Below are 56149 nucleotides of genomic sequence, written 5' to 3'. Positions count from 1 at the left end.
CGGCAGCCGCAGGGAGGCCATCGACGCGAGGTCCACCTGGCGTCGCCGCGGGCGACCCTTCTCCTGCCCCGCCTCGTCGGCGCCGCCCTCGGTGCTGGTGGGCGGCAGGGTCGGGACGGTGGCGACGCCGCCGTCGGGGTCGTCGGGCTCGTGGGTGCCGTCGATGTCGTGCTCGTCGACCACCACGACCGGCGGGGTCGCCTCGACGGGGAGGAACACCTCGGTCTCGTCGTCGGCACCGCCCGCGGCGGGGGCAGGGACGGGCTCGGGATCCTGCGCCGGTCGACGACGCCACCGGCCCAGCGCCGGCAGGCGCCGCGTCGTGGCGGCCGGGGCGGCAGCGGGCTCGGGTGCGGTCTCCGGCTCCGGCTCCGGGGCGACCGCGACCGGCTCGGGTTCGGGGACCGGCTCGGGCTCGGGGACGGGCTCGGGGACGGGCTCGGGCTCGGGGACGGGCTCGGGCTCGGGGACGGGCTCGGGCTCGGGGACCGGCTCGGGCTCGGGGACCGGCTCGGGCTCGGGGACCGGCTCGGGCTCGGGGACGGGCGCGGGCTCCGGGACCGGCTCGGGCTCGACGACCGGGGGCGCAGCGGCCTCGGACTCCTCGGTGGGGCGCTCCTTGCGGCGTCGCCCGAAGCGGCGCAGCGTCGGGAGCTCGAGGGAGGGCTCGGTCCGCTCCTCGTCGTTCTCGGCCATGCGCCGATTCTCGCACCACGTCGGACGCGGCACCGACGGACGCGTCAGCCGACGCGGGAGTGAGGACACCCCGGCCACCGCCGGCGTCCGTTCCACAACGATCCGACCACGACGCGGGCCTCGGGCGGGGCGGGGAGGCAGGATCGGGCCCATGGAGGCACCGGACGTCGTCGTCAACGGCCGCGCGGTCCCGTTCGTGGGGGCCACGCCCCACACCACCGCGCTCGACTGGCTGCGGGGGCTCGGCCTGACCGGGGCCAAGGAGGGGTGTGCGGAGGGGGAGTGCGGCGCCTGCTCGGTCATGGTCGCCCGCCCCGGCGTCGAGGCCCCCACCGAGTGGACGGCGCTCAACGCGTGCCTCATGCCCGCCGCCCAGCTGGCCGGGCAGGAGGTCGTCACCGCCGAGGGACTCGCCGACGGCGACACGCTGCACCCCGTCCAGGCCGAGATGGCCGCCCGCGGCGGGTCGCAGTGCGGCTACTGCACCCCCGGGTTCGTCTGCTCCATGGCGGCGGAGTTCTACCGGCCGGGCCGGCGAGAGGCCCCCCGGTCCGCCGAGGCGGAGGAGGGCCACGAGTGCGGCCCCAACGGCTTCGACCTGCACGCCCTGAGCGGCAACCTGTGCCGCTGCACCGGCTACCGGCCGATCCGGGCGGCGGCGTACGCCGTGGGGCAGGCCGAGGACGACGACCCGCTCACCGCCCGCACGCGGCAGCAGCCGCCGGCCACCACGTACGCCGAGCTGGCGGCGGACGGGGCGCGGTTCGTCCGGCCCGCGGACCTCCCCGCCCTGCTCGACCTGCTCGCCGCGGAGCCGGACGCCGTCCTCGTCGCCGGCAGCACCGACCACGGGGTCGAGGTCAACCTGCGCGGCCGGCGCCCGCCGCTCACGGTCGCGGTCGACCGGCTCGACGAGCTCCGCGGCTTCGCGGTCGCCGACGACCACGTCGAGCTCGGCGCCGCGCTCAGCCTCACCGAGATCGAGCGCCGCCTGGCCGGTCGGCTGCCGCTGGTGGGGCAGATGACGGAGCAGTTCGCGAGCCGGCTGATCCGCAACGGCGCCACGCTGGGGGGCAACCTCGGCACCGGCTCGCCCATCGGCGACGCCGCACCGTCTCTCCTCGCGCTCGAGGCGGAGGTGGTCCTCGCCTCCGTCGAGGGTGATCGCACCGTCGCCCTGGCGGACTACTTCACCGGCTACCGCGCCAGCGTCCGCCGCCCCGGCGAGGTGATCCGGGCGGTGCGGGTCCCGCTGCCCGCCCGCGGCCTGACGGCGTTCCACAAGATCGCCAAGCGCCGCTTCGACGACATCTCCAGCGTCGCGGTCGGCTTCGCCCTCGACGTGGACGACGGCGTCGTGACCGCTGCCCGCATCGGGCTGGGCGGCGTCGCCGCGACACCGATCCGCGCCCGCGCCACCGAGGCCGTCCTCGAGGGCCGCCCCTGGGACGCCGCCACCGTCGCCGAGGCCGCCGACGTCCTCGGCCGCGAGGGCACCCCGCTCGACGACCACCGCGCGAGCGCGGCGTACCGCGCCGCCATGCTCCGCACCTCGCTGCTGAAGCTGCACGCCGAGAACCCGGCGCCCGAGCTGGAGGCCAGCGCATGAGCCGGGCGCCCGAGCACCTGGCCCGCGACCTGGCCCGGCGTCCTGCCCGCGGCGTCGTGGTGGGGGAGCACCTGCCGCACGAGAGCGCCGCCGGCCACGTGACCGGCGCCGCGCTCTACACCGACGACCTGGTCGGCCGGACCCCCGGCTGCCTGCACGCGCACCCCGTCCAGGTCCCCGTCGCGCACGCCCGCGTCACGGGGCTCCGCGTCGCCCCGGCGTACGACGTCCCGGGCGTCGTGCGGGTGCTGACGGCCGCCGACGTCCCCGGCGTGAACGACGCGGGGATCAAGCACGACGAGCCGCTCTTCACCGACGAGGTCATGTTCCACGGCCACGCCGTCGCCTGGGTGCTCGGCGAGACGCTCGAGGCCGCCCGCCGCGGCGCCCTGGCCGTCGAGGTGGACCTCACCGAGCTGCCGGCGCTGGTCAGCGTCCACGACGCGATCGCGGCCGGCAGCTTCCAGGGCGGGCAGCCGACGCTGGCTCGCGGGGACGTCGAGCGGGCGCTGGAGGACGCCGCCCACGTGTTCTCCGGCGAGACCGAGATGGCCGGCCAGGAGCACTTCTACCTCGAGACCCACTGCTCGCTGGCCCTGGTCGACGAGGCGGGACAGGTCTTCGTCCAGTCGTCGACGCAGCACCCGACGGAGACGCAGGAGATCGTCGCCCACGTCCTCGGCATCGCCAGCCACGAGGTCACCGTGCAGTGCCTGCGGATGGGCGGCGGGTTCGGTGGCAAGGAGATGCAGCCGCACGGGTACGCCGCCGTGGCCGCGCTCGGCGCCCGCCTCACGGGCCGCCCGGTGCGGGTGCGGCTGACCCGCAGCCAGGACATGACGATGACCGGCAAGCGCCACGGCTTCCACGCCGCCTGGCGCGCCGGGTTCGACGCCGACGCCCGGCTGGTCGCCCTCGACGCCACGCTGACCTCGGACGGCGGGTGGAGCCTCGACCTGTCCGAGCCGGTGCTGGCCCGGGCGCTGTGCCACGTCGACAACGCCTACTGGATCCCGCACGTGCGCGTGAACGGCCGCGTCGCGCAGACCCACAAGACCTCGCAGACCGCCTTCCGCGGGTTCGGCGGGCCGCAGGGGATGTTCGTGGTCGAGGACGTCCTCGGCCGCTGCGCGCCGCGTCTCGGCGTGCCCGCGCACGTGCTGCGGGAGCGGAACTTCTACGCCGACGGCCAGGACACGCCGTACGGGCAGCCGGTGAAGCAGCCCGAGCGCCTCCACCGGGCCTGGGCGACGCTGAGCAGCGAGGCCGACCTCGAGGCACGCCGCGCCGAGGTCGCCGCCTTCAACGCCGCGCACCCGCACACCAAGCGCGGGCTGGCGACGACCCCGGTCAAGTTCGGCATCTCGTTCAACCTCACCGCCTTCAACCAGGCCGGCGCGCTGGTGCACGTCTACAAGGACGGCTCGGTGCTGGTGAACCACGGCGGCACCGAGATGGGCCAGGGCCTGCACACCAAGATGCTGCAGGTCGCCGCCACCGCGCTGGGGGTGCCGCTGTCGCGGGTGCGTCTCGCGCCGACGCGGACCGACAAGGTGCCCAACACCTCCGCGACCGCCGCCAGCTCCGGCGCCGACCTCAACGGGGCGGCGATCCGCGACGCCTGCGAGCAGATCACCGCGCGGCTGCTCGAGGTCGACCCGGACTCCTCGATGTCGTGGGAGGACCGGGTCCGGACGGCGTACATGTCGCGCGTCCAGCTCTTCGCCGCCGGCTTCTACAAGACCGAGGGGCTGCACTGGGACTCCGCCGCGATGCGCGGCGAGCCGTTCAAGTACTTCGCGTACGGCGTCGCCGCCGCCGAGGTGGAGGTCGACGGGTTCACCGGCGGCTACCGCACCCGGCGGGTGGACGTCGTCCACGACGTCGGCGCGAGCCTCTCGCCGCTCGTGGACGTCGGGCAGATCGAGGGCGGCTACGTGCAGGGGGCGGGCTGGCTGACGCTGGAGGACCTGCGCTGGGACGAGAGCGACGGCCCCGGCCGCGGGCGCCTGCTGACCCAGGCGGCCAGCACCTACAAGCTGCCGAGCCTCTCGGAGATGCCCGAGGACTTCCGCGTCACCCTGCTGCCCGACGCCTCCGAGGACGGCGCGGTGTACGGCGGCAAGGCCGTCGGCGAGCCGCCGCTCATGCTCGCCTTCGCCACGCGCGAGGCGCTGCGGGAGGCCGTCGCCGCGTTCGGGCCGGACGGCGAGGGGCCGCGGCCCGGCGTCCACCTGGCCTCGCCGGCGACCCCCGAGGCGGTGTGGTGGGCGATCGAGCGCGCCCGCGCCGGTGGGGACGACCGGCTGGTCCTCGGCGACCCCGCGGAGCCCGACGACACGGGCATCGTGCCGCCGCAGCCGGACGGGCCGGCGTACCGCCCGTCCTCCGAGCGGCTGGCGCAGGACCAGGACCCGTCGTGAGGGGGGAGCCATGAGATGGGAGCAGGCCGTCCGGCGGCTGCGCGCCGAGCGGCGCCCCGGCGTCCTCGTGACGGTGGCCGCCGCCCGGGGCCACGCCCCGCGGGCGGCCGGCGCGAAGCTGGTCGTCACCGCGGACGCCGCGTGGGGCACCGTCGGCGGCGGCAACCTGGAGGCCGTCGCGACGGAGCGGGCCCGCGCGCTGCTGGCCGCCGGGGCGAGCGACGCTGCGCTGGAGACGGTGGCGCTGTCGGACCGGGCGCCGTACCGCCACGGCGTGCAGTGCTGCGGCGGCGAGGTGACGCTGCTGCACGAGCCGCTGCCGGTCGTCCCGGCCGTCGCGGTGTTCGGGGTGGGTCACGTCGGGCTGGAGCTCGCGCGGGTGCTGGCCCGGCACGACCTCGACCTGCACCTCGTCGACTCCCGCGCCGAGCAGCTGACCGACGAGCGCCTCGCGGTGCTCGACGACGCGGTGGCCGACGTCCACGTGCACCGCGTCCCCGTGCTGCCCGAGCTGGTCGTCGCGGAGCTGCCCGCCGGCACCCACGTGCTCGTCATGACGCACGACCACGCCGAGGACGTCGCGCTCTGCGACGCCGCGCTGCGGGCCGAGCACCTCGGCTCCGTCGGGCTCATCGGCTCGGCCGGCAAGTGGGCCCGCTTCACCGCGCGGCTCGCCGAGGAGGGCCACGACCCGGCGCGGGTCGCCGCGATCCGCACCCCCATCGGGCTGCCCGACCTCGTCGGCAAGGAGCCCGCCGTCATCGCCGTCAGCGTCGCCGCCGACCTGCTGCAGCGCTTCGCCGCCGAGCGCGTGACCGGGGGCGTGACCGGACGGGTGGAGGCCTGATGCTCGTCCGTGCCCGGGTGCTCGACACCCCCGACGACCCCTTCGCCGGCGGCACGCTGCGCAGCGACGACGACGCCGGCCTGCTCGTCGTCGACGGCGTCGTGGCCGCGCGGGGACCCTTCGCGGAGGTGCTCGCCGCGGCGCCGGGCCACGAGGTCGTCGACCTGCGCGACGGGCTGCTGCTGCCCGGGTTCGTGGACACCCACGTGCACCTCCCGCAGGTCCGCGTCATCGCCGGGCTCGGGATGCCGCTGCTGGAGTGGCTCGAGCGGTGCGCCCTGCCCGAGGAGGCCCGCCTGGCCGACCCGGCGTACGCCGCCTCGGTGGCGACCGACTTCGTGTCGGGGCTGGTGCAGGCCGGGACGACGTCCGCGCTCGTGTTCGGCGCCCACTTCGCCCCCGCGGTCGACCTGCTCTTCGCCGAGGCCGCCGTCGCCGGCCTGCGCGTCACCGCCGGCCTCGTGGTGAGCGACCGGCTGCTGCGCGACGACCTGTGGACCACCCCGCAGCGCGCCTACGACGAGGGCCTCGCGCTGGCGCAGCGGTGGCACGGCGTCGACCGGGCCCGGTACGCCGTCACCCCCCGCTTCTCGCTGTCGTGCGGCGAGCCGCTGCTCGACGCCTGCGCCGCCCTGGCGCGGGAGGTCGACGGCGCGTTCGTCACCAGCCACATCAACGAGAACGTCGCCGAGGTGCTGGCGGTCGGCGAGGCCTGCTCGGCGTCGTACGTCGACAGCTACGACCGGCACGGCCTGCTCGACGGGCCGGCCGTCCTCGCCCACGACGTCCACCCGACCGGCGCCGAGCTCGTGACGCTCGCCGAGCGGGGCACGGCGGTGGCGCACTGCCCGACGTCCAACGGCGCCCTGGGCAGCGGGCTGTTCCCGCTGGCGCGCCACCTCACCGCCGGGGTCCCGGTCGCGCTCGGCTCCGACGTCGGCGCCGGCACGGGCTTCTCGCTGCTCAAGGAGGGCCTGCAGGCCTACTTCGTCCAGCAGCTCCTCGGCGACGCCGGCCACCCGCTCACCCCCGCGCACCTGCTGCACCTCGCGACCACCGCCGGCGCCGCCGCCCTCGGGCTGCCGGACGTCGGCCACCTCGGCGTCGGGATGCGCTTCGACGCCCAGCACTACCGGCCGGCCCCCGGCTCCACCCTGGACGTCGGGCTGCGCCACGCGGCGAGCCCGGACGACGCCCTGGCCAAGCTGTTCGCCCTCGGGACGCCGTCCGACGTGCGCACGGTGTGGGTCGACGGGGAGGTGGCGCACGCCGCCCTGGCGGTCGACGCCTAGGTCGCCGTCTCGCCCATGCCGGCCGCGGGCCGGTCCTCGCGGGAGGTCGCGGGGGGCGGGATGCGCAGGGGACCCGTCGGGCGTCGGGCCGCCGCCAGCAGGATGCGGGCGTTGTGCACCAGGCCCGCGGCGGCGGACCGGCTGGCGACGGGCTCCCGCAGGAGGTCGAGGACGCGGTCCACCAGGCCGGGGTCGAGGTCGCGGGCGGTGAGCACGCGTCCGAGCCAGTCGTTGGCCTCGAGCAGGATGGTCTCGTCGTCGGTGGCGAGGGTCGCCGACAGGCAGCCGACGAGGTGGTCCACCCAGCCCTCCAGGTCGCCGGGGTCGACGTCGGGGGCCTGGCCGGCACGGCGCAGCCCGACGGTCACGTAGGCGACCATCTGCTCGCGGTACTGCTCGAGCCACGCCACGTCGTCGGAGGCCGAGGCGGCGACGGAGCCGCTGAGACGGTCGGACTGCGGATCCTGCGCGATCGCGGTCACCCAGGCGACGGCCTCCTCCGGTCCGGCGCACCAGGCGCTGGCGCCGATCGCCCGGGCGCGCCTCTCGTCGTCCCCGAAGGCCTGGCCGCCGACCACGACCCGCAGGCCCTGGTCGCGCAGCCGCTTGACCAGGGCGCTGGCGCGGCCGAGTGAGGAGGTCAGCGAGGCGCTCAGCAGGACGGCGTCCGAGCGCTGGTTCACCGCACGCTCCAGCAGGGCGTCGGCGTCCGGCGTCCCGCCGACGTGGTCGACGCGCAGGCCGTGGGCCATGAGGATCTCGGAGACGACCAGGGAGGCGAAGGCGTGCTGCTCACCCTCGACGCAGGCCACCAGCACGAGGGGTCCGTCGCGGCGGGGCTGGGCGTTGAAGGAGCCGAGCCACAGCAGCAGGCCCTCGTTGACGGAGGTCGCCGTGTGCTCCTGCGCCACGCTCCACTCGCCGGTGGCCCACAGCTCGCCGACGCGGTGCTGGGCGACGAGGAGGTGGTCGCGCAGGATCTCGGCGGTCGACGCCCCCTCCGCGCGGAGTCGTTTGACCGCGGCGAGAGCCTGTCGGCGGTCGCCGGCGGCCACGGCCTGCCAGTAGTGCGGATCCATCGTGGAGGACGGTCCCCCGCTGGGGTCTTCGGTACACATGCGTCCTCCACCGTAGGCGGACCTGGGTGAGGTGCCCACCCGATCGCGTCGGCCACCACCTGAGAATGGTTATCATCCAAGGCGTGGACGAGGGACGCGAGGCCGCGACCGCGGCGATGTGGGACGGCGCCGACTACGAACGGCTGGCGTCGCGGTTCGCCCCGGCGGGCCATGCGGTGGCCGCCGCGGTCGAGGCCGCGGGAGCCCCGCCCGGGACGGTGCTCGACCTGGCGGCCGGCACGGGGACGGTCGCTCAGGCCATGGCCCGGCAGGGCCGCCGGGTGGAGGCCACGGACATCGCGCCGGGCCTGGTGGCGACCGGCCGGGCGCAGACCGACGCGCAGGCCCTCGACGTCCGTTGGCGGGTGGCCGCCATGGACGACCTCGACGAGCGCGGGGCCTACGCCGCGGTGACGTCGTCCTTCGGCATCATCTTCAGTCCCGAACCGGCGGCCACGCTGCGCCGGGTCCACGACGCGCTGGTCCCCGGGGGCGTCGTCGCGCTGTCCGCGTGGGCCCCGGACGGGTACGTCGCCCGCATGAGCGCTGCGATGGGGGCGCGGCTGTCCGAGCCCGGCCGGACGGCGGCGACGGCCTGGGTGCCGTGGGGCGACCCCGCCGTGCTCACCGATCGGCTGGGATCCGCAGGGTTCGTCGACGTCCGCGTCGTGAGGCGACGGCTGCCGTGGCGCTTTGCGAGCGTCGACGAGGCCGTCGACCTGCTCTTCGAGGCCTCGCCGGGGCACGTGGCCGCCGCCCGATTCTCCGGTGACGGTGCGGGGCTGCGAGGCGTGGTCCGTGCGCACCTGCTGGACTTCGCAGGCCTGAGCGACTCCGGCTCGGCCGTCGACACGGAGGCGGCCTACGTGCTGGCGTCCGCGCGGCGGCCGGTTGGCTGAGGCCTCAGCAGAACCCCGGGACCGCCAGCCAGGCGTTCCCGGGCCCGGGTGCGCCGTCGCGGACGACGGACGCCTCGATGAGCCCGTACGGCCGGTCGGCGGCGATGAACACCTCGCCGGGGTTCTCGAGGCCGAAGGGCGCGAGGTCGACGAGGAAGTGGTGCTTGTTCGGCGCGGAGAAGCGCACCTCGACGACCTCGTCGCGGGCCGCGAGGACAGCCTCGCCCATCGCGTACAACGTCTGCTGCAGCGCCTCGCTATGGGTCGTCGCGAACGCCTCGAGCATCACCCGGCGCGCCTCGGCGTTCGACGCGTCCCAGTCGACGCCCGCCACGACGGCGGCCGGGTCGTGACGCCAGCGGGTGACCAGCGAGGTGGCGAGGATGCGGTCGTCGGTCTCCGGCAGGGTCGTGTAGCGGTCCTTCAGGAACCCCCGGAACGCGGACCCGGTGGTCTTCATGACGACCAGGTCGGAGATGCCCGACAGCACCTGCGCGACGCGGTCCTGGCCGCGGCCGTCGACGGTGACGACCGTCGTGCGGACGTCGGAGCCGGCGCGGGCGAAGGCGTGGTCGTGCCCCGCGCCGTCCACCTCGAGGCGGGCCCAGGTGTGCTCGAGGACCTCGATCCGGGCCCCCGTCGCGGCGGGCGTGGCCTCGAGGAAGTGGTCGGCGAGGGTGAGGGCGTAGTCCTCGATCGCGCCGACGCCCTTCTCCTTCGCGAACGCGAACGCGGTGTTCTTCTGGGTGTCCGTCGGCAGCACGTCGGCCTGGTCGCCGGTGGTGTGCGCGGCGGTGAAGTCGCCGCGCAACGACGTCGACACGGTCAGGTCGCGGACCTCGTGGCGGGGGGTGTCCCGGAGCACCCGGACGACACGGTTCTCCGCCTTGCCGTACTGGTTGGCGCCGAGGTGGACGCCACTGCCGGTGCCGCCGGTGCCGCCGGTGCTGCCGGTGCTGCTCATGCCTGCTCCTGGGGGTCGAGGGTCCGGCGCAGCCGCAGCAGGGCGATGCGGCGCAGCTCGTCGGCGACCACGGCCGCCTCGGTCGCGTCGTCGTTCGCCAGCCGGGTCCGCGCGGCGGTGAGCACCTGCTCCGCGCTCAGCCCGCTGGCGCAGACGAGGAAGATCCGGTCGAACCGCTCCTCGTAGGCCCGGTTCGCCTCCAGCAGCGCCTGCTGGACGTCGGCCTCGGTCGACACCGACGACTGCTCCCGCCGCGAGAACGCCGCCTCGGTGCTGTCGCCCGTCGCCCGCTCCCCGATGCGCGGGTGCGCCGCCAGCGCCCGGTCGACCTCCTCGGGGGTGAACGTCCGGGCGGCGGCGTCCGCCACGGCCAGCGCGGCGTCCACGTCGCCGTACGGCCTGCCCTCGCGGACCGCGTCCGCCCACCGCGGCACGTCGCAGCAGGCGAGCAGCATCGCGGTCGCCTCCTCGTCGGGGGCCGCGTCGAACCGCGCGAGCGTCATCGCAGCACCGTAATCCACAGGCAGACGGGCGAGACCGGCGGCGGACGTCGGGTCTGTCACAGGCTTCTCGCATGGGGTCGACGCCGCTGCCGAGCGCCGTCCTGGAGCTGCTCGAGCGCCAGGACGGCGTGATCGCGCGCAGACAGGCCCTCGGCGCCGGCCTCGCGCCGCACGACCTGAAGCGTCTGGTCCGCCGGCGGGAGTGGGCACGGATCGACGAGGGGGTCTTCGTGAACCACACCGGGAGGACGACCTGGCACCAGCGCGCCTGGGCTGGGGTGCTCCGCTACTGGCCCGCCGTCCTCCACGGCGGATCCGCCCTCCGGGCCGTCGACGGCGACCCGAGACACGGTGACGTCGTCCATCTCGCGATCGACAGGGAACGGACGAGGCCCGCGAGTCGGCCCGGCATGCGCTTCCACCACGTGGTGCGTCTCGGCGAGACCGCCCAGTGGCAGCTCAGCCCGCCGCGCCAGCGGCTGGAGGACGCGGTCATCGACGTCGCCGCAGCCGCCGCGGACGACCTGTCCGCCGTCCACGTCCTGGCGTCCGCCGTCGGGTCCCGACGCACCACCGCGGACCGGCTGCTCCGCGCGCTCCGCGGTCGCACGCGGGTGCGTCGGCGCGAGTGGCTGGACGGCGTGCTCGCCGACGTCCGGGCGGGCACCTGCTCGGTCCTCGAGCACGGGTACCTCACACGTGTCGAGCGCCCGCACGGCCTCCCCTCGGCCACCCGCCAGGCCCGTGGCCTCTCCCGGACGGGAGTCGTCTACCGCGACGCCGAGTACGAGGGGGGTGCCGTGGTGGAGCTGGACGGCCGCTTGCACCACGAGGGCTCGCGTCAGCGGGAGTCAGACCTCGCGCGCGACCTCGAGGTGGCCGCCAGGGGTGGGGCGACGGTGCGCTTGGGCTACCGGCAGGTCATGGTCGAGCACTGCTGGACGGCGGACGCCGTCCACCGGTTCCTCGTCTGCCGGGGCGTGCCCAGCCGGGCCGTCCCCTGCGGCCCGGGATGCCCCGTCGCACGACAACGCCCCGGATCTGGTCCACCAGGTGGACCAGATCCGGGGCGTTGAGGCTCAGCGGCCCTCGCGCAGGACCCGCTGCAGGACCGGCGGGACGTCCGTGATGATCGCGTCGACGTCCCACGAGACCAGCCGGCGCATGTCCGCCTCCATGTTCACCGTGTAGACGCCGGTGCGCAGACCGGCAGCGTGGATGGCGTCGACGTCCGCCTCGGTGATGACGCGGAAGGAGGGGTTGATCCACTCGGCCCAGGGCCTCGCGGCGGCGATGTCGGCCGCGGTGGGGGTGCGGCCGTAGAGCAGGCCCTTGGCGACCTCGGGGTCGACCTCTTCGAAGGCGCGCATCCAGGCGATGTCGAACGACTGCACGACGAGGCGGTCGCGCCGGTCGGCGGTGCGCAGGTGGGGGTCGGTGTCCAGCGCCCGGTCGAGGTCGGTCTCGATGCCCGGGTACGACGTGGGGTTCTTGACCTCGAGCAGCATCCGGGAGCGCTGGCCCACGACGCGGCTCCACTCGGCGAGGGTGGGGACCCTCTCCCCGGCGTACCGCGGCGAGAACCACGACCCGGCGTCGAGGCGCTTGATCTCGGCCAGCGTGAAGTCCCCGACGTTCCAGGGCGCGCGGTCCGGGAACACCTCCTCGGCGTCGGTGGTGCGCACGAGCGTGGCGTCGTGCATGAGGATCAGGACGCCGTCGGCGGTGCGCTGGATGTCGTTCTCGATCTCGTCGGCCTTCTCCCGCAGCGCCTGGCGGGCGGCGGCCAGCGTGTTCTCCGGCGCGGCGGCCGAGGACCCGCGGTGGGCGATGACCACGACACCGTCCTCCTTCGGGCCGCCGGGGCCGCCGGGGCCGCCGGGGCCGCCGGGCGCGGCCTGGGCCGGCGCCAGGGTGAGGACGGTGGCGGCGCTCGTCAGCGCGGCGGCGAGGGACACGGTCAGGGCGCGGGTGCGCAGGCGCATGCAGGGTCTTCTTTCCCGAGAGCGGCCGCCGGCTCTCGGCGGCCCGCAGCACCGTGGCGCACGCGGCCCAACGGGAGGTGTCGGGGTCGTGACGGGCCGCGGAAATCGCCGATGAGTCACGGACGACACCCAGGTCAGTCCTGGCGACCACCCACGAGAAGGAGGCCCCGATGGGACCGATCACCCCCACGCTGTGGATCAACGGCGAGGACATGGACGCCGCGGCGCAGTACTACCTCGACGCGTTCGGCGGCGAGGTCGTGCACTCGTTGGACTACCCGCCGGAGGCGGGGGAGCACGCCGGGACGCGCATGGTCGTCGTCCTGTCCCTCGCCGGGCAGCAGTTCAGCCTGCTGAACGGCGCGGACACGCACTTCACGCCCAACGAGTCGGTGTCGTTCGAGCTCAGCCTCGACGACCAGGCCGAGGTCGACCGGCTGTGGGAGCACTTCGCGAAGGAGGGGCGACCGGGACCGTGCGGGTGGATCGCCGACCGCTACGGGTTCTCCTGGCAGGTCGTGCCGCGGGTGCTGCACGAGATGCTCAGCGACCCCGACCCGGAGAAGGTGTCGCGGGTGACCGCCTGCTTCATCGCCGTCGACGGCCGGGCCTTCGACATCGCCGAGCTGCAGGCGGCGTACGACGGCCGCTGACGCCACCCACGCGGGGCGGCGGCAGCGGCCGTCGAGGTGACCGGAGTGAGCCGGCCGGACCCGGTCAGGGCGTCGGGACGTCCCCGCCGCCGAGCTCGGCGAACTGGTCGGCGCACGCCTCGGTGTTGTAGTCGGCGAGCGCCTGGGCACCCTCGTCGTCGGAGTCGCCGCCCGTGAGGTCGTCGAGCTCGTCGGAGTCACCGCTGTCGTAGGCCTCGGTGAAGTCGTCCTCGCTCACGTCCTTGGCCTCGTCGATCTGCTCCTCCCAGGCGGTGCGGGCGTCGTCCGGCATGTCCTCGGGGGTGCCGGTCTCCTCCTGCTCGTCGATGGAGCTCTGGACCTCGTCGTAGGCCTCGTCGGCGGGGGGCTGCTCGCCGCTGCCGGCGGCCTCGAGGAAGTACTCGAGCAGGCCCACCTGGGCGCCGCAGTAGTCCTCGACGCTGGCGTCGGTGGGCGCCCCACCGACGCCGCCGCAACCGGAGAGGGTGGAGACCAGCAGGACGGGGGCCGCGACGGCGGCGAGACGACGGGTGAGCGACATGGGTGACCTCTCGTGGGCCCGCGGACGCGGGTCGTGGGTGGACGTCTCGAACCTTCCCACCTCACAGGGGTCTCACACCTCGCAACGCCCGAGAAGTCCCGGGGCGAGGGCGCGCCCCTGACGCCCGGTGCGCACCGGGTGTGAGCCGGGTGGCCGTGGGGCAGGGTGGTCGCGACGGGAACGGCGCGGGAGGACGCGATGGCACAGCCACGGGTGGGCGAGATGGTCGGGCGCTACCGCCTCGACGGCGTCCTCGGGTCGGGCGGCATGGGCACGGTCATGACCGCCACCGACACCTCGCTGCGGCGCGAGGTGGCGATCAAGGTGATGTCGCCGGCGCTGGCCGCGGACCCGGCGTTCCGGGCGCGCTTCGACCGCGAGGCGACCGCGCTGGCGCGTCTGGAGTCGCCCCACGTCATCGACGTCTTCGACCACGGGGAGCACCCGCCGGGGCCCGGCGGGGCGCCGTACCTCGTGACGCGGCTGGTCCGCGGGGGCGACCTCGACTCGCTGCTGCGGGCCCGGGGCCCGCTGCCGCTGCGGATGGCCGCGGACGTCTGCGCCCAGGTGGCCGAGGCGCTGCGCGACGCCCACGCCGCGGGCGTCGTCCACCGCGACGTGAAGCCCGCGAACGTGCTGCTGCGCGACCCCGACGAGCGGAGGCTGTTCGCCGTCCTCTGCGACTTCGGCATCGCCACCGTCACCGCGTCGACGCAGGGCTCGGCCCACCCGGCCGCGCCGCTCACCCGCACCGGCGGGGTGTCAGGCACCTGGGGCTACATGGCGCCGGAGCGGATCGACGGCGGCCCGGGCACCCCGGCGTCCGACCTCTACGCCCTCGGGTGCCTGCTGTGGGCGAGCCTCACCGGGCGCCCGCCGTACACCGGCGGCGAGTACGCCGTCGCCGACGCCCACCACCGGGCGCCGGTGCCGCAGCTCGGGGGCGACGACCCCCTCGCGCGGGCCGTCGACCGGCTCCTGCTCGCCCTGATGGCGAAGCACCCGCAGCAGCGGCCCGCCTCGGCCGAGGCCGTGCGTGCCGCGCTGGCGGACGTCGCCGAGGGGCGGGTCCCCGGCGGTGGCCCGGTGACGTCCACCGGCGGCGCCGTCGGCACCGGCGGCACCGGCGGTCGCCGCCGCGGCCGGGTCCTGCTCGCGACGGCCGCGGCCGTCGTCCTCGTCGGAGGTCTGGCCACCGGGGTGGCGCTCTGGCCGCGGGACGACGACCCGTCGGGCGGCCGGGCCGGCGAGGCCGGCGAGACGCGCGGGGTCGACGGCTCCGGCGGGACGGCGGGCGGCGAGGCGGCCCCCGACCCCGGCGCCGACCTGAACGACGACGGTCTGGGCGACCTGCTGCTGCAGATCGGGCGCTCCTCCGACGCGCAGCGGTTCACGTTCGTCTCCGACGGCTCGGCCTTCCTCGGCCCCGAGGTGACGGCCGGGACCCGCGGGGTGCCGCTGCGCGGCGACGTGGACGGCGACGGGCTGCCCGACCTCGTCGTGGTCTCCCGGGGCGACGACGTGTCGCAGCGGATCTCCGTCGAGCTCGGCACGGGTGAGACCGTCGACTCCACCGCCCCGCCCATCGCCCTCCAGCAGCTCTACACCGTCGTGCGGGACGTCGACGGCGACGGCCTCGACGACCTGTCGTTCTGGGGCACCGACACCAGCGGCCGCCTGGTCTTCCAGACCGGCCCCAGCCTCGGCGACGGCGAGTTCGGTCCCCGAGAGCCGGTCGGGCTGCCCGACCTCACCGGCGGCTACCTGCAGCCCGGCGACTTCGACGGCGACGGCCGTGTCGACCTGGCCTTCGTGCAGCAGGACGCCGGCCGGACGGGCACGGTGCAGGTGCTGCTGCGCACCGACGACGGCTTCGAGGCCGTCGGCGACCCGCGTCCCTCCCTGGGCCCCCGCGACCTGGTGCTCACCCGGACCGGGGACGTCGACGGCGACGACGCCGACGAGCTCGTGCAGGTGGCGACGACCCAGGGCCGTCGTGACGTGAGGGTGTGGCAGGTCGAGGACGGCGAGGTGAGCGACGGCGCGTGGTTCTCCGGCGACGTCCCGCCCGAGGCCGAGATCCAGCTGACCCCGGCGCTCAGCGACGTCGACGGCGACGGGGACGACGACCTCGTCCTGTGGCGCCTGACCGGCGAGCCGGGCACCGTCGCCCTCGACGTGGCCCTCTCCACCGGCTCGTCGTACGACGCCGCGGAGCAGTGGGCGACCTGGGACTGCCGCCCGGTCTGCAACAACCCGCTGACGGTGGTGTCGCCGACGGTGTGAGCGCCTGGTCGGGCGGGCTCAGGCGGTGACGAGCTCGAGCACCTGGTCGACGTCGAGCGCGTGACCGACGTGGCGCCGCTCGTCGTACGCCGTCTCGCCGAGCCGCTCCGCGATGACGGCGGCGGCGGCGTCGCGGGCCTCGTCGTCGGGCAGGTAGTAGCTGCCGAAGCCCGGTCCGCCACCGAGGGGGCGCGCGGCCTCGGCCGCGCCGAGCAGCTCGGCGAGGCGGGGCAGGTCGGCGGCGTCGTCCTGCGAGCGGAGCTCGAGGACGACCAGCGCGTCGAGGAAGTAGGCCAGGTTCGAGAAGTAGCCCACCTCGTAGGCGTAGCGGATGCCCGAGACCAGGCGCGACCGGGCGGACGCCGCGTCGGTGGTGGCCTCGATCCGGGCGAGGTTCCACAGCGCGACGAAGGTGGCGAGACGGTCCCCGCGCTCCTGGGCGAGCCGCAGGCCGAAGTCGAAGTGACCGCGGGACTCCTCCACCCGGCCCGTGGCCATGAGCGCGGTGCCGAGCCAGACGCGGTTGAGGGCGATGATCCAGGGGGCGTACGCCGCGTCGGGGCCGCCCTCGTCGGCCAACGCCTCCGCGGCGGCGAGGGCCTGGGAGTGGTGGGACTCGGCGGTGTCCATGTCGGCCGAGGCCAGAGCGACGATGCCGAGGCCGGCGTGGCTGTTGCCCTGCGACAGCAGGTCGCCCTCGGCGTCGGCCAGGTCGAGCGCGACCTCCCACTGCTCCCGCGCCGCCACCTTGTCGCCCATCGACCAGCACGCGGTGGCGTGGGCGACGTGCGCCCGGCAGCGGACCACGGGGTCGAGCCCCGGCAGCGTCACCGCGACCGCGCAGATCCGACGACCGACGACGGACAGGCCGCGCAGGAACCAGTAGGCCCACAGCGCCCAGGTGAGGCGGGCGGCGGTGTCGTGGTCACCGGAGGCGACGCCGTGGTCGAAGGCGGCGAGCACGTTGGCCTGCTCCCCGTCCATCACGGTCAGCCAGTGCACCTGGTCGCGCGCGAGGTAGCCGGGGTTGGCCCTCTCGGCGAGGCCGAGGCACGCGGCGGCGTGGGCCCGGGCCACCTCGGCGAGCTCCTCGGGGGAGGCGAGCCGCCGGGCGTGCTGGCGGGTCGGCTCCAGCATCGCGTAGCGCGGCTGGCCCTCGGGTGACCAGGTCACGGTCACCAACGAGTGCTCGACGAGCACCTCGAGGTCGACGACGGCGTCCGGGCCGGCGACGTCGGCCAGCAGCTCGAGGGTCCAGCCGCCCGAGAACACGGCCAGCAGGCGGAAGAGCCGCTGCGCGGGGTCGTCGAGAAGTCGGTAGCTCCAGTCGAGGGTCGCCTGCATGGTGCGTTGGCGCTCCGGCAGGTCCCGGGGTCCGGCGTCGAGCGACTCGTCCAGCCGCTCCAGCAGGGCCTCGGGTCCGAGGAGTCGGACGCGCGCGGCGGCCAGCTCGAGGGCCAGCGGGATGCCGCTGAGCCGGCGGCAGATCTCGGCGACCGTGGCGGCGTTCCGCTCGTCGAGGGTGAACCCCCGGGCGACGGCCCGGGCGCGCTCGACGAACAGGGACACCGCGGGGGACCGGCTGACGCGCTCCGCGGGGCCGCCCGCGGCGGCGGCCGGCTCCGGGACGCCGAGGGGCTCCACGAGGCGCTCCTCCTCACCGGTGACGCGCAACGGGGCGCGGCTCGTGGCGAGCACGCTGAGCCCGGGGGCGGCGGCGACCAGCCAGGCCACGTCGGCCGCGGCCTCGAGGAGGTGCTCGACGTTGTCGAGCACCAGCAGCACCCGGCGTCCCCGCAGGCGGTGGGCGAGGTCCGTGCGGGCCTCACCGGTCGGGGGCGGTGCGGCCTCGTCGGGGGCGAGCTCCGCGAGCATCCGGTCGAGCGCGTAGGTGATGGCCGGGACGACGAGCTGGGGGTCCTGGATCGGTGCGAGCGGGAGCATGAGGACGCCGTCGGCGAAGTGCGCGCGGACCCGCGCGGTCACCGCCACCGCGAGCCGCGTCTTGCCGACACCGCCGGGCCCGGTGAGCGTCACGAGGCGGGACCCGTCGAGCAGGGACGTCGCGAGGTCCTGCACGAGCGCGTCGCGTCCGACCAGCGTGGTCGGGGGTGCGACGAGGCCCGTCCGCACCGCCGGCAGGCCGCTGGGTGGGGCGGGATCCGGTGGGGGGACCGCGCCGGTCGGCGCCGGTGCGGCCAGTGCAGCCGGTGCGGGCGGTGCGGGCGGTGCGGGCGGTGCGGGCGGTGCGGGCGGTGCGGGGGCCTGCCCGTCCGAGGGCTCGGTCGGGGTGGGCGGGTCGAGCTCCGGGTCCTGGCGCAGCACCTGCTCGTGCAGGCGTCGCAGCGCCGGCCCGGGGTCGACGCCGAGCTCCTCGGCGAGGTGCTGCCTGCCCTGCTCGTAGACCTCGAGGGCCGCGGCCTGCCGCCCGGCGCGGTAGAGGGCGAGCACCAGCGCCGCCCGCATGCCCTCGCGCAGGGGTTCGGCGGCCACGAGCGCCGACATCTGCTCGACCACCTGGTGGTGCCGGCCCAGGCGCAGGTCGAGAGCGGCGCCCAGCTCGTGGGCCTCGAGCAGCTGCTCGGCCAGCCGCGCCGCCTCCACCCGCGCGAAGCGCTGGGGGACGTCGGCGTACGCCTCGCCGTGCCACAGGTCCACCGCGGCGGTGACGTGCTCGCGGGCGACGGCGGGGTCGGGCTCGCGGCGGGCCTCGCGCAGCAGGCGGGTGAAGCGGACGGCGTCCACGGCGTCCGGCGGCACGTCGAGCCGGTAGCCCGGCGCCTGGGTGACCAGCGACTCCCGGCCCAGGCGGTGACGCAGCCGCGAGACATAGCTGTGGAGGGTGGTGGCGGTGCCCTCCTGCCACTCGTCGTCCCAGATCCGCCCGCGGAGGGTGTCGGAGGCGACCACCCGGGGTGCGTCGACGACGAGCGCCGCGAGCAGCGTGCGGAGGGCGGGCATGAGGTCGCCGCGGGTGCTGCCGGTGCCACCGACCTCGGCGGTCACGGGCCCGAGGACGGAGATCTGCAGGCCGGTCGGCATCGGGGGATTCTAGGTAGCGTGCCGGGCCCGGTAAATCGGAAAAACCCCCGGGCCTGCGGGGCAGACCCAGGGGTTTCCGTGCACGTGCTGGTCGGGCTGACAGGATTTGAACCTGCGGCCTCCTCGTCCCGAACGAGGCGCGCTACCAAGCTGCGCCACAGCCCGATGCCCGCCGCACCTGCGCGGGCGTCCGCGAGCATACCCGAGGCCCGGGGCGCGCCCGGCATCGGCCTCACCTCTGTCGCGGGACCAGGGTCAGCAGGCTCGCCTCGGGGCGGCAGGCGGTCCGGAAGCGCAGCCACGGGTTCGTGCCCAGGCCCGCGCTGACGTGCAGGACCGAGGAGCCCGGGTCGCCCGGCGCGGAGTCGGCGGGGTGGCGGTGCAGACCCTTCGCGCGGGCGGTCTCCAGGTCGCAGTTGGTGGTCAGCGCCCCGACGTACGGCAGGCAGACCTGGCCCCCGTGCGTGTGCCCGGCCAGGACGAGGTCGTGATCGTCGGCGGCGAAGGCGTCGAGGACGCGCAGGTACGGCGCGTGCGCCACCGCGATCCGCACGTCGCCGTCGTGGGCCGCGCCGCCGCGGACGGCGGCCAGGTCGTCGTACGACAGGTGGGGGTCGTCGACACCGACGAACCGCAGCTCCGTCCCGCGCACGCGGACGGCGCCACCGGTGTTGGTGAGGTCGAGCCAGCCGGCAGCGCTCATGGCTGCCTTCATCTCCCGCCAGGGCAGCTGCTCGGTGCGGGTGTTGCGCTTCCCGTCGTCGGGCAGCAGGTAGCGCAGCGGGTTGCGGAAGCCGGGCGCGAAGTAGTCGTTCGAGCCGAGGACGAAGACCCCCGGGACGTCGAGGAGCGGCCCGAGCGCGTCGAGCAGCGGGGGCAGCGCCCGCAGGCTGGCGAGGTTGTCGCCGGTGTCGACGACCAGGTCGGGCTCGAGGTCGGCGAGGCGGCGCACCCACTCCCGCTTCGCCCGCTGGTCGGGGGTCAGGTGCAGGTCGGAGAGGTGGAGCACCCGCAGCGGCGCGTGGCCGGCGGGCAGCGCCGGGACCTCGAAGCGGCGCAGCGTGTAGGCCCGCGCCTCGGCGGCGGCGTACGCCGCGACACCCGTCCCGACGGCTCCCAGGGCCAGGGCGGTGCGGGCGGGAAACCGCGTGGGAGGCATCGGGCCAGGCTGTCACAATGGCGCTCATGAGCGCGCTGAAGGACCGACTCCGCACCGACCTCACGACGGCCATGAAGGCCCGCGAGGAGCTGCGCGCCTCCACGCTGCGGATGGCGCTCACCGCCATCACCAACGCCGAGGTCGCGGGCAAGGCGGCGAAGGAGCTGACCGACGACGAGGTGGTCGGCGTCCTGAGCAGCGAGGCCAAGCGGCGCCGCGAGGCCGCGACGGCGTACGACGAGGGCGACCGCCCCGAGCGCGCCGAGCGCGAGCGCGCGGAGGCGGAGGTCCTGGCGGACTACCTGCCCACCCCGCTCACCGACGCCGAGATCACCGCGCTCGTCGAGAAGGCGATCGCCGACACCGGCGCCGCCGAGCAGGGGATGAAGGCGATGGGCCGCGTCATGGGCGTCGTTACCCCGCAGACCAAGGGCCGCGCCGACGGCGGCGCCGTCGCCGCGGAGGTCAAGCGCCAGCTGGCCTGAGCGACGGCACGGTCGCTGGTCGAGGTGCGACGAGCGCCAGCGAGGAGCCTCGAGACCCCGCGGGTCGACGATCGGTCCGTCACCGGGTTTCGAGGCTCGCTCCGCTCGCACCTCGACCGGCGGTGACGGCTCGCGCTCGCCCCTCGGCCGGCGCCGGTCTGCCGAACAGCCCCGTCAGCTCGCGGGCGGGACGAAGTCCTCGTCGTCGAGGATCGGGTCGACCTGGCGCATGGCGTCGGCCCACATCGGTCCCGCGAAGCCGGAACCGGAGACCGGGCGGTAGGCGCCGCCGACGGGGACGCCGGCCAGCGGGATGGGCTCACCGAACTCGTTCGCGCCGGCGATCATCGCGGCGGTGGCGAGGTTCGGGGTGTAGCCGTTGAACCACACGGCCTTGCCGTCCTGCGTCGTGCCGGTCTTGCCGGCCGACGGCTGGGTCAGCTGCAGACCGGAGCCGAAGCCACCCTCCATGACGCCGCGGAGGATGTCGTTGATCCGGTCGGCGGTGTTCTCCGACAGCACCTGCTCGCACTGGTCGTCGTACGTCTTCAGCACGTTCCCGGCGGCGTCCGCGATGTCGATGATCGGGCGGGCGGCGCAGTGGACGCCGCGCCCGGCGAACGTGGAGTACGCCTCGGCCATCTCGAGCGGGCTGACGTCGGAGACGCCCAGCGTGAACGACGGGACCATCTCGGTCTCGGGGTTGTCGAGCTCGACACCCATCTCCTGCGCGAGCGTGTACGGCTCGCAGATCCCGGTGCGCTGCTCGAGCTGCGCGAAGTAGGTGTTCACCGAGTTCTGCGTGCCCGAGTACATGTTCATCGTGCCGCTGGTTGTCGAGTTCGACGGGCTCCACACCTCGGAGCTGCCGTAGTACTCGCCGTCGCACACCTCGAACGACCCGGCGTCCAGGGAGACCGTCTCGGGCGACGAGATCGACTCGTACGGCGACATGCCCTGCTCGAGGGCCGCGGCGACGACGAACAGCTTGAACGTCGACCCGGGCTGGAAGCCGTTGGAGTCGCCGTACCGCTGGGGCACGACGTAGTTGAGGTAGGTCTCGCCGGCCGCCTGGTCGGCGCCCATCGGACGCGACTGCGAGATGGCGCGGACCGCGCCCGTGCCCGGCTGGATCATCGCGATGCCGCCGATGGCCTGGTCGGTCGGGAAGACGGTCCCGGCGACCGCGGAGTCCGCCGCCGCCTGCATGCGGGTGTCGATCGTGGTCTTGATGGTCAGGCCGCCGGTGAGGATGGTCCTGCGGCGCTCGGCGGGGTTCTTGCCGAGATCCTCGTCGTCGGCGAGGTACTTCAGGACGTAGTCGCAGAAGAACGCGGCCTCCGAGCTGACGCAGCCGTTCTGGAGCTTGTTGACGTTCAGCCCGAGGTTGCGCTTCTTCTCCTTGCGCGCCTGCTTCTGGCTGATGACGTCGAGGTCCGCCATGCGCTGCAGCACGACGTTGCGGCGCTGCAGGGCGCGGTCGGGGGAGTTGGTCGGGTCGTAGTTCGACGGGTTCTGCACCAGGCCGGCGAGCATGGCCGACTCGCGCACGTTGAGGTCGGCGGCGTCCTTGTCGAAGTAGGTCTCCGCGGCGGCCTGGATGCCGTAGGCGCCGTCGCCGAAGTAGGCGAGGTTCAGGTAGCGCTCGAGGATCCAGTCCTTGGAGTAGTTGTCCTCGAAGGCGATCGCGTAGCGCAGCTCGCGCAGCTTGCGGGCGTAGGTGTCGTCGGTGGCGGCCTGACGCTCCTCGGGGGTGTCGGCCTGCTGCTGCAGCGTCAGCTTCACCATCTGCTGGGTGATCGACGAGCCACCCTGGACGACGCCGTCGCTGGCCTGGTTGGTCACCAGGGCGCGCAGCGTGCCGCGGAGGTCGAGGGCGCCGTGCTGGTAGAAGCGGTAGTCCTCGATCGCGACGATCGCCTCGCGCATCTTCGGCGAGACGTCGGTCAGCTTCACCGACATGCGGTTCTGGTCGAAGACGTTCGCGATGACGTTGCCCGCGCCGTCCACGATCTTGCTGCGCTGCGGGAGGGCCTCGGTCTCGAGCTCCTCCGGCAGGTCCTCCATGCTCTGCGCGACGTTGCGCGCGCCGATGCCGAGGACGCCGGCGAAGGGGATGGCCAGGCCCGCGACGATCACGCCCATGACGGCCGCCACCGCCACCATCACCCCGAGGTGGGAGACGATGCGGAGCGGGCGGGGGCGCTCGGAGGCAGGCCGTGACATGCCGCCGAGGATACGGGAGCCGTTCCAGGTACCCCGGATCGTCGCCGATCGGCGTAGTCCTTTGTGACTACGGATGCAGAACCGTTCGGTGAATGTTGAGGATTCCTTGCGGAACTTAACCTTGTCGTACGCCAGGAAAGACCTGGTCAGCATCTCGGGCAAGCGTCGTGGGGAAGAGGATCATCATGTGGGTTGAGGACTGGGCGCCCGCCGCTCTCTGCAGGCAGGCGCAGCCCGACCAGCTCTTCGTCCGGGGAGCCGAGCAGAACAAGGCCAAGCAGCTGTGCGCCGGGTGCCCCGTGCGCACGGAGTGCCTCGCCGAGGCCCTCGACAACGAGATCGAGTGGGGCGTCTGGGGCGGCATGACCGAGCGGGAGCGCCGGGCGCTGCTCCGCCGCCGCAAGGTCTCCTCGTGGCGCCAGGTCCTCGAGGAGGCCCGCGCCCAGCACACGGTCGTCGCGACCACCTGATCCTCGTCCGCCTCCGAGCGCGGACGAGACGGCCCCGCCGGCGGCTGGGGAGAGGGGCCCTCAGCCGTCGGCGAGGAGCCGACCCACCTCGCGCAGCCCGTCGAGGTCGTGGACGTCGCCCGCCAGGGCGGGCACCGCGACCACCGGCACGTCCGGGTGGGCCGCCGAGAACCGCTCGACCAGCCGCCCCTCCCGCTCCACCGCACGCGCCCTGTCCGCGTGCAGCCGCAGCAGCCCCGCCGTCACCGAGACCGGGTCCCGCTTCGCGACCCTCGTCGCGGCGGTCGTCGCCTCGTCGGTGCTCAGCACGGCACCGTCCGGGCCCTCCGCGCCGGTCGGCACGGCACTGCACCGGTTCACGACGAGGCCGGCCAGCGGCATCGCGTCCTCGGCCAGCCGCTCCGTGAAGTACGCCGCCTCGCGCAGGGCGTCCGGCTCGGGCGCGGCGACGACGAGGAACGCCGTCCCGTCGGCCTGCAGCAGGGCGAAGGTGCGCTCGGCGCGGGCGCGGAAGCCGCCGAAGAGCGTGTCGAAGGCCGCGACGAAGGTCTGCATGTCGCGCAGCACCTGGGCGCCGATCAGCTTCGTCACCGCGCCGGTCACCAGGCCGACGCCGGCGGTCATGAACCGCGCCGGCCCACGGGCCGGTGCGAGCAGCAGCCGGATGAACCGGCCGTCGAGGAACGAGCTCAGCCGCTCGGGGGCGTCGAGGAAGTCGAGCGCCGAGCGCGAGGGCGGGGTGTCGACGACGACGAGGTCGTAGGTGCCGTCGGCCTCCGCCGCCCGGTGCACCTGGCCGAGCTTCTCCATCGCCATGTACTCCTGCGTGCCCGCGAACGAGCTCGACAGCGCGACGTAGAAGGGGTTGGCGAGGATCTGCGCGGCCTTGTCACCGCTGGCCTGCGACTCGACCACCTCGTCGAAGGTGCGCTTCATGTCCAGCATCATCGCGTCGAGCGCGCCGCCCGCGGCGTCGTCGATCCCGACGACCGGCCGCGGGGTGTTGTCGAGCTCCTCGATGCCCATCGACTGCGCGAGCCGGCGTGCGGGGTCGATGGTGAGGACGACGACGCGGCGTCCCTGCTCGGCGGCGCGCAGCGCGAGAGCGGCGGACGTGGTCGTCTTGCCCACCCCGCCCGAGCCGCAGCACACCACGATGCGGGTGGCGGGGTCGCCGATCAGCGCGTCGACGTCGAGGGCGTCGGCCCCGGTGCCGTCGCCGGTCCGCGCGAGGGGCCCCACCCGGGGCCGCCCGCGGCTCACGCCATCCCCTGCTCGCGCAGGAGGCCGGCGAGCTCGTAGAGCCCGCCGAGGTCAACGCCGCCCGCCAGTCGGGGCAGCTCGTACGCCGGCCGGCCCAGGTCGGCGACGAGCGCGCGCTGCTCGTCCTCCAGCCGCCGTCGTACGGCGTGGTCGCGGCCGTCGGCGAGCAGGACGTCGACCAGCCCGGCGTCCGCCTCCTCGGCGAGGCCGGCGGCGCGGAGGTCGTGCGCGACGAGCTCGCGGTCGAGGGTGCCCGCGGCGGCGGCCGCGAGGTGCTCGTCGCCGAGGTCACGGGGGCGGACCTGGTCGACCACGACCCCACCCACCGGCAGGCCCGCCTCCCGCAGCTCGGCGATGCCGTCCGCGGTCTCCTGCACCGGCATCTCCTCGAGGACTGTCGTCAGGTGCACCGCGGTGGCCTCCGAGCGGAACAGCCCCATCATCGCGTCGGACTGGCTGCGGATCGGCCCGACCTTCGCCAGTCCGGCGAGCTCCGAGCTGACACCGAGGAACTGCACGATCCGCCCGGTCGGCGGGGCGTCGAGCACGACGGCGTCGTACGCCCGCCCGCCGCCGCGGCGTCCGCCGGGCTTCGCGGCCTCGTAGATCTTGCCGGTGAGCAGCACGTCGCGGACGCCCGGCGCGAGGGTGGTGGCGAAGTCGACGACCCCGAACCGGTCGAGCAGGCGCCCGGCGCGCCCGAGGCGGTAGTACATGGCGAGGTACTCCAGCAGCGCCGACTCCGGGTCGACGTGCAGCGCGTGCACGGTGCCCGCCCGGCCCCGCCTCCCGGGCAGCCCGGTCGCCAGCCGGCGCTCCTCGTACGGCAGGGGCTCGACGTCGAACATCCGGGCGATGCCCTGGCGGCCCTCGACCTCGCAGAGCAGGACGTCGCGGCCGCCGTACGCGAGGGCCAGCGCGAGCGCCGCCGCGACCGTCGACTTGCCGGTGCCGCCCTTGCCGGTGACCACGTGGAGCCGCACGTCGGGCCAGTCGCTCACGCGGTGACCCTACTGATCCGGAGGTCGCGGTAAGGAGGAGAGTGGGCCCGTGACGCGACAGCAGATCCTGGACCGGTTCACCGAGGTCGTCGAGGGCGGCGGCCGCATCGTCGGCGCGGGCGCCGGCACCGGCATCTCCGCCGTCTCCGCCGAGCGCGGCGGCGTCGACCTGCTGATCGTCTACAACTCCGGCCGCTTCCGCATGGCCGGCCGGGGGTCGCTGGCCGGGCTGATGCCGTACGGCGACGCGAACGCGATCGTCATGGAGATGGCCCACGAGGTGCTGCCGGTGGTCGAGCACGTGCCGGTGCTGGCCGGGGTGTGCGGCACCGACCCGTTCCGACGGATGGGGTGGTTCCTCGACGAGGTGGCCCGCGTCGGGTTCGCCGGGGTCCAGAACTTCCCGACCGTCGGTCTGGTCGACGGCACCTTCCGGGCGAACCTGGAGGAGACGGGCATGGGCTTCGACCTCGAGGTCGAGATGATCGCCGCCGCCCGTGAGCGCGACCTGCTCACCACGCCGTACGTCTTCGACACCGAGCAGGCCACCGCGATGACGCAGGCCGGCGCCGACGTCCTCGTCGCCCACATGGGGCTGACGACGTCCGGCCGCATCGGCGCGCGGACGGCGCTCAGCCTCGACGAGTGCGTCGAGCGGGTGCAGGCCATCGCGGACGCCGGCCACGCCGTTGACCCGGACGTGCGGGTGCTCTGCCACGGCGGCCCCATCGCCGAGCCGGACGACGTCGACCACGTCCTCGGCGCCACCACCGGGGTCGTGGGGTTCTTCGGCGCGTCGTCCGTCGAGCGCCTCCCCACCGAGACCGCCATCGCCGACCAGGTGCGCCGCTTCAAGACCTCCTGAGGCCCCGCTGGTCGAGGTGCGACGAGCGCCAGCGAGGAGCCTCAAGACCCGGTGACCGGAAGGTCGGTCGTCTCGCCGGGTCTCGAGGCTCGCCGCGCTCGACCACCTCAGGGGTTGCTCAGGCGGGGCGGCCCTGGGTGATCTTGTCCCACAGGGAGCCGGCGTTGAGGGTCTGGATGTGGCTCATCATGTAGCCCTGCCCGACGTCGACCGGGTAGCGCTCGGAGAAGTCGACGCGCTCGACGGTCTCCTCGCGCGACCAGCCCTTCGCGACGGCGTCGGTGACGGCGGCGACCCAGTCGACGAGGTTCGAGCGCTGGCGGTGGAGGTAGTCGCGGGTGACGACCTCGCCGTGGCCGGGGACGACCCAGTCGACGTCCAGCGCCGAGATGCGGTCGAGGGCGGCGAGCCACTGGGTGACGTTCGAGCCCATCAGCCAGGTCTGGCACTCCGAGAAGATCGTGTCGCCCGTGAAGACGACGCGCTCCTCGGGCACGTGGACGGCGATCTGCCCGGGCGTGTGGCCGGGGGTGTGGAGCAGCTCGAAGGTGTGGTTGCCGACGCGGAGCGTGAGGTCGCCCGTGAAGACGACGTGGCCCTTGTTGGGGTCGGCGAAGTACTCGTCGCGGTCCGGGAAGATCGCCTCCCCCTCGGGGTCGTCGGTCGGGACGGCCTCGGCGGCGTAGGCGAAGGAGTCCAGCGACGGGGTGACCTCCATGAAGTTGTCGTAGACGCCCTGGTGCTGGACCACCATGCCCGCGCCACGGAAGTAGTAGTTGCCGAAGATGTGGTCGACGTGGTGCTCGGTGTTGATGACGTAGCGGATCTCGCCGTGCGCCTCCGCCTCCTGCCGCATGGCCACGGCCTTGGTCGGCAGCTGCGGGGTGTCGACGACGACCACGCCGGCGTCCGTGACGACCATGCTGGGGTTGCAGCCGCGCAGCGTGGTGTCGGTGAAGACCTGGGGGGTGACCTTCTGCATCGTGGTGCTCCTTGATCGGCGCCGGCGTCAGCCGACGAGGATGGTGCGGACGTTGGTGAACTCGACGGCCCCGTGGTCCCCGAGCTCGCGGCCGTAGCCGGAGCGCTTCACGCCGCCGAAGGGCAGGCGCGGGTCGGAGGCGGTGACCGCGTTGACGAACAGGGCGCCGGAGCTGATCCGGGCGCCGACGGCCAGCGCCCGCTCGACGTCGGCGGACCAGACGCTCGCCCCCAGCCCGTACGGCGTCGCGTTGGCCAGGGCCACCGCCTCGTCGTCGTCGGCGGCGCGGGCGACCGCGGCCACCGGGCCGAAGGTCTCCTCGGCCATGACGGGCATGTCCGGGGTGACCGCGGTCAGCACGGTCGGGGCGTACCAGGCGGGTCCGGCGTCCAGCGGTGTGCCGCCGGTGAGGACGACGGCGCCCGCGGCGACGGAGGCCTCGACCTGCTTGTGCAGGGCCTCGGCCAGGTCGGGGCGCGCGAGCGGTCCGACCTGGGTCCCGGGGTCGGTGGGGTCGCCGACCCGCAGCGCGGCGACGGCGTCCGCCAGCCGGGCGCCGAACTCGTCGGCGAGCCCCTCGGCGACGACGAACCGCTTGGCGCACAGGCACGACTGGCCCGAGTTGAGGTAGCGCGCCCTCACCGCCCCGGCGACGGCGACGTCGAGATCGGCGTCGTCGAGGACGACGAACGGGTCGGAGCCGCCCAGCTCGAGCACGCTCTTCTTCACCTCGCGGCCGGCGGCGGCGCCGACGGCCGACCCGGCGCGGTTGCTGCCGGTCAAGGTGACCGCGGCGACACGGTCGTCGGCGACGATCCGCTCGACCGTGGCGGGCACGTCCGGCTCGTCGAGCACGAGCACCCGCAGGACGTCGTCGGGCAGGCCGGCGTCGGCGAGCAGCTCGCCGACCGCGAGGGCCGTGCCCGTCACGTTGGGGGAGTGCTTGAGCAGGGCGGCGTTGCCGGCGGCCAGGGCCGGCGCGGCGAAGCGGAACACCTGCCACAGCGGGAAGTTCCACGGCATCACCGCGAGGACGACGCCCAGCGGCTCGTGGCGCACCCAGCTGCGGCTGCCGCCGGCCGCCACGGGCCGGTCGGCGAGCAGACCGGGGGAGACCTCGGCGTAGTGCTCGCACACCCAGGCGCACTTCTCGACCTCGCCGCGCGCCTCGGTGACCGGCTTGCCCATCTCGGCGGTCATCAGCGACGCCAGCGGCGCCACCCGCTCCCGCAGGAGACGGGCGGCGTGGCGCAGGACGGCGGTGCGGTCCTCGACCGGCCGCGCCGCCCAGGCCCGCTGGGCGGCGTACGCCGCTGCGACGGCCTCGTCGACGCCGTCCGGCGTGGTGACCGGGTAGCGCGCCAGCGCGAGCCCGGTCGCTGGGTCGACGGTGAAGACCGCCCGGGTGTGCTCGCTCACGGCCTCAGACGTCGATCGTCGTGTAGGTCTTCACCGAGCGCTCCTCGAGGTACTCGATGATGTAGCCGAACACGTGCTCCTGGAAGTGCGGCGTCGCCTTGTGCGCCTCGTAGGCCGCCTCGTCGACGTACTGCTCGTAGAGGAAGAACGTGCGCGGGTCCTCCGGGTTGACCTGCGCCTGGTAGAAGAGGTTGCCCTCCTCGGCACGCGACAGCGGCGTCATCGTGCGGATCGTCTCCTCGACACGGCCCTCCTCGCCGTCCTTCGCCTTCCAGGTCGCTGCGACCACGAATGCCATGGGCTTCTCCTTCTTCTTGGTGGTGCTCGGTGGGACGGACTGGGTCAGGGACGCGCGGGCCTCGGGCCCACACGGTTGCCAACTCGATTGCGCAGGACGCCGACGCCGGCGGCCTCCATCTCGACGACGTCACCCGGCTGGAGCCAGCGGTCGAGCTCGAGGCCGGAGCCGCCGGTGGCGGTGCCCGAGCCGAGCAGCTCGCCGGCGCGCAGGGTGAGGTCCTGCGAGGCGTAGGCGATCATGTCGGCGAAGGTGTGGTGCATCGCGGCGGTCGTGTCGCCACCCCACCGCTCGCCGTTGACGCGGACCGTCAGCTCGACGTCGTTCGGGTCGATCTCGTCGGGCGTCACGAGGCACGGCCCGAGGACGTTCGAGCCGTCCCAGTCCTTCGCTTTGCACGGGCCCATGCCGACGGGGAGCTCGCGGACCTGGGTGTCGCGGGCCGACAGGTCGTTCCAGATCGTGTAGCCGAAGACGTGGTCGAGCGCGTCGGCGGCGGCGATGTCCCTGCCGGGGGTGCCGATGACGGCCGCGAGCTCCAGCTCGTGGTCCAGCTTGTCGGCGTACGACGGCCACGGGATCTCGGCCTCCGGCCCGATGACGGTGTCGGGCAGGCCCTTGTAGTAGGCGGGCACCTCGTACCACTCCGCGGGGATGGCCTTGCCGAGCCCGGCGAACGCGTTCTTCAGGTGGCCCTCGAAGGTGAGGAAGTCCCGGATGGTCCGCGGCCGCAGCGGGGCCAGCAGGCGGACCTCGCCGACCGGCCAGACACCGGACGTCCTGCCCCGCGGGGCGCCCTGCTCGATGAAGGCGACCATGTCGCCGTCGAAGCCGAGGTCGACGACCTGGTCGCCGTCGAGGTGCCCGACCCGGGGCGCGCCGGAGGCGTCGGCGTACGTCACGTAGCGCACGGGCCGTTCCTCACAGCCCCGCGCCCGCGGCATGGCCGCCGGGGTGCGCGCACTGGTGGCCGCCGGTGGCGGCGGCGAGGGTGCCGGACGCGACCGAGGTCGTGATGGGTCGCGACTGCAGCATGTGCAGGCCGCGCTCGTCGTAGGCCCACTCGATGTCCTGCGGGACGCCGTTCAGCTCGGCCAGCCTCAGGCCCATCGCGGCGAGGTCGGCGAGCTCGTCGGCGGAGAGGACCTGCTCGTCGACGATGCGGCTGCGCTTCACGGTCCCCTTGCGGTCGAGCGTGTAGTAGTCGGGCGTCACCTCGCCGGACACGACGTGCTCGCCGATGCCCGGGGCGGCCTCGACCACGAGGCGGTCGCGGCGCCGGTTGACCGGGTCGACGGTGAACATCACGCCGGCCTTGGTGGCGTCGACCATCTGCTGGACGACGACCGCCATGGCGATGTCGTCGAGGTCGCCCTTGTGCTCGCGGTAGAAGACGGCGCGCTCGGAGAAGAAGGACAGCCAGCAGTCGACGACGCGGGTGAGCACCTCCTCGACGGTGGTGACGAACAGGTACGTCTCCTGCTGCCCGGCGTACGACGCGTCCTCGCCGTCCTCGGCGCAGGCCGACGAGCGGACGGCGACCGAGCAGCCCTCGGGCAGCCGGCCCAGGTGCTCCTCGACCAGGGCGCGGGGCGGCTCGGCGGCGGCGACGACGGCGCGGGCGGCGTCGAGGTCCTGGGCGCGCAGGTGGCCGAGGAGCGCGTCGCCGTCCACGGCCGCGGCGAAGGCGGCCGAGGTGATGACGAAGCCGGGCGGCACGGGCAGCCCGTGGGCGGTCATGGTCGCGAGGCTGGCGCCCTTGCCGCCGGCGAGCGCGACCTCGCGGCAGCGCTCGTCGTCGAAGGGCAGGACGGCCTCGTGCGGGGAGTCACTCATCGGGGTCTCCGATCAGGGTGGCGGCGACGTCCTCGATGTGGCGGCGCATCACCTTGGCGGTGAGGTCGGCGTCGCGCTGACGGAGCGCGTCGAGGATCGGCTGGTGGGTGTGGGCGACGGCCACGAGGTCCAGCGGGCTGCGCACGAGCGACACCAGGGTGTAGGCCTCGATGCGCAGCCCGGACCAGGTGTCCAGGAGGACCGCGTTGCCGGCGGTCTCCACGACGAGCTCGTGGAAGCGGGCGTCGTGGGTGAGCAGGCCGTGCTGGTCGCTGCGGCGGGCGGCCTCGAGCATCGCCTGCTGCTCGGCCTCGAGCATGCGCAGGACGTCGTGGTCCACCCGGGGCGCGGCGAGCCGGCCGGCGAGCTCCTCGAGGGCGGCGCGCACCGGGTAGGTCTCGGCGAGCTCCTCGCGGGAGACCCGGCGTACCCGCGCCCCGCGGTAGGGGACCGTCTCGATGAAGCGCATCGCCTCCAGGTCGCGCAGCGCCTCCCGCACCGGGTTCTGGCTGGTGCCCAGCTCCTGGGCGAGGGCGAGCTCGACCACGCGCTGGCCGGGCTGGTAGGTCCCGTCCAGGATGCGCTGGATCACGACCTCCTTGACCTGCTCGCGCAGGACGGACCGGGCGAGGGTCACCCGATCACCTCGACCATGCCGGTGCCGCCGTTGACGCGGACGCGGTCGCCGGTCTGGATCCGCCGGGTCGCGTCGGAGGTGCCGACGACGGCGGGGATCCCGAACTCGCGGGAGACGACGGCCGGGTGCGAGGCCATGCCGCCGGCGTCCGTGACGAGGCCGGAGATCTTCGTGAACAGCACGACCCAGGCGGGGCTGGTCATCCGGCACACGACGATCTCGTCGCGCTCGACCTGGCTGAACTGCTCGGGCGACAGGACGACGCGCGCCGTGCCCTCGACGACCCCGGTGGAGGCGGGCAGGCCGAGGACCTGGCCCTCGACGTCCGAGGGCTCGCGGGTGACCTTCTCGGGGAACGCCCACAGCGAGAGGTACGGGAAGGCGAGGGCCTCCTCGGTCGCGGTGCCGACCCAGTCGCGGGGCCGGACCTCGAACGCCTCCTCGTGGGCGTCGCGCCGGTCGCCGACGAGCTCCTCGGCGTCGAAGCCGTTGCTGCCGGCCATGAGGACGCGGAGCTCGTTGTACTTCAGGAACATGACGTCGTCCGGCTCGGAGAGCCTGCCGGCCTCGACGAGCTTGCGCCCGATGGCCATGAGGACGAGGCGGACGCGGGCGTTGGTGCCCTGGTCGATGTAGAAGTGGTGGTCGGGGGTCAGCGGGTTCATCCGCAGGCTGAGCTCCAGGGCGGCGCGCAGCTTCTCGAGCTGCTCGCCCTCGACGCCGTCGAGGCACTGGGCCTTGGCGGCCTCCAGGTCCTTGGCGACCGCGTCGATCTCGGCCGGGTAGTCGTAGTCGACCTCGAGGTAGCCGCGGATGGCGTCGACGACGGGCGTGGGGTCCTCGCGCCAGGTCGTGTACGCGAACTCGTGCGCCCACATCGACTTGTAGCCGTAGTCGGCCTGGTAGGCGTCGACCTCCTTGGCGAGGAAGGTGCGGCCCTCCTCCGACGCCTGCAGGTTCGCGATGACGCCGGCGCCGTCGCGGGCGGAGGAGAACGCCTCGGCGACCGGGCCGCCGTCGGCCTTCACGGCCTCCTTGAGCTTGTAGAGCGCCTCGATGGAGTCCCAGTTGCGGTTCTCCGTCGAGGACTGCAGGCGCCCCATCAGCGCGGAGTGGTCGCCCTCGCCCTTCGTCTCGGCGATGACCGCGTTGAGGTTCATGGTCGAGGAGAACTGGCTGAAGTTGAGGACCCAGTGGATCGCCCAGTGACGGTCGTGGACGTCGATCGCGTCCTCGAGCAGGATCGCCAGGTCGACCAGCTCGGCGGCCTCGTGGTCGAAGGTGTCGAGGCGGGCGAAGTTGGTTGTGATCTCGGGGACCAGCCGGTCGCGCCACCAGTCGAGGAAGTTCGCGGCGTACGTCGGGAGCGTCCAGCCCAGGTAGCCGCCGATCGAGCCGGCGTAGTCGGCGTCGACGGGCACGCGGGGGGTGTAGCGGGCGCCGTACTCGGTGGTCTCGGCGGACAGGCCGGGCGTCGCGGGGATCGCGGCGGTGTAGACGTAGCCGTTGATGACCTTGTGGATCCAGTCGGAGGCGAACGGGGTCCCGAAGCGGCGGAACATGTAGTCGCACTTGAGCCACCAGCCGCCGATGTCGGCGTACATCGGGGAGATCGGGTTGGGGATGTGCAGGTCGTCGTGGACCCACAGCAGCTCCTTCTGGCCGTCCTCCCACTCGACGGGGAACGACTCGTCACCGAAGAACGTCTTCACGGGCTCGGACATGTGCGGGACCTCCGGGGGCGTGAGGTGCATCACCTCGCTGATGGATAATCGATAATCCATCAGGTGACCGAGGTCACTGTCAAGGGATCCGCACCGCTAGATCCGCTCAACCCGACAGATCCCGGTGGTCGAGCACGGGACCGGGGTGGTCGAGCGCGTCGAGACCGCCGGAGCCGTTGTGCCGTGGATCCGACGTGCCAGGCGCGTTCGATCCACGGCACAGGCGTCGGAGGAGGTCGGGGCCCGGCGGTCTCGACGCCGTCGTCGCTGGCGCTCCTCCTTGCTCGACCACCTCAGCCCCCGGTGGTTGAGGTGTGACGAGCCCTGGCGAGGAGCCTCGAAACCCGGTGGGGCGGGGTCGGTCCGGTGCGGGGGTTTCGAGGCTCGGTCGCGGGGCGACCTCGCACCTCAACCAGCGGGGCGGGCGCGGACCCGAGGCCCGGGGTCAGTCCGCGGCGGGTGGGTCCGGGTAGTGGCGGCGGAAGAGGGCGCTGACGTTGAGCTGGTGGATGCGGGCGCGCTGCGCGGCGAGGGTGGCGTCGCCCTCGCGGATGGCCGACAGGATCTGCTCGTGCTCGCCCACCACGGCGCCGACGTCGGTGTTGGGCATCGTGAGCGTGATGAAGGTCCGGGCGAAGGGCTCGAGCTGGTCGAAGACCCGGAGCACCGCGGAGTTGTCGGACTGCAGGGCGATGATGCGGTGGAAGCGGGCGTCGGCCTGGGTCATGCGGACGTAGTCGTGCTCGGCGAGCGACTCGGCCATCTCCGTGCAGGCGGTGGCCAGCTGCTCGACGGCCTCGTCGTGCATCAGCGGGGTGGCCAGCTGGGCGGCCATCGCGTCGATCTCGGAGCGGACGAGGCTGACGTCGGCGAGGTCCTTGCTCGTCGGCTGCCGCACGCGGGCGCCGCGTCGCGAGTGGACGGTGACGACGCCGATGCCGGCGAGGTCGCGCAGGGCCTCGCGGACGGGGGACTGGCTGGTCCCCAGCTCCTTGGCGAGCCGCAGCTCGACGATGCGCTCGCCCGGCTCGTAGTGCCCGGCGCGGATGCGGTCGAGGATGACGCGCTTGATCGTCGCCGACAGCAGCTCGCCGCCGACGGCGACCGCGTCGCCGGTCTCGCCCATCGCATCCCCCCACCTCAGCCGAGCCGCGGGAGGCGGAGGTGCCGCCCGAGGACCCTGCACGGTCGTCACGGGGCCTCGTCCGCGTCGCGGAGGGCCAGCCGTCGTCGGGCCTCCTGCGGTGTGGCGATGTCACGGTGCAGCGCGGACGCGATCGTACGCACCCGATCGACCTGCGCCCGGCTGGAGGTCGCGAGTCGCCCGGGTCCGTCCCACAGCGAGTCCTCCAGACCGACGCGCGCGTTCCCCCCGAGCGAGAGCGCGATCGCCGCGGTCCGGGTCTGGGCCGCGCCCGCGCCGAGCACCGACCACTCGATGTCGTCGCCCAGCAGCCGGATCGCCGTCCGGCGCATGTGGAGCAGGTCCTCGACGTCCGCCCCGATCCCGCCGAGCAGGCCGACGACCGTCTGGACGAACAGGGGTCCCTGCACCAGGCCGCGGTCCCGCATGTGGGCCAGGTTGTAGAGGTGCGAGGTGTCGTAGCACTCGAACTCGAAGCGGGTGCCCTGGTCGCCGCACGTCCGCAGGATCCGCTCGATGTCGGCGAACGTGTTCTTGAAGACGAGGTCCTTGTTGCCGAGGTGCGTCCGCTCCCACTCGTGGCGCAGGTCGGTGAACCGGTCGAGCATCGGGTAGAGCCCGAAGTTCATCGTCCCCATGTTGAGCGAGGCGAGCTCCGGGGCGAGCTGGACGGCGGGCGCCACCCGCTCCTCCACCGTCATGTGCGGGCTGCCGCCGGTGGTCAGGTTGACGACCACGTCGGAGGCGTCGGCGATCCGGGCGAGGAGGTCGCGGAACAGGCCGACGTCCTGGACCGGGTGGCCGTCCTCGGGGTCCCGCACGTGCAGGTGGACGATCGCCGCCCCTCCCTCGGCCGCCTCGAGGGCCGCGGTCGCGATCTCCTCCACGGTCACGGGCAGGTACGGCGACATGGACGGCGTGTGGATGGCGCCGGTCGGGGCGCAGGTGAGGATGGCGGTCTGCACGGGCGGGTCTCCTGGTCCTCAGGCGCCGGGCGGCGTGAAGCGGCGGACGCCGGGCTGGCCGCCGGCGGGGTCGGTGATCTCGTAGCCGGCGACGTACGGCGGCTCGCCGGGGTCGCCGCCCTCGGCGCGCAGCGCGACAGCCCGCAGCACGGGGCTGTGCGTCACCGCGACGACGGTCCGGCCGCGCCAGCCCGGCACGTCGGTGAGGCTCGCGGCGAAGGCGGCGACGCGGTCGGCCACCTGGGCGGCGGTGTCGCCTGGCGGCGCCGCGTGAGCGACCCACCAGCCCACCCGGTCGGGGTGCGACAGCCACGTCGAGAAGAAGCCGCTCGCGGTCACGTCGTCCGGGGTCGCCGACGCGGTCTGCGTCGCGAACGCCTCCGGGCTGCTGACCATCGTCACGCGCTCGCCGGCCAGGTAGAGGTCGGGGTTGCGCAGCGCGAAGGCGTCCCGCGGCTCCGGCGGCGAGTTCTCGTCGCGAGCCTCCCGCCAGCCCGCGACGAGGGCCTCCGCGGTCTCCCGGGTGCGCCGGGTCCCGCCGTACAGGACCTGGACGGGGACGTCGCCCTCCGCGCTCAGCCACGCCCCCACCTCGCGGGCACGCGCGGCGCCGGCCTCGGTGATGGGGACGTCGCCGCGGTGGCCGTCGACCTCGGCGTGACGCAGCAGCAGCAGCCTCACGCGGGCGCCGCGGCGGGGCTGACCGAGGCGGCCGCCGCGGTCGCGCCGGCCCGGGCGTCCGCCGAGCCGTGCGCGGCGTCCCAGCGGGCGAGGAACAGACCGAGGACGGCGTCCGCGAACTCCGGGTCGTTGATGTTGGCGTCCATCTCGACGCGCTCGACCGAGGGGTCGAGATGTGTCCGGATCGCCTCCACCAGCGGGGTGTAGTCGACCCCGTGCCACTGGCTGCCCTCGCGGAAGTAGTTGTCGAGGCCGCCGAGCGGCACGGCGACGGCCTTGGGGCCGGGGGCGCGGTTGACGTGGTCGGCGAGGTACTCGCCGAGGCGCGCCAGCTCGGAGGGCGTCGCGAGCAGGGAGGTGATGTTCGGGTTGTGCACCAGCACGTTGCGCTCGGGCACGTTGAACTCGGCCGGGATCGTCTCGGTGGCGCCGAAGTTGAAGCACTCCATCGCGCCGGGGGCGACGACCATCGGGATGCTCGTGCGGGTCGCGGCGGTCATCCGCTCGCAGCCGGGGTCGAAGATCCCGTGGTTCCAGTGGTTGATGACCTCGGGCAGCGTGTAGTCGATGAGGCCGTCGATGGCCCCGGTGTCGATGAGGTGCTCCATGCCGGCGCCCTCGCCGACGGCGTGGAAGGTGACGACCTCGAAGCCGCGGTCCTCGAGCTGCTCGCGGATCCGCATCACGCCCGGCGTGGTGACGCCGAACATCGAGATGGCCACGAGCGGCTTGTCGCCGAGGGCGAGCGCGCGGGTCGAGGCGCGGCCCCTGGCCATGCCGGCGACGGCGTGGGCGGCGTTGCCGAGCACGAGCTTGGAGATGCGGTTGAGGCCGGCGATGTCGGTGACCGCGTTGGCCATCATGAGGTCCGAGTGGCCGACGTACGGGCGCGTGTTGTTGGAGGCCATCGTCGACACGATCATCTTGGGGAAGCCCATGTCGAGGTCGCGGACGGCGGCGCTCAGCAGGTCGGTGCCGCCGGTGCCCCCCAGGCCCAGGACGGCGTCGATCCGGCCGTCGCCGACCAGCTCGGACAGCAACACCCGCAGGCCCTCGCCCATGGTCCCGACGGCGTGGACGCGCCCTCCGGCGCCCTCCCGGCCGGTGGCCAGGTCGGCCAGCTCGACCCCGGCGCGGCGAGCCACCTCGGACGCGCTCACGTCGGGCGCGAAGGCGGGCTCGCCGAGCACGCCGCAGTCGACGACGAGGACGTCGACCCCGGCCTCGAGCAGGCGCTCCTTCACGTAGGCGTACTCGGCGCCCTTGGTGTCGAGCGTCCCGGCGAGGCAGACGACGGGGGTCCTGGCGGCGGTGGTGTCGGACATGTGGGTCCTCCGGTGGTGTGGGGTCAGTCGGTCTGGTCGTGCAGCGCGCGCCAGACCCGCTCGGGCGTGATCGGGAGGTCGCGCAGGACGACGCCGGCGGCGTCGGTGACGGCGGCCCCGAGGGCGCCGGCGGTGCAGAGGAGGGCGCCCTCGCTGATGCCCTTGGACCCGTAGGGCCCGGGGCCGTCGGCGTTGGCGACCGCGGCGGTGACGAGCTCGACGGGCACGTCCTTGAAGGTGGGGATGCGGTAGTCGAGGGCGCCGAGGTTGCGGATGACGCCGTCCTCACCGACGAGCAGCTGCTCCATCTGGCTGTGGCCCAGGCCCATGATCGAGGCGCCCTCGTCCTGGGAGACGACCTGCAGCGGGTTGAGCTCGGTGCCGACGTCGCTGACGGAGACGTGCTTGAGCAGCAGCAGCTCGCCGGTGTCGGTGTCGACCTCGACCTCGATGGCGGTGCAGTTGAACTCGTAGAACGCGGCGTCGCCGCCGAGGGGGTGGGCGCTGCGGCCCCGCATCCGGGAGGTCCCGCGACCGACGAACTCCCCGCGCAGGGAGCCGAGCGCGATCCGCGCGGCCTCGGGCAGGGGCAGCTCGCCCTCCGGGGTGAGCAGGACGCCGGGGCCCTCGCCGAGCAGCTCGACGGGCGTCTCGGTCGCCTCGGCGAACAGCTCGAGCACCTGCGCGCGGATGTCGCGGCACGCGGCGAGCACGGCGTTGCCCATGAAGACCGTCGACCGGCTGGCGGAGGTCTGCAGGTCGAAGGGGACGCGGTCGGTGTCGCCGGAGACGACCGACACCGCGTCGAGACCCACGCCGAGCTCGTCCGCGAGGATCTGCTGCCACAGCGTCCGCGCGCCCTGGCCCATGTCGGAGGTCCCGGCGTACGCCAGCGCGCTGCCGTCGTACAGCAGGCGCACGAGGCTCTGCGAGAGGCCCGAGGTGGCGCCCGGCTTGATGGCGACGGCGATGCCCACGCCCCGTCCGGGCGGGCGCGGCGCGTCGTGGTCGATCAGCGCGGCGGCCTTCTCCAGGCTCTCGAGCCAGTCGCCGTCGGACGGCGCGGGGCACTCGCCGCGCACGAACGCCTCACCGCGGCCGATGAGGTTGCGGCGGCGGATCTCGAGCCCGCTCAGGCCGAGGGCCCGGGCGGCGGCGTCCATCTGTGACTCCGTGGCCCAGGCGACCTGCGGGCAGCCGAAGCCGCGGAAGGCGGTGCTGGGCGTGGTGTTCGACAACACGGCGCGCGCATCGATGCGGACGGCGGGGATCCGGTAGGGCCCGGCGCCGACGTAGCTGCCCTTCGACATCACCCGCGGGGCGACGTCGGCGTACGCGCCGATGAGGTAGTCGGCCCGGAGCTCGTGGGTGAGCACCGTGCCGTCGCTCGCGAACCCCGTGCGCGCGTGGATGCGGCAGGCGGCGCGGCGCATCATCGCGAACGTGTCCTCGAGGCTGTGCACGAGCCGGCAGGTGCGTCCGGTGCGCAGCGCGAGGAAGGCCATGAGCGGCTCGTAGCGCGGGTTCTGCTTGCCGCCGAACCCGCCTCCCGGGTCCGGTGCGAGCACGCGGACCTTCGTCAGCGGCAGGTCGAGGACCTTCGCGAGCACCCGCTGCAGCAGGTAGGGGTGCTGCACCGGTGAGTACACCTCCACCCCGCCGTCGGCGGTCGGGACGACGACGGTCCCGCCCGGCTCGATGGGGAAGTGGGTGACCATCGGGAAGGAGTAGGTGTTCTCGACCACGACGTCCGCCCGTGCGGACTCGGCCTCGAGGTCGCCCCACGCGTAGTGGGCGTCGTCGAGGACGTTGCTGTCCGCCGCCGGCCCGGACGCCGGGCGCACCGAGGGGTGGTGGACCAGCGGTGCGTCGGGGGCGAGCGCCGCCTCGAGCGTGTACACGCCGGGCAGCGGCTCGTGGTGGACGACGACCGCGCGGGAGGCGGCGCGGGCCTGGTCGACGGTCTCCGCGAGGACGACGGCGGCCGGCTCGCCGTGGAAGACGACCTCGCCGTCCGCGATCACCGGGCGGTCCTGGTGGGAGATCCCGAACCGCGGCACCGGCTGGGGCAGGTCGTCGGCGGTGAGGACGGCCACGACGCCCGGCAGGGCGAGCGCGGCGGAGGTGTCGATCGCGGTGATGCGGGCCCTCGCGACGGGCAGGGTCACGAAGGCGACCTGGGCGGCGTCGGGGAAGGGGAGGTCGGCGACGTACTGCTGGGCGCCGGTGGCGCGCTCGGCGCCGCCGTAGCGCAGGACGCCGCTGCCGACGGCCCGGCCGGTCCCGGCGACGCCGTCGTCGTGGGGGTCGGCCTCGCGGTGGGCGCCGTGGTCCCGGACCGGGGCCGCGGGGGCGGGGCGGGGCGGGGCCTCGGTCATGCGCCGGCCCTCCGCTCGGCGGTGGCGTGGACGGCGCAGACGATGCGCTCGTAGCTGGCGCAGCGGCACAGGTTGCCCGACATGCCCTCGCGGATCTCGGCGGTGCTGGGGGTGGGGTTCGCGCGCAGCAGGCACTCGGCGGCGACGACCTGGCCGGGGATGCAGAACCCGCACTGGACGGCGCCGGCGGCGAGGAACTCCTCCTGGAGGTCGCTCAACTCGCCGGGCTGCGGGGCGAGGCCCTCGACGGTGGTGACCTCGCGGCCCTCGGCCTCGACGGCGAGCACCAGGCAGCTGGTGACGGGGTGGCCGTCGAGGATCACGGTGCAGGCGCCGCACTCGCCCTCGGCGCAGCAGGTCTTCGACCCGGTGAGCGCGAGCTGGTCGCGCAGCGCCTCGAGCAGGGTGCGGTGCGCCGGCACGCTCATCGTGCGGTGCTCGCCGTTGACCGTGGTCGACACGGTGACGGCGGGGTCCTCGTGGTCCGGGGACGGCCCGGTGGCGGCGAACGTGGTCATGCGGCCTCCTCGTCGCGGCGGCGGGCGGCCGTGTCCAGGGCGCGGCGGGCGAGGACCCGCAGCATCGCCCGGCGGTAGTCGCTGCCGGCGCGGACGTCGTCGATGGGGGTGGCGGCGGCGACGAGGTGCTCGACCGCCGCCGCGGTGGACTCGTGGTCGCCGAGGCGGGTGCGGGCGACGAGGGGGCGCGGTCCGACCGCGCCCATGCCGAGCGCGACGTCGTCGTCCGGGCCGAGGACGGCGGCGATGCTCACCGTGCCCAGGTCGACGCCGCGGCGGCGGGTGATGCGCTGGAAGGCGGAGCCGCTGCCGGGCCGGGGCCGGGGCAGGTGCAGCGCGGTGACGAGCTCGTCCGGTCCGCAGGCGGTGCGGCGGGGGCCGAGGAAGAAGTCGTCCAGGCCGACGGTGCGCTCGCCGGCGGGTCCGGCGATCGTCACCGTGGCGCCCAGCGCCAGCAGCACCGGTGCGGTGTCGGCGCCGGGGGAGGCGTTGCAGGAGTTGCCGACCAGGCTGGCGCGGTTGCGGATCGCCACCGAGCCGACGGTCAGTGCCGCTTCCACGAGGGCGACGTGGCGCCGCCGTACCTCCTCGAGCTCGGCGAGCCGGCCCATCGTGGCGGTCGGCCCGACCACGATCGCGTCGTCGGTGACGCGGACCGGCTCGTCGAAGTCGTCGACGCGCTTGATGTCGACGACGACGGCCGGCTCGACCGTGCGGTGGCGCAGCGCGACGAGCAGGTCGGTGCCGCCGGCGAGGACCTTCGCCCCGGCGCCGTGCTCCGCGAGCAGCCCCAGCGCCTCGTCGGCGCTGCGGGGGCTGGTGTAGCGCATCGGACCTCCTGCTCGGCTCGGTGGACGGGTGGGTGGGTGGTGCCGGGTCAGGGGTTGACGACGATCTTCATCGCGCCGCTGGCGCGGTCGTTGAAGGTGGCCAGGGCCTTGTGGTACTCGCTGAGGGCGAAGGTGTGGGTGACGAGCTCGGACGCCCGGATGCGACCGTCGGCCACGAAGGGCAGCACCCGGCGCATCTCCCCGGCGGAGGCCCGCGAGCCGACGAGCTCGAGCTCGTCGAGGACGAGCGACTGGCAGGAGAGGGCGACGTCCTGCGTGGGGATGCCGACCATTGCGCAGCGTCCGCCGCGGCGCAGCATGGCCATCGCCCACTGGAGGGTCTGCGGCACCCCGGCGCACTCGAGGACGACGTCGGCGCCGCGGCCGCCGGTCAGGCGGCGGACCTCCCCGGCGGGGTCGTCGGTGGCGCGGGTGTCGACGGTCTCGTAGCCCCAACCGTCGGCGAACTCGAGGCGGCTGCCCCGCCCGACCACGATGACGCGGGCGGCGCCGCAGACGCGGGCGGACTCGGCGGCGAGCAGGCCGATCGCCCCGGCGCCGGTGACGGCGACCGTGTCGCCGGCCTGGATGCCGCCGCGCCGCGCCACGTGCAGGGCGATGCTGGCGGGGTCGACGATCGAGGCGACGTCGTACGACATCTCGTCGGGGATCGCGAACACGCACTTCACCGAGTGGACGGCGTACGTCGCGTCGACGCCGGTGACGTTGTGGCCGTACTGCGCGTGCAGGCCGGGGACGCCGTAGTTCTCGCAGAGGTTGTAGTGGCCCTCGACGCACTTCTGGCACGCACCGCACGCGTTGTGGCTGGTCCCGCAGACGCGGTCGCCGACGGAGAACCCGTACGCCTCGGCGCCGGGTCCGAGCGCGACGACCTCGCCCGCCCACTCGTGGCCCGGGGTGAACGGGAACGCCGGGGGCCAGAAACCCGGGTAGTCGCCGTTGATCAGGTGGGCGTCGGTGCCGCAGATCGAGACCGAGCGCACGCGGGCGAGCACCTCGTCGCGGCCCGGCTCCGGGACCGGGATGCGGCTGATCTCGAGCTCCCCGGGTGCCGTGACGACCACGGCCTCCATGAGGCCGTCGGACGTGTCGACCATGTCGCAGCCCCTCTCACGCGTCCTTTGACGCGAGACGCCTTTAATCGATAATCGAAATGTAACCAGCGTCACGTAGCCCGTCAACGACCATCTCGGATCGCCAGGAGGCACCCACCATGGACCAGGCCGCCGCACCCCACCAGACCCCCGAGGGCGGGGACGTCCCCGCCGACGGCCCCACCGCCTGGGAGGTCGACCCGGAGCGGGGGCCGGCCGCCCGGCAGCGCCCGGCCGACCTGCTCGCCGCGCTGAGGATCCCGACCCAGGGGCGGCGCTACACGCTGTCGGTCCCGCGGTTCACGGGCATGCCGGTGTTCGGCGCCCACCCGCCGTTCGTCGTCTCGATGTACCGCACACCCGCGGGGCTGCGGGGCGACGGGATGCAGCCCTGGGGGCCGGTCAACGACGTCGGGCTGGGCTACATGGCCGAGGTCGTCTCCGGCACGTCGCACAGCGGCGCCCACGTCGACGCCCTGGCGCACATGACCATCGGCGACGACGACCACTGGTACGGCGGCGTGTCCGCCACGACGCACCTCGGCGACCACGGCCCGACGCTCGGCGACGCAGCCAAGCTGCCCGACTTCATGACCCGCGGACTGCTGCTCGACGTGCCCGGTTATCGCGGCGTGACGGCCCTCCCGGCCCACGACCCGGTGACCGCCGAGGAGCTGCAGGCCGTGTGCGCGCACCAGGGGGTGGAGGTGCGGCCGGGCGACGTCGTCCTGGTGCGGACCGGCTACCTGTCGGAGTGGCCCGACCCGGAGCGCATGGCCGCCCACCGCACCGCGGGGCCCGACGTCACGGCCGCCCGGTGGCTGATGGAGGCGGGTGCCGTGGCAGTCGGCAGCGACACCGAGACCTTCGAGGTGCAGCCCGCCCCCGACCCCGGTGTGCCCGCGAACCCGCAGCCGGTGCACACCCTGCTGCTGATCGAGAACGGGATCTACCTGTTCGAGTCCATCTACCTCGAGGACCTCGCGCGCGACGGCGTCCACGAGTTCCTCTTCCTCGCGCTGCCGGCCCGGGTGAGGGGCGCGACCGGCTCGATGCTCGACCCCGTCGCGATCGTCTGAGGGCGCCCGGGCGTCGTCCGGCTCGACGCGTCGACCGCTGAGCAAATCTTGAGGCCGCCAGGTGTGGTGCGGCTCACACAGACTTTGCTAGGTTCCAGCGATCATCGATAATCGAGAGGAGGACGCATGAGTCTCCCGCTCCCCGGGCCGGACGCGCTCGGCGGTCCGACGAGGTGATCGACCTCGTCCTGATCGGGCTGATCGAGGCTGCGCCGCTGGTGCTCGCGGCCATCGGCTTCACGCTGATCTACTACCTGAACGGCTTCATCAACGTGGCCTACGCCGAGACGATGACGTCCGGTGCGTACTTCGCGGTCCTGCTCAACGTCACGCTGGGCCTGAACTTCTACGTCGCGATCCTTCCGGCGGCGGTGATGGCCGGGCTGCTCAGCGTCGCGACGTACCTCTGCGTCTTCCGCCCCGCCCAGCGCCGCGGCGTCGGCCAGGTCGAGATGATCGTGCTGTCCGTCGGCCTGTCGTTCCTGCTGCGCCACACCCTGCGGGTCGTCTTCGGCGTCGAGCTCTACCTGTTCGACCTGCGCGACCCGTCGTACTTCTCGATCCTCGGCACCGGCGTCACCAGCGCCCAGCTGTGGGCCCTCGCTCTCGTCGCCGTGATGGTGACCGGCGCCTACCTCATGACCTACCGGTCGAGGTACGGCCAGATGATGCGGGCGCTCGCCAACAACCGCGACCTCGCCGTCGCCAGCGGCATCGACCCGACGAAGGCGTCCGTGCTCGTGTGGTTCGTGGCCGGCGTCGCCGGCGGCCTCGCCGGGATCTTCATCGGCGTCTTCAGCTTCGTGGACTACCAGCTCGGCTGGAACCTCGTGCTGGTGGTCGTGATGGTCGCGATCGTCGGCGGCATCGGCAACGTGCGCGGCGCTCTCGTCGCGGGCGCCGCCGCCGGCGTGGTGACCGCCCTGCTGACCCGGCTCACCGAGCCGCTCTACGCGCAGGTGCTGCTGCTGGCGCTGTTCATCCTCGTGCTCCGCGTGAAGGGCAGCCGCAGGGCCGGCCCCAGCCGTACGACGTCCGGCCTGCGCGCGCTGGTGGGGAGGGGCTGACGTGGACGCCCTGATCTTCCCGCTGTCGACCCTCGCGATCATCGTCTGCCTGGGGGCGCTGCTGCACCTGCAGTTCGGCCAGGCCGGCATCGTCAACTTCGGCGTCGTCGGGTTCTCCGGCCTCGGCATGTACCTCACCGCGATCCTCGTCATCGAGGCCGAGCAGCCCTTCGGGCTCGCCCTGGTGATCGCGACCGTCGTCACGGGCCTCGTCGCCGCCGCCCTCGGCTGGCTCATCCTCGACCTCGACAACGAGGCGGTGCTCGTCGCCACCCTGGCCTTCGCCACGATCGTGTGGCACCTCTCCACCACCGAGGACCAGCTCACCGGTGGCGTCGTCGGCCTCGGCACCGTGCCGCTGCCGTTCGACCTCGGCGACTACCGCGCCACGACCCTCGCCTACCTCGGGGTGCTCGTCGCCATCGCTGCCGCGCTCGTCCTCTACGCCCGCCAGGTCAGCCGGGTGCCCTACGGCCGCCTGATCCGCAGCATCCAGGACAACGAGCCCCTCGCCCGCAGCCTCGGCAAGCCGACGTTCCGCCACAAGGTCGTCTTCTTCGCCGTCACCTGCGCGCTGATGGGCACCATCGGCGGCCTCGACGCCGCCGTCCAGCAGTTCCTGGTGCCGCGGCTGCTCCTGGCCGACACGACCTTCGTGGTGTGGATCGCCCTGATCCTCGGCGGCCGCACCCGGGTGCTCGGCGCGTTCTTCGGCGCGCTCCTCACCGTCGGGTTGTTCGACATCGTCGTCGAGCAGTACGTGGAGGTGCCCCGCGAGTACAGCCTCCTGCTGCCCGACCTGCAGCTGATGGCCTTCGGCATGGTCCTGATGCTCGTCATCCTGTTCCGCCCCGCCGGCCTCCTCGGGGACGGCCGCAAGCGACGCGCCCCGGGCGCCGCGAAGGGAGCCTCCGCATGAGTGCCGCACCCACGAGGACCGACAGCACGCCCCCGGCGGCGCTGCCGGCCCGCACCGGCGAGCCGGTGCTGACCCTGACCGACGTCACCAAGAGGTACGGCGGCCGCACGGTCGTCGACGTCCCGCGCCTCGAGCTCGGACGCCACGGCATCGAGGGCCTGATCGGCCCGAACGGCGCCGGCAAGACGACCCTGATGAAGCTGGTGACCCAGGCCGTCGCGCCCACCACCGGGACCGTCGTCCACCACGCGGCGGACGGCGGCGAGCGTCGGCTGTCCGGCATGAGCGCCGACGCGGTCGCCCGGATGGGTGTGGTGAAGTCGAACCAGGTCATCCAGGACTTCGACAGCCTGACCATCCGCGAGTCGATGCTGCTCGCCCTGGCGGCGTCGCGCCGTGAGCGCTTCTTCTCGCTGTTCGGGGAGCGGGCCTTCCGGCGGGAGTCGGAGGCCACCATCGACACCTACCTCGAGCGGTTCGGTTTCGCCGACCCCGACGGCCACGCCGGGTCGGCGGGGGAGAAGAAGCTGCTCGACATCGTCCGCTGCCTGCTGCTGCGCCCGTCCTTCCTGCTGCTCGACGAGCCGACCGCGGGCCTGCCGCAGGCGGAGACCGACAAGGTCATGGAGCTGGTGCGCGAGCGCACCGCCGCCGGGGAGATGTCGGTGCTGATCATCGAGCACGACCTCGACCTGATCTGGGACACCTGCGCCCACGTCCACTTCATGGCGGAGGGCCAGGTGGTGCTCCAGGGCACCCCCGCCGAGGTCCGCGCCGACGCCACGCTCGCCGAGAAGTACCTGGGGACCAGCCATGTTTGAGTGCGACGCGATCAGCAGCGGCTACGGCGAGGTCACCGTCCTGCACGACGTGTCCTTCACCGTCGGGGCGGAGGTGTTCGCCGTCCTGGGCGCCAACGGCGCCGGCAAGAGCACGCTGATGAAGACCATCGCCCGGCTCCTGCCGCTCAGCGGCGGGTCGATGCGCCTCGACGGCACGGACGTCGGCGCGTGGGCCCCGCACCGGTTCGCCGCCGCCGGCATGGCCTACGTGCCCCAGGAGGCCAACGTCTTCCCCGACCTCACCGTCGCCGAGAACCTGGCGATCGGCGGGATGATCGGCAAGCGCCCACGGGCCGAGCGGCTTGCCGAGGTCATGGACCTCTTCCCCCAGCTCTCCGCCCGGTACGACCAGAGCGCGGGCACCCTCAGCGGCGGTGAGGCCCAGATGGTCGCCGTCGGCCGCGCTCTCATGCAGGACCCGCAGCTGCTGCTGCTCGACGAGCCCACCGCGGGCCTGTCCCCGAAGTACGTCGACGAGCTCTTCTCCACCATCAAGAAGATCCAGACCGAGCGCGGCATCGGAGTCCTGCTCGCCGAGCAGAACGCCGGCAAGACCCTGGCGATCGCCGACCGCGCACTCATCCTCAACCTCGGACGCGTCTTCCTCGTCGAGGAGGCCTCCCGGGTCGACGACACCACCCTCAAGCAGGGCTACCGGCTGTGACCCCCCACTGGCCGGACCCCGCGCCCCACCCCGCGCCCCACCCTCAGAACCCCACCCTCAGAAAAGAGCATCGTCATGACCCAGCGCACCTCGGCGCGGCGCCTCGGCGCCGTCGCCGCCGCCGCCACCCTCGGCCTGTCCCTCACCTCCTGCGCCAGCGGCAGCTCGTCCGCCGGCAGCGGCGCGTGCGCGTCGGAGGACGGGCCGCTCGCCGTCGGCCACCTCAACTACTACACGGGCGCGTTCGCGGACGTCGGCCCCTTCTTCGAGGGGATCGTCGACCTGTTCGCCGAGGAGGTCATCAACGCCGACCCGCCTCTCGGGCGCGAGTGGGAGGTCGTCCACGACGACATCGGCACCGTGGGCGAGGCCTCGGTGGCCCGCAACTTCCTCCAGCGGGAGCAGGTCGACATCCTGCTGAACCCCGCCCACGAGTACGGCTCCTACCGCGAGTTCATGCTGCAGCAGCAGGAGCAGAACGACGGCCCGTTGATGCCGTCGGTGCACGGGGGCTCCATCGAGGCCGCGATCGGCGGCACCGCCGACGAGCCCCTGTTCCGCGGCTCGCCGATGGACACGGCGCAGGCCGTCGCCGCCGTCCTGCAGGCCCAGGAGGAGGGGGCGCAGACCATCGCGGTCGTCGCGACCCAGATCGCCGGCAGCCAGCTGCAGAAGGACGCCGCGGTCGCCGCCGCCGAGGAGCTCGGGATGGACGTCGTCGAGGTGCTCGACGTCCAGCCCGAGCAGCCGTCGTACCGCAGCACGATCAGCACGCTCGAGTCCGCCGACCCCGACGCCCTCATGCTGTTCAGCCAGGCCGAGGACGGCGGCACGATGGTGAAGCAGGCGGCCGAGGCCGGCCTGTCGCTCTACATCGTCGGCAGCTCGGAGTGGCTGCAGGAGTCGTTCCCGCGCGCCGCCACCATGGGCGCGATCGAGCAGCACCAGGCGGTCCTGACCGCGGCGACCACCCAGGTCGAGGGCCCCGCGTTCGACTTCCTGAAGCCACTGTGGGAGTCCTCGGAGTACGCCGAGCTCGGCGACGCCCAGAACTCCTACGTGCTGCAGTACTACGACCTCATGGTCACCACCGCGCTCGCCATCGAGCAGGCCGGCAGCGCCTGCGCGAGCGACTGGACCGAGGCGATGTACGAGGTCTCCGGCGACGGCGGGACGAAGGTGAGCACCTACGAGGAGGGCATCGCCGCCATCCGCGACGGCGAGGACATCGACTACGAGGGCGTCACCGGCAGCTACGACTACACCGAGACCGGCATCGTCTCCGGCACCTTCGGTGCCTACGAGTGGGCCTCGGAGACCGAGCTGGAGCTCGTGAACTCCCTCGACGGCGGCGAGGTCGCCGAGATCGACGAGGTCGTCACCCGCGAGCTCGCCGAGTAACCCCCGAACCGCACCCCGGCCCCCGGCGTCCCCCGCACGGGGGCCGGGGTGCGTTCCACCGTCGCACGCAGGTCGAGGTGCGACGAGCGCCGGCGGTTGAGGTGCGACGAGCCCTGGCGAGGAGCCTCGAAACCCGGTGACCGGATGGTCGGTGTCTCGCCGGGTTTCGAGGCTCGCTGCGCTCGCACCTCAACCAGCGGCGAGGGCGCTCGCACCTCAACCAGCGGTGAGAGCGCCCGCACCTCGGTCGCCGGATGCGGTGCTCAGCGGCGCAGGCGCTGGGTGAGGTCGTGGGCCTCGCGGAGCAGCAGATCGCCGTACGTCGCGCGGCGGGCGGGGCCGAAGCGGGAGGCGACGCCGGTGAGCGACAGCGCCCAGGCGGGGGAGCCGTCCGCGTCGAACACCGCCGCGCCCATGCCCCAGCTGCCCTCGACGAGCAGGCCGGGGTTGACGGCGTACCCGGCACGGCGGGCGGCGCGGACCCGCTTCTCCACGCCCGCCCGGTCGTGGGCGGCGCCGAACTCCACGGAGAGGTCGACGCCGTCGAGGTACGCCGAGCGCTGCTGCGCCGGGAGGTGGGCGAGGATCACGAGCCCCGCCGACGCCACCCCGAGCGGGAAGCGGATGCCCTCGTGCAGGACGTGGCTGCGGATGGGGAAGCTCCCGTCCTGCTGGGCGAGGCACACGGTCTCCTCCCCGCGGCGGGCGGACAGGAACGCGCTCTCGCCCGTCGCCTCCGCCAAGCGCGCGAGGGCGGGCCGCGCGAGGCCGACGACGTCGTACCGGCGGGCTGCGGCGCGCCCCAGCAGCCAGAGCTCGGGGCCGAGTCGCCAGCGGCCGTCGTCCCCACGCTCGACGAGACCCTCCGCAGCGAGGTCGCCGAGCAACCGGTGGGCGGTCGGGCGGGGGAGGTCGCCGGCGAGCCCGGCCTGCGTCGTGGTGAGGCCGTCGGGCTCGCCGCTCGCCAGCGCACGGAGCAGGCCGGCGGTGCGACCGACGACGTGCGCGGGAGAGTCCACGGCCACGACACTAGCGTCCGTTGAGCGGACGTCCGCGTCCGCCGGGGTCCGCCGACCGGAAGGTCGCACACGGTCTCGTTGACCGCCGTCGGTGACGTGGACCACGCTCGGGGCACACGAGACGAGAGGGAGGACGAGCGTGGACAAGCTGGTGGCGAGCGCCGCCGAGGCCGTGGCCGACATCGGCTCCGGGTCGCGGCTGGCGGTCGGTGGGTTCGGGCTGTGCGGTGTGCCGTCGGTGCTGATCGAGGCGCTGCTGGAGCAGGGCGCGGACGACCTCGAGGCGGTGTCGAACAACTGCGGGGTCGACGAGTGGGGCCTCGGCCGCCTGCTCATGCAGGGCCGGCTGCGCCGCATGATCAGCTCGTACGTCGGGGAGAACAAGGAGTTCGCCCGCCAGTACCTCTCCGGTGAGCTCGAGGTCGAGCTCACCCCGCAGGGCACGCTCGCCGAGCGGATGCGCGCCGGCGGCTCCGGCATCCCGGCCTTCTACACCGCCACCGGCGTCGGCACCCAGATCGCCGAGGGCGGCCTGCCCTGGCGGTACGACGCCGACGGCGCCGTCGTCGTCGCCTCGCCGCCGAAGGAGGTCCGCGTCTTCGCGACCGCCGAGGGCGACAAGCAGTACGTGCTCGAGGAGGCGATCGTCGCCGACTTCGGCCTCGTGCGCGCCTGGCGGGGCGACCGCCACGGCAACCTCGTCTACCGCGACTCCGCGCAGAACTTCAACCCGCTCGCCGCGATGTGCGGGCGGACGACCATCGCCGAGGTCGAGGAGCTCGTCGAGCCCGGCGAGCTCGACCCCAACAGCATCCACACCCCGGGCGTCTACGTGCAGCGCGTCGTCGCGCTCACGCCCGAGCAGGCCGCCGACAAGCGGATCGAGAAGAAGACCGTGCGCGAGCGCGGAGAGGGGGCCTGACATGGCGTGGGACAGGGACCAGATGGCCGCGCGGGCGGCGTCCGAGCTCACCGACGGCTCCTACGTGAACCTCGGCATCGGCCTGCCGACGCTCGTGCCGAACCACGTGCCGGACGGCGTCGAGCTGGTGCTGCAGTCGGAGAACGGGATCCTCGGCGTCGGCCCCTACCCGTACGACGGCGACGAGGACCCCGACCTCATCAACGCCGGCAAGGAGACGGTCACCCTGCGCGACGGCGCGTCGTTCTTCGACTCCGCCACGTCGTTCGGGATGATCCGCGGCGGCAAGATCGACGCCGCGATCCTCGGCGCGATGCAGGTCTCGGCGGCCGGCGACATCGCCAACTGGATGATCCCCGGCAAGATGGTCAAGGGCATGGGCGGCGCGATGGACCTCGTCCACGGTGCCAAGCGGGTCATCGTCCTGATGGAGCACACCGCGAAGGACGGCTCCCACAAGATCGTCGGCGAGTGCATGCTGCCGTTCACCGGCAAGCGCGTCGTGCAGCGGATCATCACCGACCTCGGCGTTATCGACGTCATCGACCCGGCGACCGGCGAGGTCGCCCCGTCGGGGACGACGGGCGACCGCGCGCTCAGGCTCGTCGAGCTGGCCGACGGGGTCAGCGAGGAGCAGATCCGCGAGGCGACGGGCGTCGAGCTGGTCTGACGCCCTCGGGAAGCAGGTCCCTCCTCAGGTCTTGGGCGGGAGCGCCGCGGCGACGGACTCGCCGCGGCGCACCCACGCCTCGAGGTCGTCGTCGTCCGCCAGCAGACCCGGGGCGACGACCATCCACGTCCGCGACGTCCGACCGGCCATCTCCATCGGCTCGACGCCCTCGATCGCGGCGAGCACGTCGGCGTCCTCGCGCTCGACGCGCACGAGCAGCCCGGTGCCACGCCCCGAGACGCAGACGGCCATGTGGCCGCCGTCCAGGAGGAACCCCAGGCCGCCGAACATCGAGCGCTCGCGCGCGCCGGGGAGCAGGACGCGGACCCGGTCAGCCAGCGCTTCGTCGTACGCCATGGCGGGAGTCTGCCCCCGCCACCACGTCGAGGAACAGACCGTGCAGCCGGTGGTCGCCCGTGAGCTCGGGGTGGAACGCCGAGGCCATGAGCCGGCCCTGCCTCACCAGGACGGGCCGCTGCTCGCCGTCCACCTCGACGGCGGCGAGGACGTCGACGTCCCCGCCGGCCTTCTCGACCCAGGGCGCGCGGATGAAGACCGCGTGCACCGGCTCGGCGAGGCCGACGACGTCGAGGTCGGTCTCGAAGGAGTCGACCTGGCGACCGAAGGCGTTGCGGCGGCAGGTGACGTCGAGCCCGCCGAGCGTCCGCTGCCCCGGGGCGCCGTCCACGAGTCGGTCGGAGAGCAGGATCATCCCGGCGCAGGATCCGTAGACGGGCAGGCCGCCCGCGATCGCTGCGCGCAGCGGCTCGTCGAGGCCGACGCGGCGCAGCAGGAGGTCCATGGCCGTCGACTCCCCGCCGGGCAGGACGAGTCCGTCGAGGCCGTCGAGCTCCGCGGGCCGCCGCACGGTGCGGGTGCGGGCGCCGCTCGCGGTCAGTGCGGCGACGTGCTCGGCGACGGCCCCCTGCAGGGCGAGGACGCCGACGAGCGGGGCGTCCTGGCTCACCAGGAGGTCACCAGCCGCGGTCGGCGAGGCGGTGCGAGACCGGGATCTCGTCGACGTTGATGCCGACCATGGCCTCGCCGAGGCCGCGCGAGACCTTCGCGATGACGTCGGGGTCGTCGTGGAACGTGGTGGCCTGCACGATCGCGGCCGCGCGGGCGACGGGGTCGCCGGAGCGGAAGATGCCGGAGCCCACGAACACGCCGTCCGCGCCGAGCTGCATCATCATCGCCGCGTCGGCCGGGGTCGCGATGCCGCCGGCGGTGAACAGGACGACGGGGAGCTTGCCGGTGCGGGCGACCTCGGCGACGAGGTCGTACGGCGCACCGAGCTCCTTCGCGGCCACGTGCAGCTCCTCGGCCGGGGTGGCGGAGAGGCGCGCGATCTGGGAGCGGATGGTCCGCATGTGGGTGGTCGCGTTGGAGACGTCACCGGTGCCGGCCTCGCCCTTCGACCGGATCATCGCCGCGCCCTCGCTCAGGCGGCGCAGCGCCTCGCCGAGGTCGGTGGCGCCGCAGACGAACGGCACCCGGAAGCCGGCCTTGTCGATGTGGTGGGCGTAGTCGGCCGGGGTCAGGACCTCCGACTCGTCGATGTAGTCCACCCCGAGGCTCTGCAGCACCTGGGCCTCGACGAAGTGGCCGATGCGCGCCTTCGCCATGACCGGGATCGAGACGGCCTCGATGATGCCCTCGATCATGTCCGGGTCGCTCATGCGGACGACGCCGCCCTGGGCGCGGATGTCGGCGGGCACGCGCTCGAGGGCCATGACGGCCACGGCGCCGGCGTCCTCGGCGACCTTCGCCTGCTCGGGGGTGACGACGTCCATGATCACGCCGCCCTTGAGCATCTCGGCGAGGCCTCGCTTGACGCGGGAGGTGCTGGTCTCGGTGCCGGTCTCGGTGCTCATGCCTCCAAGGATGCGGGAGGAACGGGCGGGGTCCCAAGTCCGGGCGGACCTCTGTGGTCGCTCCCACCTTCAGGGACCGGTCGGCGGGTCGGTTCGACGCCGTCCGTCGACCTAGTTACCGTAGTGGGTTAGTACGATTAATTCCGACGGAAGGCAGCCCGTGGTCGACGAGGTGCTCTGGTACATCCCGAACGAGGCCGAGGCCGGCCACCGCGGTGACGACACCGTCGAGGGGCACAACAGCCTGCCGCGCCTCGCGAAGCTCGCGCGGGGCGTCGAGGACGCCGGGTGGGGCGGTGCGCTCATCGGCACCGGCTGGCGTCGTCCGGACACGTTCACGGTCGGCACGGCGCTCGCGGCGGCGACCACCACCTTCCAGCCGCTGATCGCGATCCGGCCCGGCTACTGGCAGCCCGCCCACTTCGCGGCATCGGCGGCGACGCTGGACCACCTGTCCGGCGGCCGGGTGCTCGTCAACGTCGTGTCGGGCCAGGACCACCAGGCCGAGTACGGCGACGACGAGGGCGACCAGGCCCAGCGCTACGGGCGCACCAAGGAGTTCATGCGCCTGGTCCGGCGGCTGTGGACCGAGGAGTCGGTCACCCACACCGGGGAGCACTACCGGACCGAGGGCGCCACCACCGCGATGCGGCCCGTCGTCCGGGAGGGACGCCCGCACCCGCGCCTGTACTTCGGTGGCGCCTCGGACGCCGCCGCCCGCGTGGGCGCGACCGAGGCCGACGTCCAGCTGTTCTGGGGCGAGCCGCTGGACGGCGTGGCCGAGCGGGTGGCGAACCTCCGCCGCCTCGAGGCCGAGCTCGAGCGGGACCTGCCGCCGCTGCAGTTCGGGCTGCGCATCACCACCGTCGTCCGCGAGACCCGCGAGGAGGCCTGGGCCGAGGCCGAGTCCCGCGTGGAGCGGATGGCGAAGGGTCCCGCGGAGTTCGCCCGCGATCCGCGCCGCGACCAGGCCCACGGCCAGCAGCGCCTCGTCGACCTCGCCGCCCGCGGCGACGTCCTCGACGAGTGCCTGTACGTCGCCCCCGCCCGCCACGGCGGCGGCGGCGCCGGCAGCACCTGGCTCGTCGGATCCGCCGAGGACGTCGCGAAGGCCCTCGGCCGGTACGGCGACCTCGGCATCACCCACTTCATCCTCTCGGACACGCCGTACGAGCGGGAGGTCGAGCGCATCGGCCGCCTGCTGCTGCCGCGCCTGCGCTGACGCGCCGGCCTGTGGAGAGGCGCCGACGCAGTCGGCGCCCGACAGCGACCCTGGTCGGGTGACCCCGGCCGAGATCGTCGCCTTCCTCGGAGGCACGGCACGTGCCGACCAGCTCCGCGGCAGGGTCGGGCGTAGGGCGCTGCGGGAGGCCGTGTCGTCCGGCGCCCTCGACGACCTCGGTCACGGCCGCTACGGCCTGCCCAGCATCAGCGAGACGCACCGGAAGCAGGTGCTGCTGTCGGGGACCATCGGCTGCCTGTCGGCGGCGGTCGAGCACGGGTGGCCCGTGCTGAACCCACCCGACCGCCCGTGGATCGCGGTGCCGCCCAAGCGTCGGGTCGACGCACGCCGGCGACGGGGCGTGAATCTGATGTGGGCGGACGTCGAGGGCACCGTGACCTCGCCCCTGCGCACGGTCCTCGACTGCCTGGTCCGGTTGCCGGCCGTCGAGTCGTTGACGGTCGCGGACTCCGCCCTGCGTCTCGGCGTGGTCGACCCCGACGAGCTCCGCCACGCGGCCGACCAGGTGCGCGGGCCCGGCTCCCCGGCAGCTCGTCGGCTCGCCCGAGCGGCCAGCGGCCTGTCGATGAGCCCCCTGGAGTCCGCCCTGCGGGCCCTCCTCCTCGACCTCCCGGGGCTCGACCTGCGGCCTCAGGTCGAGCTGACCGTCGACGGGATGACCGTGCACCCGGACCTGTTCGACGAGCGTCTCGGCATCGTCGTCGAGGCGGAGGGCTGGCTGTACCACGGCAACCCGGAGCAGTTCGCCCTCGACCTCGAGAGGTACACGTGCATGGCGGTCGTCCCGCTCACCGTGCTCCGCTTCGGCCACCACCACGTCACAGCCAGGCCGGACTGGGTGCGCGCCTGCGTCGACAGTGCACGGAGGACAGGAGAGATGCGGCGCAGATGCCGCACCTGCGCCTGATCTCGAGGATCTCTCCTGTCCTCCGTGCTCGCTCGCGCCGCTGAGGCGGGGGCGCTGACATAGTGGGGCGCCATCCGTACCGCCGATCGGGAGGCGTCCCCATGGCCAGCACCGACAGGAACGACGGCACCGTCGAGGAGGCGCCGCCGCGCTGGAAGGTGGTCGGGCCCGGCCTGGTCGTCGCCGCGACCGGCGTGGGCGCGGCCGACCTGGTCGCGACCGCGGTGGCGGGGTCGATGTACGGCTACGCGCTGCTGTGGGTCGCGGTCCTCGGCTCGGTGATCAAGGTCGTCCTCGTGGAGGGCGCGGGCCGCTACTCGCTGGCGACCGGGCGCACGATCTTCGAGGGCTGGCGCAGCCTCGGGAGGTGGACGACGTTCTACTTCGCGCCGTACATCATGATCTGGGGCTTCGTGTACGGCGCGACAGCGATGTCGTCGTCCGCGCTGCCGGTGGTCGCGCTGTTCCCGTCGCTGAACCTCAGCGCCGTCGCCGTCGTCACCGGTCTGCTGGGGCTGGCGATGGTGTGGTTCGGGACCTACCACTCGTTCGAGAAGATCATGGCGGCCCTGATCGGGATCATGTTCGTCGCCGTCATGGGCGCCGCGATCCTGACGCTGCCGAACCTCGGCGAGGTGCTCACCGGCCTCGTGCCGACCCTGCCGGACGGCTCCATCGTCTACGCCCTCACCGTCATGGGCGGCGTCGGCGGCACGATCACGCTGGCGGCGTACGGCTACTGGCTGCGTGAGAAGGGCTGGTCGACCCCGCGGTTCATGCGGATCATGCGTCTCGACAACGGGGCGGCGTACGCGATGACCGGCCTCTTCGTCGTCGCCATGCTGGTCGTCGGCGCGGAGCTGCTGTACTCCGCCGGCATCGCCATCGACACCGGTGACCAGGGGCTCATCCAGATCGGCGACGTCCTCACCGAGCGGTACGGCGAGGTGTACGGCGTCGTGTTCCTGGTCGGGTTCTTCGCCGCGTCGTTCAGCTCGCTGATCGGCGTGTGGAGCGGCGTCAGCCTGATGTTCGCCGACTTCATCGGCAACCTGCGCGGCCTGCGCTCGGGTCACCCCGACACCCGCACCGGCGGGAAGTACTTCCGGCTCTACCTGCTCTGGCTGACCTTCCCGCCGATGCTGCTCCTGCTGCTCGGCCAGCCCGTCGGCCTGATCCTCGCGTACGGCGTGCTCGGCGCCTTCTTCATGCCGTTCCTGGCGGTGACGCTGCTGATCCTGCTGAACCGCAAGGGCGCCGGGAAGGAGGTCCCGCTCAACGAGCCGGACCCGTCGATCGCCCCCGCGGGGGGCCCCCCGGGGGGGCCCGACGGCCACGTGCCCCCGCCGGGGCGCAACCGCTG

General features: G+C 73.9%; 52 protein-coding genes and 1 tRNA gene (1 of these 53 cut by a window edge). 22 read left to right on the top strand and 31 right to left on the bottom strand.

The window, feature by feature from the left end:
- Positions 1-696, bottom strand: partial view of a hypothetical protein gene (locus MJ876_RS15105; protein WP_240237487.1) — the 5' portion only. 429 nt of this gene lie to the left of the window's left edge; the window shows 696 of its 1125 coding nt (coding positions 1-696); it begins with the start codon at positions 694-696; its stop codon lies off the left edge, out of view.
- Between the two features lie 151 nt (positions 697-847).
- On the opposite strand from MJ876_RS15105, the gene MJ876_RS15100 reads away from it, so the two are divergent.
- From MJ876_RS15100 to MJ876_RS15085, 4 genes are read left to right on the top strand one after another with little or no spacing between them, the layout of a single operon-like run.
- The gene (locus MJ876_RS15100) at positions 848-2305 is read left to right on the top strand and encodes a xanthine dehydrogenase small subunit (protein WP_240237486.1); all 1458 of its coding nucleotides are present in this window, start codon (positions 848-850) and stop codon (positions 2303-2305) included.
- Positions 2302-4728, top strand: coding sequence for a xanthine dehydrogenase molybdopterin binding subunit (locus MJ876_RS15095; protein WP_240237485.1), 2427 nt, complete (start codon positions 2302-2304; stop codon positions 4726-4728). The genes MJ876_RS15100 and MJ876_RS15095 overlap by 4 nt, the downstream gene beginning before the upstream one ends.
- 10 nt (positions 4729-4738) lie before the next feature.
- Complete coding sequence (gene xdhC / locus MJ876_RS15090; RefSeq protein ID WP_240237484.1) at positions 4739-5575, top strand: xanthine dehydrogenase accessory protein XdhC; 837 nt, start codon at positions 4739-4741, stop codon at positions 5573-5575.
- Positions 5575-6867, top strand: coding sequence for a guanine deaminase (locus MJ876_RS15085; RefSeq protein WP_240237483.1), 1293 nt, complete (start codon positions 5575-5577; stop codon positions 6865-6867). The genes xdhC and MJ876_RS15085 overlap by 1 nt, the downstream gene beginning before the upstream one ends.
- Here the strand turns inward: MJ876_RS15085 and MJ876_RS15080 are convergent.
- The gene (locus tag MJ876_RS15080; protein ID WP_240237482.1) at positions 6864-7946 is read right to left on the bottom strand and encodes a B12-binding domain-containing protein; all 1083 of its coding nucleotides are present in this window, start codon (positions 7944-7946) and stop codon (positions 6864-6866) included. The genes MJ876_RS15085 and MJ876_RS15080 overlap by 4 nt on opposite strands.
- 122 nt (positions 7947-8068) lie before the next feature.
- Here MJ876_RS15080 and MJ876_RS15075 point away from each other — a divergent pair, with 122 nt between their 5' ends.
- Positions 8069-8884, top strand: coding sequence for a class I SAM-dependent methyltransferase (locus MJ876_RS15075; protein WP_240237481.1), 816 nt, complete (start codon positions 8069-8071; stop codon positions 8882-8884).
- 4 nt (positions 8885-8888) lie between these two features.
- Here the strand turns inward: MJ876_RS15075 and pucL are convergent, their stop codons facing one another.
- Both pucL and uraD read right to left on the bottom strand, forming a co-directional pair.
- Positions 8889-9848 carry a factor-independent urate hydroxylase gene (pucL, locus tag MJ876_RS15070; protein ID WP_240237479.1) on the bottom strand — a complete coding sequence of 320 codons (960 nt, stop codon included), beginning with the start codon at positions 9846-9848 and terminating at the stop codon, positions 8889-8891.
- Complete coding sequence (gene uraD / locus MJ876_RS15065) at positions 9845-10351, bottom strand: 2-oxo-4-hydroxy-4-carboxy-5-ureidoimidazoline decarboxylase (RefSeq protein WP_240237477.1); 507 nt, start codon at positions 10349-10351, stop codon at positions 9845-9847. Before uraD ends, pucL begins: the two co-directional genes overlap by 4 nt.
- Before the next feature lie 71 nt (positions 10352-10422).
- Here uraD and MJ876_RS15060 point away from each other — a divergent pair, with 71 nt between their 5' ends.
- On the top strand, positions 10423-11427 hold the full coding sequence (locus MJ876_RS15060; RefSeq protein WP_240237475.1) for a type IV toxin-antitoxin system AbiEi family antitoxin domain-containing protein: 1005 nt from the start codon (positions 10423-10425) through the stop codon (positions 11425-11427).
- 3 nt (positions 11428-11430) lie between these two features.
- Here the strand turns inward: MJ876_RS15060 and MJ876_RS15055 are convergent, their stop codons facing one another.
- Positions 11431-12336: a glycerophosphodiester phosphodiesterase family protein gene (locus MJ876_RS15055; RefSeq protein ID WP_240237473.1), complete on the bottom strand. Its 906-nt coding sequence runs from the start codon at positions 12334-12336 to the stop codon at positions 11431-11433.
- 170 nt (positions 12337-12506) lie between these two features.
- On the opposite strand from MJ876_RS15055, the gene MJ876_RS15050 reads away from it, so the two are divergent.
- Positions 12507-12989 carry a VOC family protein gene (locus MJ876_RS15050; protein ID WP_240237471.1) on the top strand — a complete coding sequence of 161 codons (483 nt, stop codon included), beginning with the start codon at positions 12507-12509 and terminating at the stop codon, positions 12987-12989.
- 64 nt (positions 12990-13053) lie between these two features.
- On the opposite strand, the gene MJ876_RS15045 is transcribed toward MJ876_RS15050, so the two are convergent.
- Positions 13054-13530 (bottom strand): hypothetical protein, encoded by a 477-nt coding sequence (locus tag MJ876_RS15045; RefSeq protein ID WP_240237468.1) that lies wholly within the window; start codon positions 13528-13530, stop codon positions 13054-13056.
- 198 nt (positions 13531-13728) lie between these two features.
- Here MJ876_RS15045 and MJ876_RS15040 point away from each other — a divergent pair, with 198 nt between their 5' ends.
- On the top strand, positions 13729-15816 hold the full coding sequence (locus tag MJ876_RS15040) for a protein kinase (protein WP_240237466.1): 2088 nt from the start codon (positions 13729-13731) through the stop codon (positions 15814-15816).
- Positions 15817-15834: 18 nt separating this feature from the next.
- On the opposite strand, the gene MJ876_RS15035 is transcribed toward MJ876_RS15040, so the two are convergent.
- The 3 genes from MJ876_RS15035 to MJ876_RS15025 form a co-directional block, all read right to left on the bottom strand.
- Positions 15835-18858 carry a BTAD domain-containing putative transcriptional regulator gene (locus MJ876_RS15035; RefSeq protein WP_240237464.1) on the bottom strand — a complete coding sequence of 1008 codons (3024 nt, stop codon included), beginning with the start codon at positions 18856-18858 and terminating at the stop codon, positions 15835-15837.
- Between the two features lie 88 nt (positions 18859-18946).
- A tRNA-Pro gene (locus tag MJ876_RS15030) sits at positions 18947-19023 on the bottom strand.
- Between the two features lie 67 nt (positions 19024-19090).
- Positions 19091-20017: a metallophosphoesterase gene (locus tag MJ876_RS15025; RefSeq protein WP_240237462.1), complete on the bottom strand. Its 927-nt coding sequence runs from the start codon at positions 20015-20017 to the stop codon at positions 19091-19093.
- A 26-nt stretch (positions 20018-20043) separates the two neighbouring features.
- Between MJ876_RS15025 and MJ876_RS15020 the strand changes: the two genes are divergently transcribed.
- Positions 20044-20502 carry a GatB/YqeY domain-containing protein gene (locus tag MJ876_RS15020; protein WP_240237460.1) on the top strand — a complete coding sequence of 153 codons (459 nt, stop codon included), beginning with the start codon at positions 20044-20046 and terminating at the stop codon, positions 20500-20502.
- A 174-nt stretch (positions 20503-20676) separates the two neighbouring features.
- Here the strand turns inward: MJ876_RS15020 and MJ876_RS15015 are convergent, their stop codons facing one another.
- Complete coding sequence (locus tag MJ876_RS15015; RefSeq protein ID WP_240237457.1) at positions 20677-22728, bottom strand: transglycosylase domain-containing protein; 2052 nt, start codon at positions 22726-22728, stop codon at positions 20677-20679.
- Positions 22729-22910: 182 nt separating this feature from the next.
- Here MJ876_RS15015 and MJ876_RS15010 point away from each other — a divergent pair, with 182 nt between their 5' ends.
- Positions 22911-23198, top strand: coding sequence for a WhiB family transcriptional regulator (locus MJ876_RS15010; RefSeq protein ID WP_374202480.1), 288 nt, complete (start codon positions 22911-22913; stop codon positions 23196-23198).
- Positions 23199-23258: 60 nt separating this feature from the next.
- On the opposite strand, the gene MJ876_RS15005 is transcribed toward MJ876_RS15010, so the two are convergent.
- On the bottom strand, positions 23259-24440 hold the full coding sequence (locus MJ876_RS15005; protein ID WP_240237499.1) for an ArsA family ATPase: 1182 nt from the start codon (positions 24438-24440) through the stop codon (positions 23259-23261).
- A gap of 17 nt (positions 24441-24457) precedes the next feature.
- The gene (locus MJ876_RS15000; RefSeq protein ID WP_240237453.1) at positions 24458-25462 is read right to left on the bottom strand and encodes an ArsA-related P-loop ATPase; all 1005 of its coding nucleotides are present in this window, start codon (positions 25460-25462) and stop codon (positions 24458-24460) included.
- A 49-nt stretch (positions 25463-25511) separates the two neighbouring features.
- Between MJ876_RS15000 and MJ876_RS14995 the strand changes: the two genes are divergently transcribed.
- Positions 25512-26327 (top strand): phosphoenolpyruvate hydrolase family protein, encoded by an 816-nt coding sequence (locus MJ876_RS14995; RefSeq protein WP_240237451.1) that lies wholly within the window; start codon positions 25512-25514, stop codon positions 26325-26327.
- A gap of 118 nt (positions 26328-26445) precedes the next feature.
- Here MJ876_RS14995 and MJ876_RS14990 read toward each other — a convergent pair whose 3' ends face one another.
- From MJ876_RS14990 to MJ876_RS14920, 15 genes are all read right to left on the bottom strand, one after another.
- Positions 26446-27309, bottom strand: a complete 864-nt coding sequence (locus MJ876_RS14990) for an MBL fold metallo-hydrolase (protein ID WP_240237449.1) — start codon at positions 27307-27309, stop codon at positions 26446-26448.
- A gap of 27 nt (positions 27310-27336) precedes the next feature.
- Positions 27337-28728 (bottom strand): aldehyde dehydrogenase family protein, encoded by a 1392-nt coding sequence (locus MJ876_RS14985; RefSeq protein WP_240237447.1) that lies wholly within the window; start codon positions 28726-28728, stop codon positions 27337-27339.
- 4 nt (positions 28729-28732) lie between these two features.
- Complete coding sequence (locus tag MJ876_RS14980) at positions 28733-29026, bottom strand: putative quinol monooxygenase (protein WP_240237445.1); 294 nt, start codon at positions 29024-29026, stop codon at positions 28733-28735.
- 44 nt (positions 29027-29070) lie between these two features.
- Entirely contained in the window at positions 29071-29937 is an 867-nt protein-coding gene (locus MJ876_RS14975; protein ID WP_240237443.1) for a fumarylacetoacetate hydrolase family protein, read from the bottom strand.
- Positions 29938-29947: 10 nt separating this feature from the next.
- Positions 29948-30862, bottom strand: a complete 915-nt coding sequence (locus tag MJ876_RS14970) for a PEP/pyruvate-binding domain-containing protein (protein WP_240237441.1) — start codon at positions 30860-30862, stop codon at positions 29948-29950.
- Positions 30855-31499 (bottom strand): GntR family transcriptional regulator, encoded by a 645-nt coding sequence (locus MJ876_RS14965; RefSeq protein WP_240237439.1) that lies wholly within the window; start codon positions 31497-31499, stop codon positions 30855-30857. Before MJ876_RS14965 ends, MJ876_RS14970 begins: the two co-directional genes overlap by 8 nt.
- Positions 31496-33223 carry a PEP-utilizing enzyme gene (locus MJ876_RS14960; RefSeq protein ID WP_240237437.1) on the bottom strand — a complete coding sequence of 576 codons (1728 nt, stop codon included), beginning with the start codon at positions 33221-33223 and terminating at the stop codon, positions 31496-31498. The genes MJ876_RS14965 and MJ876_RS14960 overlap by 4 nt, the downstream gene beginning before the upstream one ends.
- 445 nt (positions 33224-33668) lie before the next feature.
- Positions 33669-34349, bottom strand: coding sequence for a GntR family transcriptional regulator (locus tag MJ876_RS14955; RefSeq protein ID WP_240237435.1), 681 nt, complete (start codon positions 34347-34349; stop codon positions 33669-33671).
- Positions 34350-34414: 65 nt separating this feature from the next.
- Positions 34415-35332, bottom strand: coding sequence for a 3-keto-5-aminohexanoate cleavage protein (locus MJ876_RS14950; protein WP_240237433.1), 918 nt, complete (start codon positions 35330-35332; stop codon positions 34415-34417).
- Between the two features lie 18 nt (positions 35333-35350).
- Complete coding sequence (locus MJ876_RS14945) at positions 35351-36013, bottom strand: histidine phosphatase family protein (protein ID WP_240237431.1); 663 nt, start codon at positions 36011-36013, stop codon at positions 35351-35353.
- A complete protein-coding gene (locus MJ876_RS14940; protein ID WP_240237429.1) occupies positions 36010-37338 on the bottom strand; it encodes a Tm-1-like ATP-binding domain-containing protein in 1329 nt (442 codons plus the stop codon). The genes MJ876_RS14945 and MJ876_RS14940 overlap by 4 nt, the downstream gene beginning before the upstream one ends.
- Before the next feature lie 23 nt (positions 37339-37361).
- Positions 37362-39716, bottom strand: a complete 2355-nt coding sequence (locus tag MJ876_RS14935; RefSeq protein WP_240237427.1) for a xanthine dehydrogenase family protein molybdopterin-binding subunit — start codon at positions 39714-39716, stop codon at positions 37362-37364.
- Positions 39713-40234 carry a (2Fe-2S)-binding protein gene (locus MJ876_RS14930; protein WP_240237425.1) on the bottom strand — a complete coding sequence of 174 codons (522 nt, stop codon included), beginning with the start codon at positions 40232-40234 and terminating at the stop codon, positions 39713-39715. The genes MJ876_RS14935 and MJ876_RS14930 overlap by 4 nt, the downstream gene beginning before the upstream one ends.
- Positions 40231-41064, bottom strand: a complete 834-nt coding sequence (locus tag MJ876_RS14925) for a xanthine dehydrogenase family protein subunit M (protein WP_240237423.1) — start codon at positions 41062-41064, stop codon at positions 40231-40233. The genes MJ876_RS14930 and MJ876_RS14925 overlap by 4 nt, the downstream gene beginning before the upstream one ends.
- A 47-nt stretch (positions 41065-41111) precedes the next feature.
- Complete coding sequence (locus MJ876_RS14920; RefSeq protein ID WP_240237421.1) at positions 41112-42182, bottom strand: zinc-binding dehydrogenase; 1071 nt, start codon at positions 42180-42182, stop codon at positions 41112-41114.
- Positions 42183-42298: 116 nt separating this feature from the next.
- Between MJ876_RS14920 and MJ876_RS14915 the strand changes: the two genes are divergently transcribed.
- From MJ876_RS14915 to MJ876_RS14890, 6 genes are all read left to right on the top strand, one after another.
- The gene (locus MJ876_RS14915) at positions 42299-43258 is read left to right on the top strand and encodes a cyclase family protein (RefSeq protein ID WP_240237419.1); all 960 of its coding nucleotides are present in this window, start codon (positions 42299-42301) and stop codon (positions 43256-43258) included.
- Positions 43259-43431: 173 nt separating this feature from the next.
- Positions 43432-44325 (top strand): branched-chain amino acid ABC transporter permease, encoded by an 894-nt coding sequence (locus MJ876_RS14910; RefSeq protein ID WP_240237417.1) that lies wholly within the window; start codon positions 43432-43434, stop codon positions 44323-44325.
- 1 nt (position 44326) lies between these two features.
- The gene (locus tag MJ876_RS14905) at positions 44327-45244 is read left to right on the top strand and encodes a branched-chain amino acid ABC transporter permease (protein ID WP_240237415.1); all 918 of its coding nucleotides are present in this window, start codon (positions 44327-44329) and stop codon (positions 45242-45244) included.
- Positions 45241-46065, top strand: a complete 825-nt coding sequence (locus MJ876_RS14900) for an ABC transporter ATP-binding protein (protein ID WP_240237413.1) — start codon at positions 45241-45243, stop codon at positions 46063-46065. Before MJ876_RS14905 ends, MJ876_RS14900 begins: the two co-directional genes overlap by 4 nt.
- Entirely contained in the window at positions 46058-46750 is a 693-nt protein-coding gene (locus tag MJ876_RS14895; protein ID WP_240237411.1) for an ABC transporter ATP-binding protein, read from the top strand. The genes MJ876_RS14900 and MJ876_RS14895 overlap by 8 nt, the downstream gene beginning before the upstream one ends.
- A gap of 75 nt (positions 46751-46825) precedes the next feature.
- Positions 46826-48151, top strand: a complete 1326-nt coding sequence (locus tag MJ876_RS14890) for an ABC transporter substrate-binding protein (protein WP_240237408.1) — start codon at positions 46826-46828, stop codon at positions 48149-48151.
- Between the two features lie 263 nt (positions 48152-48414).
- Here the strand turns inward: MJ876_RS14890 and MJ876_RS14885 are convergent, their stop codons facing one another.
- Positions 48415-49170, bottom strand: coding sequence for an IclR family transcriptional regulator (locus tag MJ876_RS14885; protein ID WP_240237406.1), 756 nt, complete (start codon positions 49168-49170; stop codon positions 48415-48417).
- A gap of 139 nt (positions 49171-49309) precedes the next feature.
- On the opposite strand from MJ876_RS14885, the gene MJ876_RS14880 reads away from it, so the two are divergent.
- Positions 49310-50092, top strand: coding sequence for a CoA transferase subunit A (locus MJ876_RS14880; protein WP_240237404.1), 783 nt, complete (start codon positions 49310-49312; stop codon positions 50090-50092).
- 1 nt (position 50093) lies between these two features.
- Positions 50094-50762, top strand: a complete 669-nt coding sequence (locus MJ876_RS14875; protein ID WP_240237401.1) for a 3-oxoacid CoA-transferase subunit B — start codon at positions 50094-50096, stop codon at positions 50760-50762.
- A gap of 24 nt (positions 50763-50786) precedes the next feature.
- Here the strand turns inward: MJ876_RS14875 and MJ876_RS14870 are convergent, their stop codons facing one another.
- From MJ876_RS14870 to pdxS, 3 genes are read right to left on the bottom strand one after another with little or no spacing between them, the layout of a single operon-like run.
- Positions 50787-51119 (bottom strand): TfoX/Sxy family protein, encoded by a 333-nt coding sequence (locus MJ876_RS14870; RefSeq protein ID WP_240237399.1) that lies wholly within the window; start codon positions 51117-51119, stop codon positions 50787-50789.
- Positions 51094-51729: a pyridoxal 5'-phosphate synthase glutaminase subunit PdxT gene (gene pdxT, locus MJ876_RS14865; RefSeq protein ID WP_240237397.1), complete on the bottom strand. Its 636-nt coding sequence runs from the start codon at positions 51727-51729 to the stop codon at positions 51094-51096. The genes MJ876_RS14870 and pdxT overlap by 26 nt, the downstream gene beginning before the upstream one ends.
- A 7-nt stretch (positions 51730-51736) precedes the next feature.
- The gene (pdxS, locus tag MJ876_RS14860; protein WP_240237395.1) at positions 51737-52636 is read right to left on the bottom strand and encodes a pyridoxal 5'-phosphate synthase lyase subunit PdxS; all 900 of its coding nucleotides are present in this window, start codon (positions 52634-52636) and stop codon (positions 51737-51739) included.
- A 160-nt stretch (positions 52637-52796) separates the two neighbouring features.
- Here pdxS and MJ876_RS14855 point away from each other — a divergent pair, with 160 nt between their 5' ends.
- The 3 genes from MJ876_RS14855 to MJ876_RS14845 all read left to right on the top strand — a co-directional run.
- Positions 52797-53858 carry an LLM class flavin-dependent oxidoreductase gene (locus tag MJ876_RS14855; protein ID WP_240237393.1) on the top strand — a complete coding sequence of 354 codons (1062 nt, stop codon included), beginning with the start codon at positions 52797-52799 and terminating at the stop codon, positions 53856-53858.
- A 58-nt stretch (positions 53859-53916) separates the two neighbouring features.
- Positions 53917-54786, top strand: a complete 870-nt coding sequence (locus MJ876_RS14850; protein ID WP_240237391.1) for a hypothetical protein — start codon at positions 53917-53919, stop codon at positions 54784-54786.
- Positions 54787-54887: 101 nt separating this feature from the next.
- On the top strand, positions 54888-56149 hold a 1262-nt coding region (locus tag MJ876_RS14845; protein WP_240237389.1), incomplete at its 3' end, for an Nramp family divalent metal transporter.

The sequence above is a fragment of the Nocardioides sp. CFH 31398 genome (assembly GCF_022436705.1).
Lineage (GTDB): Bacteria > Actinomycetota > Actinomycetes > Propionibacteriales > Nocardioidaceae > Nocardioides.
The sequence above is the reverse complement of the archived record's forward strand: the minus strand, read 5'-3'. Positions and strand labels throughout refer to the sequence as shown.

Bases quoted from the DNA above. Each gene is read 5' to 3' on its own strand.
- MJ876_RS15100 (WP_240237486.1), top strand. From the start codon at position 848: ATGGAGGCACCGGACGTCGTCGTCAACGGCCGCGCGGTCCCGTTCGTG.
- MJ876_RS15095 (WP_240237485.1), top strand. From the start codon at position 2,302: ATGAGCCGGGCGCCCGAGCACCTGGCCCGCGACCTGGCCCGGCGTCCT.
- xdhC (WP_240237484.1), top strand. From the start codon at position 4,739: ATGAGATGGGAGCAGGCCGTCCGGCGGCTGCGCGCCGAGCGGCGCCCC.
- MJ876_RS15085 (WP_240237483.1), top strand. From the start codon at position 5,575: ATGCTCGTCCGTGCCCGGGTGCTCGACACCCCCGACGACCCCTTCGCC.
- MJ876_RS15080 (WP_240237482.1), bottom strand. From the start codon at position 7,946: ATGGATCCGCACTACTGGCAGGCCGTGGCCGCCGGCGACCGCCGACAG.
- pucL (WP_240237479.1), bottom strand. From the start codon at position 9,848: ATGAGCAGCACCGGCAGCACCGGCGGCACCGGCGGCACCGGCAGTGGC.
- uraD (WP_240237477.1), bottom strand. From the start codon at position 10,351: ATGACGCTCGCGCGGTTCGACGCGGCCCCCGACGAGGAGGCGACCGCG.
- MJ876_RS15060 (WP_240237475.1), top strand. From the start codon at position 10,423: ATGGGGTCGACGCCGCTGCCGAGCGCCGTCCTGGAGCTGCTCGAGCGC.
- MJ876_RS15055 (WP_240237473.1), bottom strand. From the start codon at position 12,336: ATGCGCCTGCGCACCCGCGCCCTGACCGTGTCCCTCGCCGCCGCGCTG.
- MJ876_RS15050 (WP_240237471.1), top strand. From the start codon at position 12,507: ATGGGACCGATCACCCCCACGCTGTGGATCAACGGCGAGGACATGGAC.
- MJ876_RS15045 (WP_240237468.1), bottom strand. From the start codon at position 13,530: ATGTCGCTCACCCGTCGTCTCGCCGCCGTCGCGGCCCCCGTCCTGCTG.
- MJ876_RS15040 (WP_240237466.1), top strand. From the start codon at position 13,729: ATGGCACAGCCACGGGTGGGCGAGATGGTCGGGCGCTACCGCCTCGAC.
- MJ876_RS15035 (WP_240237464.1), bottom strand. From the start codon at position 18,858: ATGCCGACCGGCCTGCAGATCTCCGTCCTCGGGCCCGTGACCGCCGAG.
- MJ876_RS15025 (WP_240237462.1), bottom strand. From the start codon at position 20,017: ATGCCTCCCACGCGGTTTCCCGCCCGCACCGCCCTGGCCCTGGGAGCC.
- MJ876_RS15020 (WP_240237460.1), top strand. From the start codon at position 20,044: ATGAGCGCGCTGAAGGACCGACTCCGCACCGACCTCACGACGGCCATG.
- MJ876_RS15015 (WP_240237457.1), bottom strand. From the start codon at position 22,728: ATGTCACGGCCTGCCTCCGAGCGCCCCCGCCCGCTCCGCATCGTCTCC.
- MJ876_RS14990 (WP_240237449.1), bottom strand. From the start codon at position 27,309: ATGCAGAAGGTCACCCCCCAGGTCTTCACCGACACCACGCTGCGCGGC.
- MJ876_RS14980 (WP_240237445.1), bottom strand. From the start codon at position 29,026: ATGGCATTCGTGGTCGCAGCGACCTGGAAGGCGAAGGACGGCGAGGAG.
- MJ876_RS14970 (WP_240237441.1), bottom strand. From the start codon at position 30,862: ATGAGTGACTCCCCGCACGAGGCCGTCCTGCCCTTCGACGACGAGCGC.
- MJ876_RS14960 (WP_240237437.1), bottom strand. From the start codon at position 33,223: ATGTCCGAGCCCGTGAAGACGTTCTTCGGTGACGAGTCGTTCCCCGTC.
- MJ876_RS14955 (WP_240237435.1), bottom strand. From the start codon at position 34,349: ATGGGCGAGACCGGCGACGCGGTCGCCGTCGGCGGCGAGCTGCTGTCG.
- MJ876_RS14940 (WP_240237429.1), bottom strand. From the start codon at position 37,338: ATGTCCGACACCACCGCCGCCAGGACCCCCGTCGTCTGCCTCGCCGGG.
- MJ876_RS14935 (WP_240237427.1), bottom strand. From the start codon at position 39,716: ATGACCGAGGCCCCGCCCCGCCCCGCCCCCGCGGCCCCGGTCCGGGAC.
- MJ876_RS14930 (WP_240237425.1), bottom strand. From the start codon at position 40,234: ATGACCACGTTCGCCGCCACCGGGCCGTCCCCGGACCACGAGGACCCC.
- MJ876_RS14925 (WP_240237423.1), bottom strand. From the start codon at position 41,064: ATGCGCTACACCAGCCCCCGCAGCGCCGACGAGGCGCTGGGGCTGCTC.
- MJ876_RS14920 (WP_240237421.1), bottom strand. From the start codon at position 42,182: ATGGTCGACACGTCCGACGGCCTCATGGAGGCCGTGGTCGTCACGGCA.
- MJ876_RS14915 (WP_240237419.1), top strand. From the start codon at position 42,299: ATGGACCAGGCCGCCGCACCCCACCAGACCCCCGAGGGCGGGGACGTC.
- MJ876_RS14900 (WP_240237413.1), top strand. From the start codon at position 45,241: ATGAGTGCCGCACCCACGAGGACCGACAGCACGCCCCCGGCGGCGCTG.
- MJ876_RS14895 (WP_240237411.1), top strand. From the start codon at position 46,058: ATGTTTGAGTGCGACGCGATCAGCAGCGGCTACGGCGAGGTCACCGTC.
- MJ876_RS14890 (WP_240237408.1), top strand. From the start codon at position 46,826: ATGACCCAGCGCACCTCGGCGCGGCGCCTCGGCGCCGTCGCCGCCGCC.
- MJ876_RS14875 (WP_240237401.1), top strand. From the start codon at position 50,094: ATGGCGTGGGACAGGGACCAGATGGCCGCGCGGGCGGCGTCCGAGCTC.
- MJ876_RS14870 (WP_240237399.1), bottom strand. From the start codon at position 51,119: ATGGCGTACGACGAAGCGCTGGCTGACCGGGTCCGCGTCCTGCTCCCC.
- pdxS (WP_240237395.1), bottom strand. From the start codon at position 52,636: ATGAGCACCGAGACCGGCACCGAGACCAGCACCTCCCGCGTCAAGCGA.